Raw genomic sequence first — 49554 nt, forward strand, 5'->3', positions numbered from 1 at the left:
GATGCGCCAGCATGGTTTCTGACCTCTAGCGACTGTGCCGGCCTCTTCGCGGGCAAGCCCGCTCCCACAGAAGCTCCACCGCTTATAGGGGCTGAGTTGAACCTGTGGGAGCGGGCTTGCCCGCGAAGAGGCCGGCACAGTCGCTAGAGGTCAGAAACCATGCTGGCGCATCAACCTTTCATAGCTGCCATCGGCCTTCATCGCTGCAATGGCCTGCTCGAAGCGCTCGACGATCTGCTGGTGATCGGGGTGCTTCAGGCTCACCAGAATATGCAGGGTATTCTCCGCCAGCAGCGGCTCCACCAAGGTCACGCCATCGCGCACTTCCTGCGGCTCGCGCTGCAGGTTGTAGCGCGCCACATACTCATCTTCCACGGCCAGGTTCACTCTTCCGGCTGCCAGCATGCGCACGGCGGTCGAGAAGTTGCGGACCTCCACCTTGTGCAAGCGGGTATCACCATCGAAGGCGGGTGAATAGGCATAGTCACGCACGACCGCAATGCTGTAGGGATAAAGGTCGGGCTGATGCTGGTAACGGAAGGCATCACCCTTGCGCTTGAGCAAACGAATGCGATTGCTCAGGTAGCCCTTGGAAAACTGCCCGATCAGTTTGCGCCCGTCGTTGTACCAGGCGCTGATCAGCACGTCGTAGCGCCCTTCACCAATGCCCATCAAGGCCCGCGCCCAAGGCACTTCCTCGTAGCCGCTGGCATACCCGGCACGGGCCAGCGCCGTGCTGACCAGGCTGGTGGCCAGGCCACCGCCCGGCATGGTGCTGTCGGTGAACGGCGGCCAGTTGTCGGCCACCAGCCGCAACCTGTCATGGCCGGATGCAGGTGCTGCCAGGAGCACGCCCAGCATACCCAACGCGCAAAGCAGTGGCCGCATGCAGAAGTCCTTTTGCAGTGGGAGGCACACGCTGTGGAAGGCGATTCGCAGATGAGATTACACAAAGCCGTTGCCTGGGGCAGCGGCCAATAATGTCATTTAGCCTCTATTTTGGCCGAGCTGCGAAAATTTGCGATGATCAGCCATCCATTTCAGGAGATTCACCATGTCCATCCACTGGCTTTGCAAGCATCACTCCGACCTCGACAAGCATGAGCTCTACGCCATCCTGCAACTGCGTACCGCCGTGTTCGTGGTCGAGCAACGCTGTGCCTATCAGGAAGTCGATGGCCAGGACCTGACGGGCGACACCCTGCACTTGATGGGCTGGCAGGATGACAAGCTGGTCGCCTACCTGCGCCTGCTCGATCCGCAGTCGCAGGGCGGCGATGTAGTTATCGGGCGGGTGGTGACCTCACCCGAGGTGCGCGACCTGAAACTCGGTCATCCGCTGCTGATGAAAGGGCTGGAAGCGGCCAGCCACTGCTGGCACGGGACGCCGGTTTATCTGTCGGCGCAGGCACACCTGCAAGGGTTCTATGCCCGGCACGGTTTTGCAGTGGTGGGTGAGCAATACCTTGAGGATGACATTCCGCATATCGGCATGCGCAAGGTCATGGATACCCCAGTACTTCCCTGATCTGCCGCAGGTGCTGGATGATCCACTGCTTGTCGATCGCCCCCCAGTCATGGATGCGGTAATGCCCGGCATGGTTGCGCGCACCTTCCTGCTGCTCGAACTCGCAGACGATGTCCAGGTCGGCGAGAGCGGCGATGGTGTCCTGTGCCGTACGCCGTGGCATGCCGGTAGCCTCCATCAGCGCCGGCACGCTGGTGGCGGTCTGGCTGTCGATCAGCCAGGCCACGTACAGGCGGCGGTAGAAACTGCTCTTGGTCTTGCTCACATCCATGCTGCGTGATCCTTACAGGTTGCCTGGCAACTCCCGGTAGGTCAGGTAGACGCGCAGGTCGAATTCCAGTTGGTGGTAAGCCGGCTCCATGTGCTGGCAGAGCTGGTAGAACGCCTTGTTGTGATCGCGCTCGCGCAGGTGCGCCAGCTCGTGCACCACGATCATGCGCAGGAACTCGGGCGCCGCCTCCCTGAACAACGAGGCTATGCGGATTTCCTTCTTCGCCTTGAGCTTGCCGCCCTGCACCCGCGAAACCGCGGTATTGAGCCCCAGGGCCCGATGAGTCAGGTCCAGGCGGTTGTCGAACAGCACCTTGTCCAGGTTGGGTGCACTGCGCAGGTATTGCTGGCGCAGGTCCTGGGCATAGCCGTACAGCGCCTTGTCGCTCTGCACGTCATGGCGCCCGGGGTAGCGGCGCTGCAGGTACTCGCCCAAGCGGTCGCTGTCGATCATCTGCCGCACCTGCTCCTGCAGGTGCGGTGGGTAGGCTTGCAAATAGCGTAATACGGTCATGGCATGGCATTCGGCGTAACGAATGCCGATTCTAGCCAATCACGGCCGCAGCCAGGGAAAAATCGCCGGAAAGCCACTGGCATCAGCCGCCGTCATCGGGTGCGCGACCAGAAAGCCCTGGACGTAAGCGCAACCGTTTGCCTTCAGCCACGCAGCTTGGGCCTCTGTTTCAACACCCTCAGCGATCACGGTGATGCGGTAATCCGCGCACAACCCGATGACACTGCGCACCAGCGCGGCATCCTCCGCCGAGTCCGGCAGGCGCGCCACCAGATGGCGGTCCAGCTTCAACGTGTCGATGGGCAGGTCGCGCAACATGCGCAGCGAACAGTCGCCCGCGCCGAAATCGTCCAGCGCCACGCGCACGCCCAGTTCACGCAGGCGGTGAATCTGCTTGATCGCCGTGTCGATGTTGTACATCAGCGAGGTCTCGGCAACCTCGACCTCCAGTTGCGCCGGGTCGAGCTGGTAATCCTGGATCACCCGCTGCAGTTCATCGACCAGGCTGGGCATGGAGAACTGCGCGCGGCTCAGGCTGATACCCAACACCAGTTCCGGGTCGAAACGCTGGCACCAGGCCTGACGCTGCGCGGCACCTTGGCGGTAGATCCAGCTGGCCAGGCGGTTGATCAGCCGTGCCTCTTCCAGCAAGGGGATAAACAGCCCGGGCGGCACATCGCCAACGCTGGGGTGCTGCCAGCGCAGCAGGGCTTCGAACCCCCTTAGCTGGCCATCGGCAAAGGCCACCTGGGGTTGGTACACAAGGCTGAAATCCTGGGCTTCGATGGCATTGCGCACACTGTCTTCAAGCATCAGCCTTGAGCGGGCACGGCCATTGAGCTCCTGATCATAGAAGCGATACTGTTGGCGACCGGCCCGCTTGGCTGCATACATCGCTGTGTCGGCGGCACGCAGCAGGCCTTCGACATTGCCGCCGCAGTCGGGGTAGGTGGCGATGCCGATGCTGACGCCCAGGCACACATCCATCCCTTCCACCTGCTGCTGGATCGACACCCGTTCAAGCAGTTTCTCGGCATAGCGCCCGGCCAGTTCCGGGTATGGCAGGCCGTCGAACAGTGCGGTGAATTCATCGCCCCCCATGCGCGCCAGCAACGCCTCGCTGCCGAGGCAGTCCTTGATCTGCTCGGCCACCCAGTGCAGCACGCGGTCACCGGCTTCATGGCCCAGCGAGTCGTTGATCCGCTTGAAGCCATCGAGGTCCATGTACATCAGGGCCTGGGTCTTGTTCGAGCGCTCGCCGCGCAGCAGTACGCCTTCGGCAGCCTGGTAGAACCCGCGGCGGTTGAGCAGCCCGGTCAACGGGTCGGTCACCGCCTGGTACTCCAGTTGTTGATGCAGGTTGCGCTCCACCGACATGTCCAACACCGTGACCACCATCGCCTGCTGCTCCGCCGGCAATGGCGCGCATGACAGGGCTACCGGCACCACCTGACCACCCGGGATGCGCAGGTGGGCATCATGGACCCGCACGATCTGCCGCGCGAGATAGGCATTGCGGAATTCGGATTCGCTCCACAGGGTGGCATTGGCCAACTGCAGCAGATCGAGCAGCTGGGCACCCTGCAGTTGTTCGACCGGGGTATGCATCAAGCGCGAGATCGCCGGGTTGGCAAAGCTGATGACACCCTCGGCATCGACCACCAGGATGCCTTCGGCGGCATTTTCCAGGATCGAGGCGTTGAACGCCCGGGCCGCCTCCAGCTCGCGGGTCAAGCGCTGCAGCATGCGCCGATTGCGCTGCTGGTCCAACTGCGCCTGTACCTTGGGCTTGAGAATCTGTGGATCGAACGGTTTGAACAGGTAATCCACCGCACCGCTGGCGTAGCCCTTGAGCACGGCGGCATCGGACTGCTCGTTGGCGGTGAGGAAGATGATCGGGGTCAGCCGGGTGCGTTGGCTGCCGCGCATCAGCCGGGCGACCTCGAAACCGTCCATTTCGGGCATCTGCACATCGAGCAGGACCAGATCGACCTCGTGTTCGAGCAACGTACCCAGGGCTTCCATCCCCGAGCTTGCCGTCAACACGTGCCAATCATTGCGCGCCAGCAAGGCCCGCATGCTAATGAGGTTTTCCGGGTAATCGTCTACCACCAGGAGAACCGATTTGCCATCCAGTGGTTGAGGGTAAGCGCCATCCATGCTGCTTCTCTTGTTTGACCGACTTCGACTTACTATTGGATCCGATTAATACTCTAGACCTGAGGTTGCGACAAGCAATGCAATCAGATCGCTATCAGTGAATTAGTTTCACGGTAGCCGACTAACGGTTGCCTTGCAGCATTTTCGATACATAAAAAAACCCGCATCGCTGCGGGTTTTTCATGACTGCACCTGTGAATCAGTTGACCTTGGCGGCCAGCTCACCCTTCAGATAGCGCTGGAACATGCCTTCCAGGGAGATCGGTTTGATCTTCGAGGCATTGCCGGCAGTGCCGAACGCTTCGTAACGGGCGATGCACACGTCACGCATGGCTTTCACGGTTTCACCGAAGAACTTGCGCGGGTCGAACTCGCTCGGGTTCTGTGCCATCAGGCGGCGCATGGCACCGGTGGATGCCAGGCGCAGGTCGGTGTCGATGTTGACCTTGCGCACGCCGTGCTTGATGCCTTCGACGATCTCTTCGACCGGTACGCCGTAGGTCTCTTTGATGTCGCCGCCGTACTGGTTGATGATCGCCAGCCACTCTTGCGGTACCGAGGAAGAACCGTGCATCACCAGGTGGGTGTTAGGGATGCGCTTGTGGATTTCCTTGATACGGTCGATGGCCAGCACGTCACCGGTAGGCGGCTTGGTGAACTTGTAGGCACCGTGGCTGGTGCCGATGGCGATGGCCAGGGCGTCGACCTGGGTCTTCTTGACGAAGTCAGCGGCTTCTTCCGGATCGGTCAGCATCTGGCTGTGGTCCAGCACGCCTTCGGCACCGATGCCGTCTTCTTCACCGGCCATGCCGGTTTCCAGCGAGCCCAGGCAGCCCAGCTCGCCTTCCACCGAAACGCCGCAGGCGTGGGCCATGGCCACGGTCTGCTGGGTGACGCGAACGTTGTACTCGTAGTCGGTCGGGGTCTTGCCGTCTTCACCCAGCGAGCCGTCCATCATCACCGAGCTGAAGCCCAGCTGGATCGAGCGCTGGCAGACGTCAGGGCTGGTGCCGTGGTCCTGGTGCATGCACACCGGGATGTGCGGGAATTCTTCGATGGCGGCCAGGATCAGGTGGCGCAGGAACGGGGCACCGGCGTATTTGCGGGCACCGGCCGAAGCCTGGACGATCACCGGGGAGTCGGTCTTGTCGGCCGCTTCCATGATGGCGCGCATCTGCTCGAGGTTGTTGACGTTGAAAGCCGGAACGCCGTAACCGAACTCGGCGGCGTGGTCCAGCATCTGGCGCATGCTAATGAGTGCCATTGTGTATCTCTCTCCCGACAAGCGTCGTTTGTTTCGTGCAAGCCTGCCGCAGGGGCGGTTGCTGTTCAAGTAGTGTGGGCCGCCTGTGCGGCCCGGCCAGTCACGGTGCCTTGCAGCCCCGCCCAATCAGATCGTTGGTTGCCACCCAGTACACCAGGCCTTCTTCGCCCTTGGTGTGGAAGGCCAGCACGCCATCGCTGTACAGCGCGCCAGAGGCGCCCGGCTCGGCCTTGAGCCGATAGACCTGGTCGCCGCCGCCGAGGCGCACGTCAACCTGGTCCCGTTGTGCATCAGCGAAGCGCCACAGCACTTCGGCCTGGGTGTCACAGACCCAGCGGGTCCAGTTGTCCGCCGGGGCGGAAGGCGCAGGCTGCATCAGCGAGCATCCTGCCAGTGTCGCCAGGGCCATCGAGGCCAGCAGCGCTTTCATTACATATCCTCTAGATGACCACACAGCGGTCGCTTGGTTGCCTGCCCCGACGAAACGCCAGGTTCGGTCGTTCTCTTCAAGGGCAACCCGGCGCCTGGTGCTGGTGTTCTTCGTCGTACTTTTCCAGGCCTTGCGGGCCGACGCGCTTGCTGATGACCGGTACGGTCTCGGCCTGCCACTCGGACTGGTAGCAACCGCCCTTGGGCGGCTGCGCCGGGTCGGCATCCGTGGACGGGCCGCTGGAGCAAGCGCCCAGCAGGCCGGCCAGGATCATCACAGGCAATTGCTTGACCATCAGGTCGCTCCCTTTGCCAGGCGCCGCCATTGTCAGGCTTTTGCCCGCTCTTCCAGGATCGCCACGGCGGGCAGCACTTTGCCTTCGACGAACTCGAGGAAGGCACCGCCACCGGTAGAAATGTAGGAGATTTCCTTGCTGACGCCATATTTGTCGATGGCAGCCAGGGTATCGCCACCACCGGCGATGGAGAACGCGGCGCTTTCGGCGATGGCCTTGGCCAGCACCTTGGTGCCGTTGCCGAACTGGTCGAACTCGAACACGCCGACCGGGCCGTTCCACAGGATGGTCTTCGACGACTTCAGCAGCTCGGCGAAATTGGCTGCGGTCTGCGGGCCGATGTCCAGGATCATGTCATCGGCGGCTACGTCGGCGATGGCCTTGACGGTGGCTTCGGCGTCTTCGGCAAAGGCCTTGGCAACCACCACGTCGACGGGCAGCGGCACGCTGACCTTGGCGGCGATGGCCTTGGCGGTGTCGACCAGGTCAGGCTCGTACAGCGACTTGCCGACCGGGTGACCGGCAGCGGCGAGGAAGGTGTTGGCAATGCCGCCACCGACGATCAGCTGGTCGCAGACGCTGCTCAGGCTGTTCAGCACGTCCAGCTTGGTCGACACCTTGGAGCCGGCGACGATGGCCGCCATCGGCTTGGCCGGGGCTTTCAGGGCCTTGCCCAGCGCGTCCAGTTCGGCGGCCAGCAGCGGGCCAGCGGCAGCGACCTTGGCGAACTTGGCGACGCCATGGGTAGAACCTTCAGCGCGGTGAGCGGTGCCGAATGCGTCCATGACGAACACGTCGCACAGGGCGGCGTACTTCTGTGCCAGCTCGTCGGCGTTTTTCTTCTCGCCCTTGTTGAAGCGAACGTTCTCGAACAGCACCAGGTCACCCGCGTTGACCTGAACGCCGTCCAGATAGTCGGCAACCAGCGGCACTTCGCGGCCCAGGGCCTTGCTCAGGTAGTCGGCAACCGGCTTGAGGCTGTTCTCGGCAGAGAACTCGCCTTCGGTCGGGCGGCCCAGGTGCGAGCAGACCATTACCGCCGCACCCTTTTCCAGGGCCAGCTTGATGGTCGGCAGCGCTGCCAGGATACGCGCATCGCTGGCTACCACACCGTCCTTCACAGGTACGTTGAGGTCTTCGCGGATCAGTACGCGCTTACCTTGCAGGTCGAGGTCGGTCATCTTCAACACGGTCATGAATGCAGTCCTTCAGGGCTGTTTGCTGCGGGTTGGGTGGACGACGTGCAGATAGTGTTCGGCAACGTCGAGCATACGGTTGGCGAACCCCCATTCGTTGTCGAACCAAGCCAGCAGGTTCACCAGGCGTGGGCCTGAGACGCGGGTCTGGCTGGCATCGACGATGGCCGAATGCGGGTCATGGTTGAAATCACAGCTGGCGTGAGGCAGCTCGGTGTAGGCCAGCAGGCCTTTGAGCGGGCCACTCTGCGCCGCCTCACGCAGCACCCGGTTGACCTCGGCCGCGCTGGTGTCGCGGGCGGTCTGCAGGGTGATGTCCAGGCACGAGACGTTGACGGTCGGCACGCGTACCGCTTTGGCCTGGATTCGCCCGGCAAGTTCCGGAAGCAAGCGCTCGATGCCGCGCGCCAGGCCCGTGGACACCGGGATCACCGACTGGAAGGCCGAACGCGTGCGGCGCAGGTCTTCGTGGTGATAGGCATCGATCACCGGCTGGTCGTTCATCGCCGAGTGGATGGTGGTGATCTGCACGTACTCGATGCCGAATGCCTGGTCCAGCACGCGCAGCAGCGGCACGCCGCAGTTGGTGGTGCAGGAGGCGTTGGACACCAGGCGTTCGTTGCCCGTCAGGCAATCCTGGTTGATGCCATAGACCACGGTGGCGTCGACGTCGGCCTCGCTGGCCATGGGCTGCGAGAACAGTACGCGCGGCGCGCCGGCATCGAGGAAACGCTGGCCATCGGCGCGGGTGTGGTAGACGCCGGAGCACTCCAGCACCAGGTCGACACCCAGGGCGGCCCAGTCGATGCCTTCAGGGGTAGCGCTGCGCATGACTTTCACGCAGTCGCCGTTGATGTGCAGACAGTCGCCGTCGACCTTCACCTCGCCGGGGAAACGCCCGTGGGTGGAGTCGAAGCGTGTCAGGTATTCGATGCTGGCCTGATCGGCCAGGTCGTTCAGCGCAACGATCTCGAAACCGGCCGTTGCCCCCCGCTCGAACAGTGCGCGCAGGACACAGCGGCCGATGCGGCCGTAACCGTTGAGTGCAACTTTGTAAGGACGCGGGTGGGACATTCGGTGCTCACGAGACAGTTTTATTGTCATCAGCCTGCGGCATCGAGTGTCGCCCCTATTCGCGGGCAAGCCCGCTCCCACAGGGTCATCTGCAACCTCTGTGGGAGCGGGCTTGCCCGCGAATCAGGGGCGACACCGCCCGCAGATCTTTACATCAGTCTTCCAGCAGCTCTTCGGCGGTGCCCAGGATGTTCTCCAGGGTGAAGCCGAATTCCTCGAACAGTGCAGCGGCCGGAGCCGACTCACCATAGGTGGTCATGCCGATGATACGACCTTCCAGACCGACGTACTTGTACCAGAAGTCCGCGTGGGCAGCTTCGATGGCGATGCGCGCAGCGACTTCGACCGGCAGTACCGACTGCTTGTAGGCAGCGTCCTGGGCATCGAACACGCTGGTGCAAGGCATGGAAACCACGCGCACCTTGCGGCCCTGCTCGGTCAGCTTGGCTTGTGCCTGAACGGCCAGGCCCACTTCCGAACCAGTGGCGATCAGGATCAGCTCAGGCTCGCCAGCGCAGTCCTTGAGCACGTAGCCGCCGCGGCTGATGTCGGCGATCTGTTGGGCATCGCGCGCCTGGTGCTGCAGGTTCTGGCGCGAGAAGATCAGCGCCGATGGGCCGTCCTTGCGCTCCAGGGCGTTTTTCCAGGACACGGCCGATTCGACCGCGTCGGCTGGGCGCCAGGTGTCCAGGTTCGGCGTGCTGCGCAGGCTGGTCAGCTGCTCGATCGGCTGGTGAGTCGGGCCGTCTTCGCCCAGGCCGATGGAGTCGTGGGTGTAGACGTGGATCACGCGCTGTTTCATCAGCGCCGACATGCGCACCGCGTTGCGAGCGTATTCCATGAACATCAGGAAGGTCGCGCCGTAAGGCACCAGGCCACCGTGCAGGGCAACGCCGTTCATGATCGCGGTCATGCCGAACTCACGCACACCGTAGAACACGTAGTTGCCGCTGGCGTCATTGGCTTCGACGCCCTTGCAGCCTTTCCACAGGGTCAGGTTGGAGCCGGCCAGGTCAGCCGAACCGCCAAGGAACTCAGGCAGCATCGGGCCGAAGGCATTCAGCGCGTTCTGGCTGGCCTTGCGGCTGGCGATGGTTTCACCTTTGGCGGCTACTTCATTGATGTAGGCCTGGGCCTTCTCGCTGAAGTCGGCCGGCAGCTCGCCGCTGTCACGGCGCTTGAACTCGGCAGCCAGTTCCGGGAAGGCCTTGGCGTAGGCGTCGAAACGCTGGTTCCAGTCGGCTTCGGCCTTGGCACCGGCAGCCTTGGCATCCCACTCGGCGTAGATGTCGGCCGGGATTTCGAACGGACCGTGGTTCCAGTTCAGTTCCTTGCGCGCCAGGGCGATTTCGTCGTTGCCCAGCGGTGCGCCGTGGCAGTCTTCCTTGCCCTGCTTGTTCGGCGAACCGAAGCCGATGATGGTCTTGCAGCAGATCAGGGTCGGACGGTCGCTCTTGCGCGCAGTCTCGATGGCCATCTTGATTTCATCGGCATCGTGGCCATTGACGTTACGGATGACCTGCCAGTTGTAGGCTTCGAAGCGCGCCGGGGTGTTGTCGGTGAACCAGCCGTGCACTTCGCCGTCGATGGAAATGCCATTGTCGTCGTAGAAGGCGATCAGCTTGTTCAGGCCCAGGGTGCCGGCCAGCGAGGCGACTTCGTGGGAGATGCCTTCCATCATGCAGCCGTCGCCGAGGAACACATAAGTGTTGTGGTCGACGATCTTGTGGCCGTCACGGTTGAACTGGGCAGCCAGCACTTTCTCGGCCAGGGCGAAGCCCACGGCGTTGGCGATGCCTTGGCCGAGCGGGCCGGTGGTGGTCTCGACGCCTGGGGTGTAGCCGTATTCCGGGTGGCCCGGGGTACGGCTGTGCAGCTGGCGGAAGCCTTTGATGTCATCAATGGTGACATCGTAGCCGGTCAGGTGCAGCAGCGAATAGATGAGCATCGAGCCGTGGCCGTTGGACAGCACGAAGCGGTCACGGTCAGCGAACTTCGGGTTGCTCGGGTTGTGCTTCATGTAGTCGCGCCAAAGCACTTCGGCGATATCCGCCATGCCCATGGGGGCACCTGGGTGGCCGCTGTTGGCCTTTTGCACGGCATCCATGCTGAGTGCACGAATGGCGTTGGCACGTTCACGACGGCTGGGCATCGCTTATCTCCTGGGGCTTGAATAGGTGGTGTCACGAAAAAGGCGGCCATTTTCGCCCACTGCGGGGGCCGGGGGCAATGACGGATGGTCGCAGTTGGGGGATTTTCCTGTGATTGGCCTCCATAACGGCGAAAAAACCGCCAGGGCCACCCGCCCATCAGTCAATATCAAAACTTTTTGATATTGATCTTGCGGGGGCAGCCCTGCCTGTCTAGACTGCCGCCCCATGAACCTCCGTGCGCAACCGATCCCTCAGCAAAGCGACACACTGGCCGCCCTGTGCAAGGCCAGTGGTGATGAGCTGCGCCTGAACGTATTGCGCGCCCTGGCCAGTGATTCGTACGGCGTGCTGGAGCTGGCGCAGATCTTCGACATCGGCCAGTCAGGCATGAGCCACCACCTCAAGGTGCTGGCCCAGGCCGATCTGGTGGCCACGCGGCGCGAAGGCAATGCGATCTTCTACCGTCGCGCCCTGCCCGATGGCCAGCGCTTCGGCGGGCGTCTGCACATGGCCCTGCTCGACGAGGTCGACGGCCTGACCTTGCCGGAAGATGTCCAGGCCCGCATCGCCCAGGTGCAGCAACGCCGCGCCGCCACCAGCCAGGACTTCTTCCTGCGCGTGGAAGAAAAATTCCGCGCCCAGCAAGACCTCATCGCCGGCTTGCCGCAGTACCGCGAAAGCCTGCTGGCACTGCTCGACAAGCTGAACTTTGCGCCGACCGCCAGCGCGCTGGAAGTCGGCCCCGGCGATGGCGGTTTCCTCCCGGACCTGGCACGGCGCTTCGCCCAGGTCACGGCCCTGGACAACAGCCCGACCATGCTCGAGCTGGCCCGCCAGGTCTGCGAACGCGAACGCTTGAGTAATGTAAACCTGCAGTTGGCCGATGCACTGGGTGCAACGGATGTGGAAGCCGACTGCGTTGTGCTGAACATGGTCCTGCACCATTTCAGCGACCCGGCCCTGGCCCTGCGCCAGCTGGCCAAACGGGTGAAGGCAGGCGGCAGCCTGCTGGTCACCGAACTGTGCAGCCATGACCAGGGTTGGGCGCGGGAAGCCTGCGGCGACCTCTGGCTCGGCTTCGAACAGGACGACCTGGCCCGTTGGGCCGCAGCAGCCGGGCTGGTCCCCGGGGACAGCCTCTATGTGGGCTTGCGTAACGGTTTCCAGATCCAGGTCCGCCATTTTCAGCGGACGGCTGGCGACACTCACCATCGGTAAATTTTAGGAACCCGTCGAGATGAGCGAATACTCCCTTTTCACCTCCGAGTCCGTGTCCGAAGGGCATCCGGACAAGATCGCCGACCAGATTTCGGACGCGGTCCTTGATGCCATCATCACCCAGGACAAGTACGCCCGCGTTGCGTGCGAAACCCTGGTCAAGACCGGTGTCGCCATCATCGCCGGCGAAGTCACCACCTCCGCCTGGGTCGACCTGGAAGAGCTGGTGCGCAAGGTCATCATCGACATCGGCTACAACAGCTCCGACGTCGGCTTCGACGGCGCCACCTGCGCCGTGATGAACATCATCGGCAAACAGTCGGTGGACATCGCCCAGGGCGTCGACCGCTCCAAGCCGGAAGACCAGGGCGCGGGTGACCAGGGCCTGATGTTCGGCTACGCCAGCAACGAAACCGACGTACTGATGCCAGCGCCGATCTGCTTCTCGCACCGTCTGGTCGAGCGCCAGGCCGAAGCGCGCAAGTCCGGCCTGCTGCCATGGCTGCGCCCGGATGCCAAGTCGCAGGTCACCTGCCGTTACGAGAACGGCAAGGTCGTCGGTATCGACGCGGTGGTCCTGTCGACCCAGCACAACCCTGAGGTTTCGCTGAAAGACCTGCAGGAAGCCGTGATGGAGCTGATCGTCAAGCACACCCTGCCGGCCGAACTGCTGCACAAAGGCACCCAGTTCCACATCAACCCGACCGGCAACTTCATCATCGGTGGCCCGGTGGGTGACTGCGGCCTGACCGGCCGCAAGATCATCGTCGACTCCTACGGCGGCATGGCCCGTCACGGTGGTGGCGCGTTCTCTGGCAAGGACCCGTCCAAGGTCGACCGTTCCGCCGCCTACGCCGGCCGCTACGTGGCCAAGAACATCGTTGCCGCCGGCCTGGCCGAACGTTGCGAGATCCAGGTGTCCTACGCCATCGGCGTGGCCCAGCCGACCTCCATCTCGATCAACACCTTCGGCACCGGCAAGGTTTCCGACGACAAGATCATCCAGATCGTACGCGAGTGCTTCGACCTGCGCCCGTACGCCATCACCAAGATGCTCGACCTGCTGCACCCGATGTACCAGGAAACCGCTGCCTACGGCCACTTCGGCCGTGAGCCACAGCAGAAGACTGTCGGCGACGACACCTTCACCACCTTCACCTGGGAGCGCACCGACCGCGCCCAGGCGCTGCGTGACGCTGCCGGCCTGTAAATTCACTACAGCGGTAAATGAAAGCCCCTGCCGAGTGATCGGCAGGGGCTTTTTTGTGACATATCGGCTGACAACTGCGCGGCGCAACGCTTGCTTGCGTTGCCTAGGCTGAGGCTTCCCCTCTGCCAAGCAAGGATGCTGGCCATGCCATTAGTGCTCCTGTTCCTGCTCGTTCTATCGTTCAACGCACAAGCCGCCGACTGCCCAACCTGGTCAGCCGAGCGGGCTCACTCAGAAGTCACCCGCCTGCGCGCGGCGGTTAACCAATGGGATGACCACTACCATCGCCTGGGCGACTCGCTGGTGCCCGATGAGGTCTATGACCAGAGCCGGCACCGCCTGCTGCACCTGCAAGGGTGTTTCGCACTGGAGAGTGAGCTGGATTCACTGGCCAGCGCACGCGGGCCGATTGCCCACCCGATCCCACATACCGGCGTCGACAAACTGCCGGATGAACAGGCCGTGAGCCAGTGGATGGCCGGCAAGACCGGTGTCTGGCTGCAACCGAAGGTCGATGGCGTCGCGGTGACCCTGGTCTATCAGCAAGGCCGGCTGGCCCAACTGCTCAGTCGGGGTGACGGCACCCAGGGGCATGACTGGAGCCGGCATATCGAGGCTCTGGAAGGCATCAACCGGCACTTGCCGAGCCCACTGGACCTGACCCTGCAAGGGGAGCTGTACATGCGTCTGAATGACCATGTGCAAGCACGCAACGGTAGCGTCAACGCCCGCACCACCGTCGCGGGGTTGTTGGCGCGCAAGCAGCTGGCCCGTGAGCAAGGCGCAGACATTGCGCTGTTTGTCTGGGACTGGCCGCAAGGGCCGAGCGATCAGGGCGAGCGTGTGGCCAGGCTCGCGGCACTGGGCTTCCCCGACAGCCAGCGCTACAGCGTGGCCATCGGCAGCGCTGGCGAAGCTGCACACTGGCGCCAGCACTGGTATCGTTCTGCCCTGCCCTTCGCCACGGACGGCGTGATCCTGCGCCAGAACACACGGCCACCCGCCGAGCGCTGGCTGAGCAATGCGCCTTACTGGATCGCAGCCTGGAAGCATCCCTTTGCCCAGGTGTTGAGCGAAGTGCGTGACGTGCACTTTCGCATCGGCCGCACGGGCCGAATCACACCGGTCCTGAAGCTGCAGCCGGTCCAACTCGACGACCGCCGTGTTACCCAGGTGAGCCTGGGCTCCCTGGCTCGCTGGCAGGAACTCGATGTTCGCCCTGGGGATCAGGTCGCCATCAGCCTGGCGGGGCTGACCATCCCGCGCTTCGAACAGGTGGTGCACCGCGCCACCGAGCGCCAAAGCTTGACGGTTCCTGCGCTGGATCAATACGGTGCCTTGACGTGCTGGCAGGCTGGTGAACACTGCGAAGAACAGTTCATTGCCCGCCTCACCTGGCTCAGTGGCAAACATGGCCTGGCCATGCCGGGCACCGGGCCCGGCACTTGGCGACGGCTGGTACAAGCCGGGCTGGTAACGTCGCTGAGCGACTGGCTGGAGCTGGACGCCGAGCGGCTGGCCCAATTGCCTGGCATCAGCGATACCAGCGCCAGGCGCTTGCAGCGAAGCTTCGAGGCTGGCCGAACCAGGCCTTTCGCCCAGTGGATCAACGGTCTTGGCGTGCCGATACCACGCAATCTGCCGCTCGAGGGCGATTGGGCAACCCTCGCCCGGCGCTCGACCACTGAGTGGCAAGCCTTGCCTGGCATTGGCGCAACCCGCGCCAGTCAGCTACAAGCTTTTTTCGCGGCCGAGCACGTGCAGGCCCTGGCACAACAGCTGAGTGATAGCGGCATCCAGGGGTTTCCTGCTGCGGCCCAGCGTGTGCAGCAATGAGTTTTGACAAAGACCCTTGTCAGGAGACGCCTGGATTGTTCCAGAAATATCCAACAAGGGTTCCTAAATGGTCAAAAGCAAGGCAGGATTTGCCCCAACTTTTGCCGCCCCGCCCCCACAAGGAGGCTTTGATGAAATTGATTTCCACCCTGGCACTGCTGACCACGCTTGGCCTCGCCGCTGGTGTCGCGCAAGCCGCCCAACCCGAAGAGGGCCTGACCGGTTGCGCCGCCAAGCGCAGCGCCATCGAGAACCAGCTGAAAATCGCCCGCGACCACGGCAACAGCGATCAGGTGGCAGGGCTCGAGGAAGCACTGCGTGGCGTTGACAATTGCACCGACGCGGGCCTGCGCAAAGAGCGCGAGCAGAAAGTGCTGGATGCCCGTCATGAAGTGGCTCAGCGCGAGAAAGACCTGAAGAAGGCCGAGAAAAAAGGCGACGCGGAAAAGATCATCAAGCGCAAGGACAAGCTTGCCGAGTCCCGTAAAGAGCTGCAGGAAGCCGTGGACGACCTGGACCGCTGATCCTTGCTGATCGCCTGTTGACGCAGGCGATCAATGATTGCGGAACTCGTTATGGCACGCCTTGCACGCCGCCTCGACCTTGTCCATCGGTGCCTTCAATTGCGCCGCGTCCAACGGTTGGGTCCGCGTCATGTCGACCAACTCGCCGGTCACGCCCTCCAGTTGCCGGGCAAGGTCATGGAAATGCGCCTGCCGCTCCCACACTTCCGGCCGTGCGCTGCTGTCGCCCTCATCCCGCACCTGTGGAAAATGCTGCCACGGCGCGTGGGCCAGGCCATCGAGCTTCAACGCGCCATCGGCGAACTTCACCCCGTCGAAAGGCAACCGGCCGCGCAACATGCCGCCCATGTCTTCACTGGTCTTGAGCATGTCCTTGAAGATTGCCTTGCGCTTGCCCAGCGGCGAGTTGGGGTCGACTCGGTCACAGGCAGTCAGGGCAAGGGCAGCAAGCAGTACAACGGTCAATCGCTTGAACATCACGGTCACTTCAGCCTACGCAAAGGGGCGACCAGTATCGCCGCCTGCCAGGCAAAGACCAATAGCCACATAAAACACAAGGGCGAATCTTCATGTTCGCCAGCCATAGGTACCCACTGATGAAATCTGCCCTGCGCCATCTGGCCTGGACACTCCCGGCACTCGCCCTGCTGGCCGGCTGCAACGGCGGCGAAAACGCCAAGCCCGAGCCTCATGCCATCGCCACCTATGCCCCGGCCACCTGGAAAGACCTGCCTGCGGTCAGCGATGAAGACCTGCTGGCCGGCTTCTACGCCTGGCGCAGCGGCTGCGAAAAACTCAAGCGCGACCCGGTGTGGGCCGCCACCTGCGAAGCGGCCGGCAGCGACACGGCGAGCGCCACCCAGGTGCGCACGTTCCTTGAGCAGAACCTGCAGGTGTATGGCCTGCGTTCCGCCGATAACAATGCCAACGGCCTGATCACCGGCTACTACGAACCGGTCTACCCCGGCAGCCTGAAGCGCACCGAAGCGGCACACGTGGCGGTTTATGGCGTACCCGATGACATGATCGTGGTCGACCTGGCCAGCGTATACCCCGAACTCAAGGGCAAGCGCCTGCGTGGCCGCCTGGACGGTCGCGTGCTCAAACCCTACGACACCGCCGAGGTGATCAGCCGCGATGGCGTCAAGGCGCCCGTGCTGGCCTGGCTGACCGATCCGATGGACCTGCAGTTCCTGCAGATCCAGGGCTCGGGCAGAATCCAGCTGGAAGATGGCCGCCAGCTGCGGCTGGGCTATGCCGATCAGAACGGCCACCCCTACCGGCCAATCGGCCGCTGGCTGGTGGAACAAGGCCAGTTGAAAAAAGAAGACGTGACCATGGGCAGCATCCACGCCTGGGCCATGGCCAACCCGCAGCGCGTGCCGGAACTGCTGGCCAGCAACCCTAGCTACGTGTTCTTCAGTGCCCGCCCGGACAGCAACGAAGGGCCGCGCGGCTCTCTGAACGTGCCGCTGACAGCGGGCTACAGCGTGGCCATCGACCGCAAGGTGATTCCGCTGGGTAGCCTGCTATGGCTGTCCACCACGCGCCCGGATGGGTCGCTGGTGGTACGCCCGGTGGGCGCCCAGGATACCGGCGGTGCCATCGCAGGCGAAGTGCGCGCGGACCTGTTCTGGGGGACCGGGCCAGAGGCTGGGGAATTGGCGGGAAACATGAAGCAGCAAGGGCAGATCTGGATGCTGTGGCCCAAGGGCAAGCCGCTGCCTGAAGTACCGAAAGTCCTCTGACTCTGCGTTGGATTCTTCGCGGGCTCGCCCGCTCCCACAGGTACACCACAGCCCTTGAATGCTGTGTTGTACCTGTGGGAGCGGGCAAGCCCGCGAAGCAGGCGACTCGGTTTCAGACAGAAACCACGAAGAACGACACGATCAACGCCAGCCCGGCAAACCACACCAGAGACCGCAGCGCCGCCCAGTCCGCCAGGTAGCAGATGATGTACAGCAACCGGCTGGTGATATACATCACCGCCAGCACATCCTGGGTCACCTGCTCGGCATTGCCGACGATATCCGCCACCAGCACCGCTGCGGCGAACGCCGGAAACGCCTCGAAACTGTTCTGCTGGGCTGCATGCGCACGCCTTGGCAGGCCCGACAGGGTATCGAGGAAGGCACGCGGGTCATGGTTGTCACGCAAGCCGAAGCGGCCACTGCTCACTTTCGCAATCAATGCGCACAGTGGCGGCAGGCACAGGGCGATCAGGATGCACCACAGGGCAACGGTCATGCACAGGACTCCTTGTTCAATGTTCGGGTCAGAGCTTCATCACCAGCATGCCTGCCAGGACCAGCCCGCAAGCTAGGAGTCTCGGCCCGCCAAAAGGTTCTTTGAGGTAGCGCATGCCCAGCAGTACCACCAGTATCACACTCAATTCGCGCAGGGCTGCCGCTTCGGCCACCGACCCCAGGTGCATGGCCCACAGCACCAGTGCATAACTGAACAGCACGCAAAAGCCCACCGCCAACCCCAATCGCCATTGTGTACGCCAGAACAGCACGAACGGTGCCCGCCGCGCCACGCTGGCCAGCAATGGGAATGGCCAGGCACTGAGCAGCGTCAACCACACCAGGTAGTCCCAGGGTTTACCCCACAACCGCACCGCCTGGCCATCGAACCAGGTGTAGCAACCGATACACAGGCCGATCAGCGCAACCACCGGCAGCATCGACCACGGCAAGCGGTCACCGCCGCCGCCCTGCCACAACAGGCACGCCATGCCACACGGGATCAGCAGGATGCCAATGATCTGCTGCGGGCTGAGCGACTCACCGGCAAACGCCAGGGTCAGTCCCAGCACCACCAGCGGCGACAGACCGCGCATCAGAGGATAGACCAGCCCCAGATCACCGACCCGATAGGCCTGGATCAGCAGGAACCGGTACAACTGCTCGGCCAGCGCCGAAGCCAGCAGCCAAGGCCAGATCTCGGCAGGCGGGAACTCGGTGAAGGCCACCGCGCACACGGCGAACAGCAGCGCCACGACGTCCATGCTGGCGATCACCAGCAGGCGCTCGGCACTGAATTTGATCAGGGTGTTCCAGGTCGCGTGCAGCAGGGCGGCGACCAATACCAGGGAAGTTGCCAGCACGCCTTGCAGTCCTTTCTGTTTTTGTAAGCTGTGCATCATATAACGATGATCAATAGCGCTGTATGGCTGTAATCACCATCGATCAGGAACGATTTCAAGGATCCTGGTCAAATCCTGTGTCCCGAACCCCTCGCCAGATCATCAAAGAACTGCCCGAGCCATTCGGGTAACGACTTGGAAGCCACTGTCACAGGATTCGGGATGCTTGAACTAGTTGCCGCGTTTATCTGCCTTACCACCCTCCTCACCTATGTAAATTACCGCTTCATCGGCCTGCCACCCGCCATCGGCGTGATGGTCACGGCGTTGCTGTTCTCCCTGATGCTGCAGGGCCTGAGCCTGATCGGCTTCCCTGGCCTGGAAGAACGCGTCGAAGGCCTGATGAACCAGATCGATTTCAACGACCTGCTGATGCACTGGATGCTGGCCTTCCTGCTGTTCGCCGGCGCACTGCACGTCAACCTCAGCGACCTGCGCAGCTACCGCTGGCCGATCGGCCTGCTGGCCACCCTGGGTGTGCTGATTGCCACTGTGGTGATCGGCTACCTGTCGCACTGGGTGTTCGCGATGTTCGGCTGGCAGGTGCCGCTGATCTACTGCCTGCTGTTCGGCGCGCTGATCTCCCCGACCGACCCGATCGCCGTACTGGGCGCGCTGCGTACAGCCAACGCCTCCAAGCCGCTGAAGACCACCATCGTCGGTGAATCGTTGTTCAACGACGGTACTGCAGTCGTGGTGTTCACCGTCCTGCTGGGCATCATCCAGCTGGGCGAAACGCCGAGTGTCTCCGACACCGCCATCCTGTTCGCCCGCGAAGCCATCGGCGGGGTGCTGTTCGGCGGCGTGATCGGCTATGCCACCTACCGCATGATCAAGAGCGTCGAGCAGTACCAGGTCGAAGTCATGTTGACCCTGGCGCTGGTGATCGGGGGTTCGGCGATGTGCTACGAGCTGCATGTTTCGGCACCGATCGCCATGGTGGTTGCCGGCCTGATCATCGGTAACCTGGGGCGCAACCTGGCAATGAACGACATGACCCGCCGCTACATGGACGGCTTCTGGGAACTGATCGACGACATGCTCAATGCCCTGCTGTTCGCCCTGATCGGCCTGGAGCTGTTGCTGCTGCCGTTCAACTGGCTGCACCTGGCGGCGGGTGGCGTGCTGGCGTTGGCGGTGCTGCTGTCGCGGCTACTGACCGTGGCCCCGGCGATCGTGCTGTTGCGGCGCTGGCGGCCGGTGCCGAAAGGTACCGTGCGGGTGCTGACCTGGGGTGGCTTGCGTGGCGGGGTGTCGGTGGCCCTGGCGCTGTCGCTGCCACTGGGCGCGGAACGTGACCTGCTGCTGTCGATCACCTACATCGTGGTGTTGTCGTCGATCCTGGTGCAGGGGCTGAGCATCGGCCGGGTAGTGCGCAAGGTCAGCGCACAGCCTTGAAAATGCAGGGGCCGCTCTGCGGCCCCTGACAGTCACTCGACGGCGGAGTCCGGGAACTGGTCCTGAACATACTTGATCTCGGTCCGCCCATGGGCCGCCGGCAAGCCGTCTTCGCCCAGGTTGACGAAGACCATCTTGTCGACCGTCAGAATGCTCTTGCGGGTGATCTTGTTGCGTACTTCGCACTTGAGGGTGATCGAGGTACGACCAAACTCGGTGGCCGTGATGCCCAGTTCGATGATGTCGCCCTGGCGCGAGGCGCTGACGAAGTTGATCTCCGACATGTACTTGGTCACCACGCGCTGGTTGCCCAGCTGGACGATGGCATAGATTGCCGCTTCTTCGTCGATCCAGCGCAGCAAGCTGCCGCCGAACAGCGTGCCGTTGGGGTTGAGGTCTTCGGGTTTTACCCATTTGCGGGTGTGAAAGTTCATCTTTACTCCTGACCTGCTTGGCTAACGTGAAGTAATGATGGCAGAGCGGCCGCCAGCGCTCCATTGAACATCGACTATCGTCGCGATAAATCGACAGAAAGCCTTGGGTGTGTCACACAGCCACGGCTATAATCGCTGCCGATTCTCATGGCTGCCCGCAGTGGCGGCCATCCCGCCACCCATCCGAGGGGCGCTGCAGCAGGCTCGGCCTGTCAGGCTCGGTTGGGGCGTTGTCCGCTGAAGCGGACGCTCAACGCACAACGGCGCCCATTCGCACACTACGAATGGAGGCTCTCATGAGCGCTGTAAACACGCCTGCTGGTTTTTCCGACTTCAAGGTCGCCGACATCTCCCTGGCCGACTGGGGCCGCAAGGAAGTCATCATCGCCGAATCGGAAATGCCGGCACTGATGGGTCTGCGCCGCAAGTATCAAGCCGAGCAACCGCTCAAGGGCGCGAAGATCATCGGCTGCATCCACATGACCATCCAGACCGCCGTACTGATCGAGACCCTGGTCGCCCTGGGCGCCGAAGTCCGCTGGTCGTCGTGCAACATCTTCTCCACCCAGGACCAGGCCGCTGCCGCCATCGCCGCCGCCGGCATTCCTGTGTTCGCCTGGAAAGGTGAAACCGAGCAGGAGTACGAGTGGTGCATCGAGCAGACCATCCTGAAAGATGGCCAGCCTTGGGACGCCAACATGGTGCTGGACGACGGTGGTGACCTGACCGAAATCCTGCACAAGAAATACCCGGCCATGCTGGAAAAAATCCACGGTGTGACCGAAGAAACCACCACTGGCGTGCACCGCCTGCTGGACATGCTGGCCAAGGGCGAGCTGAAAGTCCCGGCGATCAACGTCAACGACTCGGTCACCAAGAGCAAGAACGACAACAAGTACGGCTGCCGTCACAGCCTGAACGATGCCATCAAGCGCGGCACCGACCACCTGCTGTCGGGCAAGCAGGCCCTGGTAATCGGCTATGGTGACGTGGGCAAGGGCTCGGCCCAGTCGCTGCGTCAGGAAGGCATGATCGTCAAGGTCACCGAAGTCGACCCGATCTGCGCCATGCAGGCCTGCATGGACGGCTTCGAAGTCGTTTCGCCGTTCAAGGACGGTATCAACACTGGCACCGAAGCCGGCATCAATGCCGACCTGCTGGGCCGCATCGACCTGATCGTCACCACCACCGGTAACGTCAACGTCTGCGACGCCAACATGCTCAAAGCCCTGAAGAAGCGTGCCGTGGTCTGCAACATCGGCCACTTCGACAACGAAATCGACACCGCCTTCATGCGCAAGAACTGGGCATGGGAAGAGGTCAAGCCGCAGGTTCACAAGATCCACCGCACCGGCGCTGGCACCTTCGACCCGCAGAACGACGACTACCTGATCCTGCTGGCCGAAGGCCGCCTGGTGAACCTGGGCAACGCCACTGGCCACCCAAGCCGCATCATGGACGGTTCGTTCGCCAACCAGGTGCTGGCGCAGATCTTCCTGTTCGAGCAGAAGTTCGCTGAACTGCCAGCTGCCAAGAAGGCCGAGCGCCTGACCGTGGAAGTGCTGCCGAAGAAACTCGACGAAGAAGTGGCCCTGGAAATGGTCCGCGGCTTCGGTGGCGTGGTCACCCAGCTGACCCCGCAACAGGCCGAGTACATCGGCGTGACCGTCGAAGGCCCGTTCAAGCCGGACGCCTACCGCTACTAAGCGGCAGGCTTGGAGCGACACGCTCCAACGCCGAAACCTGAACGATGCCCAAGCCAGATCGGCCATCACCGATCTGGCTTTTACTTGCAGCTTGCTGCCAGAGGCCTGCTGCTCGAGGAACGCCTGATGTCCCAAGATCGCCGTTACAGTTTCGAGTTCTTCCCAACCAAGACCGACGCCGGTCACGAGAAGCTGATGGGCGTTGCTCGCCAGCTGGCCGCATACAACCCGGACTTCTTCTCCTGCACCTACGGTGCCGGTGGTTCTACCCGCGACCGCACGCTGAACACCGTGCTGCAGCTGGAAAGCGAAGTGAAGATCCCTGCCGCGCCGCACCTGTCGTGCGTCGGCGACACCAAGGACGAACTGCGCGCCCTGCTGGCCGAGTACAAGGCAGCCGGCATCAAGCGCATCGTCGCCCTGCGTGGCGACCTGCCGTCGGGCATGGGCATGGCCAGTGGTGAGCTGCGTTATGCCAGCGACCTGGTCGAGTTCATCCGCCAGGAAACCGGCGACCACTTCCACCTGGAAGTAGCCGCCTATCCGGAAATGCATCCGCAAGCGCGCAACTTCGAGGCCGACCTGGGCAACTTCGTGCACAAGGTCAAGGCCGGTGCCGACAGCGCCATCACCCAATACTTCTTCAACGCCGACAGCTACTTCTACTTCGTCGAGCGTGCGCAGAAAATGGGCGTCGACATCCCGGTGGTGCCCGGCATCATGCCGATCACCAACTACAGCAAGCTGGCGCGTTTCTCCGATGCCTGCGGCGCCGAGATCCCGCGCTGGATCCGCAAGCAGCTGGAAGCCTACGCCGACGATACCGCGAGCATCCAGGCCTTTGGCGAAGAAGTCATCACCCGCATGTGCGAGCAACTGCTGCAAGGCGGCGCACCGGGCCTGCACTTCTATACCCTTAACCAGGCCGAGGCGAGCCTGGCGATCTGGAACAATCTGAAACTGCCACGCTGAAACTTTTTGGCATCATCGGATTCAGAAACAATTAAGGCTTTAGTCGTACACTAGGGCCTTATTTACTTTCTGGCTCTGACTAGGTGTCGTCTGCAATGCAACATTTCCTGCCATCTCGCCCTCAGCTCGTGTACCTGGCGTTCGGCCCCGCCACCTATCACCAGGAAGCCTGCTTCAGTATCGTCAGTGCCCTTGCGCAACTGGGGGACACTGCCACCCCGGCCATCGACATTCAGGTCTACACCGACAACGCCGAGCCTTACGGCAAACTGCCGGTGACCGTTCATCTGCTCGACGAGGCCACCCGCAAGGCCTGGAACCAGCCTCACGGCTATCACTTTCGCAGCAAGCACGTGCTGATGCGCCAAGTGTTGCAGCAACATCCCCAGGCCGTGCTGATCGACACCGACACCTTCTTCCGCAAGTCGCCGTTGCAACTGTTCCAGCGGGTCAAACCCGGCACGCTGCTGTGCAACGCCATTGGCGCGCGCTACGGCGCGAATCAGCAGTGCCTGCTGTACACGAACCTGCTCGGCATACTCGAGGCGCGCGGCCTCGCCGACTGCCAGATGCCGCTGGTCAACTCGGGCGTGATCGGCCTGTGTGCCGAAGACAGCGACGTACTGGACCGCTCCATTGCCATGATGGACGAGTTCTATCCGTTGGCTCGCACCGCCTATACCCTGGAAGAGTTCTGCCTGGCGGTGGCCGCGTACCGCAAGATGAAACTGGCCGCATGCACCGACGTCATCCACCACTACTGGAGCCGCAAGGCCCAGTTCCGTGCCAAGATTCAGGCCTGGCTGCGCAAACATGGCGATAACCCACTGGGTGCGGCAGCGCTTGCAGATGTGACATTGGTCAACGACCAGCTGCCACGCCCTCCGGCCCTGCAACGGCTGGGCTACAAGGCCTTGAGCCTGACCATGCCCAGCCGCGAGCGCCAGTTCGTGCGCGAGTTGCTGTACGGCTGCTACCCATACCCCAACGAGTTCGACCGCGCCTGTGCATCGGCCTGGTGGGACAAGGCACTGGAGAACCTCAACGAGCGCCACGGGCACATCGCGCCCGAGCAACTGCGCCAGTGCCTGCGCCACCCGAGCCTGCGCCTGTCACTGGGTGGCCGGCGCAAGGATATCGAGTCACACCTGCTGCGCTCTTCCCATCGCTGAAGCCGGCACCGGGGCATCCATCTTCACTGGCCTTGCCCTGGGTGAGCGCGTACTCTCGCGCCATGCCCCACATCGCCCAACTGCTGTGCATCTTGCTGCTCGCCTGCCTGAGCCCGATGGCGCTGGGCGAGCGGCTGCGCCTGGTCAGCGACGACTGGGCGCCCTATGTGTATCGCGAAGACGGCCGGGTCAGGGGGATCGACTACGAAGTCACCACCGAGGTGTTTCGCCGCCTGGGTGTCGAGGTGGACTGGCAATTCCTGCCGTGGAAACGCTGCCTGGCACTGGTGGAGCAAGGCCTGGCTGACGGGGTGATGGACACTTTTCAAGTTGAGTCGCGCAGCACCTACATGGTTTATCCGGCAGAACCCATGTCCGATGTCGAGTTCGTGCTGTATCAGGCCAGCGATCGGCGCCATGCCATCCGCCAGCTGAATGATCTCGCCGGCCTGACCGTAGGCACGTCACCGGGCTACGCCTACGACAAGGCATTCAACGAATCCCCGGACTTCCGCCGCGAAACCGCGCCGAGCCACGAAGCCAACTTCGGCAAACTCATTCGCGGGCGCATCGATCTGCTGGTCACCGACCGCCTGGTCGGGCGCTACCTGCGCAAACAGCTAGGCCTCGAACAGCAGGTCGAAGAACTGCCCTTGCTCATCAGCCGTCAGGCGCAGTATCTGGGCCTGGCGCGCAAACCCGGGCGCGAACAACTGGCCCAGGCGTTTACCGAAGAACTGCGTCGTTTCAAGCAGGAACCAGCGTTCGAGGCGATTATCGAACACTACATCGGCGACGCAGGCGATCTTGCCGGCGCCGTTGAGCAGCAGGAAAGCAGCACGCTGCGTTAGCTCTGTTATACTCGGGCCTTCCCGCCCGGCTCACGCCCGGACGCTCGGCCTCGCAACAGGCATCCCGATCGGCATCGACGCCCCTTGGCGTCCACCCTCCGCTTCCCGGATGTGCAGTGAAAGCCCAGCTGGACCGGACGCGATCGCATCCCTTCGATGCCCGTCGCGCCAGGCAGAACATCCCAACGGGCCCAGCCCCCACGAGAACAGGATTGCCCATGTCCTTTGCTTCCCTCGGTCTCTCCGAGGCTCTTGTCCGCGCTATCGAGGCAGCGGGCTACACCCAGCCGACCCCGGTGCAACAGCGGGCCATTCCCGCCGTACTGCAAGGCCGCGACCTGATGGTTGCTGCACAGACTGGTACTGGTAAAACCGGCGGCTTCGCCTTGCCGATCCTCGAGCGCCTGTTCCCGGCCGGCCACCCCGACAAATCCCAGCGTCATGGCCCGCGCCAGCCGCGCGTCCTGGTCCTGACGCCGACCCGCGAACTCGCCGCCCAGGTACACGACAGCTTCAAGGTGTACGCCCGCGACCTGCCACTGGTCAGCGCCTGCATCTTCGGCGGTGTCGGCATGAACCCGCAGATCCAGGCCATTGCCAAGGGTGTCGACGTGCTCGTCGCCTGCCCGGGCCGCCTGCTCGACCTGGCCGGCCAAGGTAAGGTGGACCTGGCCCATGTGGAAATCCTGGTCCTCGACGAAGCCGACCGCATGCTCGACATGGGCTTCATCCATGACGTCAAGAAGGTCCTTGCCCGCCTGCCGGCCAAGCGCCAGAACCTGCTGTTCTCGGCGACCTTCTCCAAGGACATCACCGACCTGGCCGACAAGCTCCTGCACAACCCGGAGCGCATCGAGGTCACTCCGCCGAACACCACCGTCGAGCGTATCGAGCAGCGCGTCTACCGCCTGCCCGCCAGCCACAAGCGTGCCCTGCTGGCGCACTTGATCACGCTGGGTGCCTGGGAGCAGGTACTGGTGTTCACCCGTACCAAGCACGGCGCCAACCGCCTGGCCGAATACCTGGAAAAGCACGGCCTGACCGCTGCCGCGATCCACGGCAACAAGAGCCAGAACGCCCGCACCAAGGCCCTGGCCGACTTCAAGGCCAACAGCGTGCGCGTGCTGGTAGCCACCGACATCGCTGCCCGTGGCCTGGACATCGACCAATTGCCCCACGTGGTCAACTTCGAGCTGCCGAACGTCGAGGAAGACTACGTACACCGCATCGGCCGTACCGGCCGTGCCGGGCGCTCGGGCGAGGCCATCTCCATGGTCGCGCCTGATGAAGAAAAGCTGCTCAAGAGCATCGAACGGGTCACCAAGCAAAAGATCCCGGATGGCGACTTGATGGGCTTCGATGCCAGCCAGGTAGAAGCTGAAAAGCCCGAAGTGCGCGAGCGCCAGCCGAACAACGGCCGCGGCGGCCGCAACCAGCAGCAGGCCCGCGGCGAAGGCAGCAAAGACGCCAACGGCGGCCGCAAGGACAAGGGCAAGGACAAAGGCAAGGCCAAGCAGCAGGCAGCTGACAAGCCGGCCGACAAGGAAAAGTCCGGCGACAAGCAACAGCAGCAGCGCAAGCCGCGTGACAAGAAACCGCGTCAGCAACAGCAGGCCAGCAACAACTCCGCACCGAAAGCGCCGGCCGATCGTGACCCGGAAGAATTCCTGGACGACGATATCGACAACTTCGGTAACCGCGCCGACTACGTCAGCCCTTACCAGGGCAAGGGCCAGGGCCGTAACCGCCGCCCAGGCGGCGCCGGCCAGGGGCAAGGCCAGCAGGGCCAAGGCCAATCCCAGCGCAGCAACAACGGCGGTGGCCAAGGCCAGGGCCGCAATGCTGGCGGCCAGCAGCGCAGCGCCAGCGGCGACAAGCGCCCACGCTCCAACAACGGTGGCGGCGCCCGTCGTGACAACAATGCCGGTGGCCGCAACCGCTCGGCCGGCCGTGACGATGCCTCGCGTCAGGAGCCGGCAGTACGCAGCACCCGCGAGCAGCACCAGCCCGTGATCATCCGCAAGGAATCCAAGCTCGACCGTTACCCGACGCCAGAGCAGCTGGACGATCTGCCGAGCCGCCCGCGCGGTGAACGCCCAGCACTGCTCACCCGCAAGGGCTGAGTCGCGCATCAGGCATAAAAAAAACGCCGCCCAATGGGCGGCGTTTTTTATTGCCTGGGCAATGCTTACTTCTGCTTCACACCTTCGACACTGATGTCCAGGTCCAGAGTCTGCGAAGTCGGGCCTGGGCCCTTGATGCCGAAGTCGTTCAGGTTCAGCGTGGTGGTGGCGTTGAAACCAGCGCGCTCGCCGCCCCACGGGTCCTTGCCCTCACCGTTGAAGGTAGCCTTGAAGGTGACGGGCTTGGTCACGCCGTGCAGGGTCAGGTCACCGGTCACGTCAGCAGTCTTCTCGCCAGTCGATTTGACAGCGGTGGAGACAAACTTGGCATCCGGGTATTTGGCGACGTCCAGGAAGTCCTTGCTGGCGATGTGCTTGTCGCGCTCGGCATGGTTCGACCAGACACTGGCAGTCTTCAGGTCGACGTTGATCTTGCTGGCTTCAGGCTTGGCGCTGTCCCAGGAGAAGTCGCCGCTGAAGTCCTTGAAGGTACCGTGGATGAAGCTGTAGCCCAGGTGGCTGATCTTCCAGTCGACGAACGCGTGCTGGCCTTCCTTGTCGATCTTGTACTCGGCAGCCATGGCCTGGCCGGCGGAGAACAGAGCGGTACCGAGCGCCAGAGCGGCAAAAGTCTTTTTCAACATCCTTACTTCCTTCCTATGCAATTGAGGTTGAGAGTCAAGCTTTGCGGCCCAGCATGCGGGTCAGGGTCGCGTCACGGTCGATGAAATGGTGTTTCAAGGCTGCCAGGGCATGCAGCACGGCAAAGATCACCAGGCCCCATGCCAGCCACAGATGAATCACGCCGGCCACGTCCGCCTGATCAGGCAGGTCGCTGATCAGCGCCGGCACGTCGAACAAGCCGAACACTGGAATGCCGACGCCATCGGCAGTGGAAATCAGGTAACCGGCGAGCATGACGGCAAACAGCCCCAGGTACAGCGCCAGATGCCCCAGCTTGGCCGCCATGCGGGTGAATGCCCCGTGGTTGGCCGGTGCCGGCGGTGGCGGGGTGATGAAACGCCAGACCACACGCAGCAGCATCACCGCCAGCAACACCAGGCCGATGCTCTTGTGCAGGTCCGGGCCGGCCTTGCGCCAAGGGTCGTAGTAGTCGAGACCGACCATCCACAGGCCCAGGCCGAACAGACCGAAGACTGCCAGTGCAACGCCCCAGTGCAGGACGATGCTGACCACGCCATAGCGAGAAGGTGAGTTGCGCAGTTGCATGATGACGTGGTTCCCCGTGAAAGCTGTGCACAGACTAACGCGTAACGTATCGAATAAAAGCTTAAAAAACTGCTTTGGATTATCGATAAATACGATGATTAGTGTGTGAGTTTCCTATTAAGGAAACATTAACAATAGCCGGAGAGTTAAGGGTTTCCAGCCTCTTCACGGGTAAGCCCGCGAAGAGGCCAGCACAGGGATCAGTTTGCCTTGGCCTGGGTATTGTCCACCGGCTTCTTCACTGGCTCGGATTTGACCGTGGCTTTTTTCGGCTCGACCGCCTTTTTCGCCTGTTTGACCGCAGGCTTGTGCGCCGGCGCATGCTTGGCCGGGGCTGCCTTGGTTGCGGCAGGCTTGGCCGGCTCCTCCTTGGCGATTTCAGCGGGAGCAGCAGGGGCAGTGACAGGAGCGGGTGCGGGGACGGGTGCAACTTCCTCGACCTTGGCTACTGGCGCGGCCTTCACCTCAGGCTTGTCCGCCCCCCCGAACAGGCGCGAGAAGAACCCGCCTCCACTGTCCTTCTTCGCCACCGCTGCACCTGCTGTCGCCGCGGCCGCGACGGTCGCCGCCTTGGCCGGGTCGAACGACTTGCCGGCCAGCAGGTCCTGCACCTGGCTGGCAGCACGCTGGCCGCTGCGCAGGGCGCCTTCGAGGGTGCCTGGGTAAAGCGCATCGGTGTGCTCACCGGCAAAGGTGATGCGCTGCACCGGGCGCTCCCACAGACGCCAGTACTTGCTGATCTGCCCCGGGCCGTAGGCCAGGTAGGCACCACCGGTGCCCGCATCGATGCTGTAACGCTTGACCTCGTAACCGGTGAACGCGCCACGGGCCTGTGGATAGAACGCATGCAGGCGGATCAGTACCTGATCGACCATCTGCTTGTCGCCGAAGGCCTGCAGCAACCGCGCGTTGTCACCCGACAGGTTGATCACAACGTTGGCGCCACCCTTGAGTGCCGGCTCGATCCACAGCATGCCGAGGCCGGCATTGCTGAAGATTTCACCCGACATGCGTGCACGGCTTTCCCATACCGGCTGCTTGAACTTGAGCATCAGCTGGTCGCGCCAGCCGTAGTTGGTGCCCTTGAGTGCGGCCACGTGCTGGGTGTCCAGGCCAGGCGTGATCTGGATCTTGGCCAGCGCCCGCAGTGGCACCGCCATCACCAGGTAATCGGCCTTGTAGTCCGTGCTGCCGACCTTGACGTTGACGCCATCCTTGTCCTGCACGATCGCCGTGACCGGCGAGCTGGTCTTGATGGTCTTCAGCTGCTTGACGAATGCCTGGGCCAGCACCGGGCTGCCGCCAGGCAGGCGTGCGGCACGCAGGTCACGATCACTGACGCCACGGTAGACGCGGTTCTGCTGGGCGAAGTAGAGCAGCGACAGGCGCGATGGCTCGTCATAGCGAGTGCGGATCTGCTGGTTGATCAGCTGACGCGCGGTGGTCGGCAATTGCAGCTTGTCGAGCCAGGTGGACACGTTCATCTGGTCGAGGGCGAACAGGGTACTGTTCGCCTGCGGGTTGAGCGGGTCATCGATCGAACGGGCCAGGTCGTCGAGGGTCTTCTCGTAGCGCTTGAGCGCCTCGGCGGTGGCCGGTTGCTTGGTGGCCAGGTCCGTGCCACTGAAGTACTCACCGTCGATCAGGTAACCCGGGGTACGCACGAACTCCGGCGCGGGCAGTGTTTCAAGCTTGAAACGGTCGAGGTACTGGTTCAGCACTGGCTGGGACTTGGCGTTACCGATCCACTCGCTGGTGGCCAGGCCCGATCGCCCGCCCATGCCCGACTTGGCCTCCAGCAGGGTGACCTGCCAACCCTTGTTCTGCAGCTCATAGGCCGCGGTCAAACCTGCCAGGCCGCCACCCACCACGATTGCCGAGGGTGTCTTGTCCTTTGCCAGCGCGGCGCCGCTGGACACACCGATCAATACCAACGCGCACAGGCGCACCCAAGCAGCAGCCATGTCGGCGAACTCCGAGTTGAAAAAGCAGGGATGGGAAGAGGCGGGAGTGCCCCGAGAGTCGATGCGCTAAGAATACGTCAGGTATTTGGACCCTGCCAGCACAGCGATATCAAGTGCCTTTGGCAACTGGCATTTTTGTCAGTAGTCAGGCCTCTGGCCACTAGGTGATGCTGCTGAAAGTAGCTAAAAAAACCGACAAAAGGAGCTGCACTATGACCTATGAGGAGCATTTCGCGCAGGTAGAAAGGCAATTCTTGTGGCACAACCAGACTTTACTCACCCCCTCAGGACTGAAAATCCGCTCCAACGGCACCTCATGGACCGGTTTGCATGAAGCCTTCAAAGGCGAAGATGGCACCGAATTGGTGATCGGCGAGCACAGTGACGTGGAGATTGCTTTCAAGGAGGAAGTCGAGAGCCTGCGGCTGGAGTACTACGTGGTCAGCGACCAGCACTTCGACGATGTGCAGATGCTGCTGGATACCGACGGCTACGATATGGACCTGATTGCCCCGGTCCCGCGCAGCTTTTACTGGCTCACACTTTCCGGCAGCGGCTATACCGACTTCCGGCCGGGCCCGATCTCCACCCAACCCTATCACCAGGTCATCGATGGCCCATTTCGCCGCCTGACCATTTCCACCTCACAGGCTGGCACCGTACACATTCGCCGCCTGGAATGGACCCGCACCAAACGCCATTGACCACTAGCGGTTGTCCTGCCCCCTGGCTTTGCTTAGGCTTACGCGGTCAAAGCAGGCAGTAAGCCAGGAGAAGTGCCCATGGGCCTCAACGATCAGTGGATGCAACGCGACCTCAAGGTCCTGTGGCACCCCTGCACCCAGATGAAAGACCACGAGCAACTGCCACTGATCCCGATCCGGCGCGGTGAAGGCGTGTGGCTAGAGGACTTCGACGGCAAGCGCTATCTGGATGCCGTGAGCAGCTGGTGGGTCAACGTGTTCGGCCACGCCAACCCGCGCATCAACCAGCGTATCAAGGACCAGGTCGACCAGCTGGAACACGTGATCCTCGCCGGCTTCAGCCACCAGCCGGTGATCGAGCTGTCCGAGCGCCTGGTCGCCATGACCCCGGCTGGCCTGGACCGGGTGTTCTATGCCGACAACGGCTCGTCGTGCATCGAAGTGGCGCTGAAGATGAGCTTCCACTACTGGCAGAACATCGGCAAACCGGCGAAAAAGCGCTTCGTGACCCTGACCAACAGCTACCACGGCGAGACCATCGCCGCGATGTCGGTTGGCGACGTGCCGTTGTTCACCGAAACCTACAAGGCGCTGCTGCTCGACACCCTCAAGGTGCCAAGCCCCGACTGCTACCTGCGCCCCGAGGGCATGGGCTGGGAAGAGCATTCGCGCACGATGTTCGCCGCCATGGAGCAGACCCTGGCCGAGCACCACGACACGATCTCGGCGGTAATCATCGAACCGCTGATCCAGGGTGCCGGTGGCATGCGCATGTATCACCCGGTGTACCTCAAGCTGCTGCGCGAAGCCTGCGACCGCTACGACGTGCACCTGATCCACGACGAGATCGCCGTCGGTTTCGGCCGCACCGGCACCATGTTCGCCTGCGAGCAAGCCGGCATCCGCCCGGACTTCCTGTGCCTGTCCAAGGCGCTGACCGGTGGCTACCTGCCGCTGGCCGCCTGCCTGACTACCGACAAGGTGTACCAGGCCTTCTATGACGATTACCCGACCCTGCGTGCGTTCCTCCACTCGCACAGCTACACCGGCAACCCGCTGGCCTGTGCCGCCGCCCTGGCGACGCTGGACATCTTCGAGCAGGACAACGTGATCGAGGCCAACAAGGCCCTGGCCACGCGCATGGCCAGCGCCACCGCGCACCTGGCCGATCATGCCCACGTCGCCGAAATCCGCCAGACCGGCATGGCCCTGGCCATCGAGATGGTCCAGGACAAGGCGACCAAGGCCGCTTATCCGTGGCAGGAGCGCCGTGGCCTGAAAGTGTTCGAGCACGCCCTGACCCGCGGCGCCCTGCTGCGCCCTTTGGGCAGCGTGGTGTACTTCCTGCCGCCGTACGTGATCACCCCGGAGCAGATCGACTTCCTCGCCGAAGTGGCCAGCGAAGGCATCGACATCGCCACCCGAGATAGCGTCAGCGTCGCCGTACCGGCCAACTTCCACCCCGACTTCCGCGACCCGGGCTAAATCCGACCGTTCGCCTTACCACTTTCCCTGTGGGAGCGGGCGTGCCCGCGAACAAGGGCGAAGCCCTTGCCAGGCACCGCGGTGCCTGGTTCGCGGGCACGCCCGCTCCCACAGGGGATCTGTGTCTCTCTTCTACCGAGCAAACCCATGAGACTGTCCCGCTTCTTCATCGACGCCCCCCTGAGCCTTGGCGAGCACGACCTGCCCGAAGCCCAGGCCCACTACATCGGCCGTGTCCTGCGCATGGCCCCCGGCGACGCCGTGCAACTGTTCGATGGCAGTGGCCAGGAATACCTCGGCCAGTTGCTCGAAGTCGGCAAGAAGGCGGTACGCGTCAGCCTCGACCAGGCCCTCGCCGGCCAGCCCGACTCGCCGCTGCACGTCCACCTGGGCCAGGGCCTGTCCCGCGGCGAGCGCATGGACTGGGCGATCCAGAAGGCCACCGAGCTTGGCGCCAACGCAATCACCCCGATCGTCAGCGAACGCTGCGAAGTGCGCCTGAAGGACGAGCGTGCCGACAAGCGCCTGGCCCACTGGCGCCAGGTGGCGATCAGCGCCTGCGAACAATGCGGCCGCTCGACCCTGCCAGTCATTCATCCACCGGTGACCCTGGCCGAATGGCTCAAGGGCGCCGAAGCCGACCTCAAGCTGGTCCTGCACCCGGTCGCCGAGCCATTGACCAGCCATGACAAGCCGGCAACGCTGGCGTTCCTGATCGGCCCGGAAGGTGGCCTGAGCGAGGCGGAAGTCGAACAGGCCAAGGCTGCGGGCTTCCATGCTGCACGCCTCGGGCCGCGGGTATTGCGTACCGAGACAGCGCCGGTGGTGGCGCTATCGGTAGCGCAGCAGCTGTGGGGTGATTTTTCGTAAAAAAAAGCTAACGCACGTAAAGCGACACCGCCACGAAGTGCATCAGGCTGCCGGCAATCACGAACAGGTGCCAGATACCATGCCAGTGGCGGAAGCGGCTGTCGAAAGCGAAGAAGATGATGCCCACGGTGTAGAACACGCCGCCGGCCGCCAGCCAGGTGAAGCCGGCGGTACCAAGGCTGTTCAGCAGTGGCTTGACCGCCACCAGCACGATCCAGCCCATCACCGCATAGATGATGATCGACAGGATGCGCGCCTCCGAGCGCGGCTTGATCTCCTGCAGCATGCCGATCACCGCCAGCCCCCAGACCACGCCGAACAGGCTCCAGCCCCAGGGCCCGCGCAGGCTGACCAGGCAGAACGGGGTGTAGCTGCCGGCGATCAACAGGTAGATCGACAAGTGATCGAGCTTGCGCATGATCACCTTCGCCCGCCCGCGGGTGCTGTGGTAAAGGGTGGAAATGCTGTAGAGCAACAGCAAGGTGCTGCCGTAAATGGAGAAGCTGACGATCTTCCAGGGGTCGCCCTGCAGGCCCGCGACGACAATCAGCCAGATGGCACCGATACAGGCCAGAACAGCACCGACCAGGTGGGTCCAGGCATTGAAGCGTTCACCGTAGTACATGCAAACACAGACCTCCCGAAGCGGGCTGGGTTCATGACAGGGTCCATTGCTGCCTCATCCTACCCAAGGGCAGGTTGCAGTTCAGCGTCACGCACCAATCTTTCCAGGCCGGCCAGGTCCGGCACCCGCGCCACCTGCTCGCCCACCTGTACGGCGGCCAGTTCCAGGCTGCCCAGCGGCACATCCACATAATTGAGCTGGTTGTCCAGCTTGCACGAGCGTGGAATGTCCTGCAGCAGCACCGCCAGGTAGCGCAAGCCGGTATCCCCCAGCGCATTCAGCACCACGATCCGCGCCCGCTCGCCGCACGGCGTCTCACCGCCACAGGCTGCCTCGAAACCGATCAACGGCAAATGCTGCTGCCGCCAGTCGATCCACCCCAGGTGCCAGGCCGGATCACCTGGTTCACACTTCAGGTTGCGCTGGCCGATCAGTTCGACCACGGCGACGTTGGGCAACACCAGGGTGCGGTCGCCCAGCGGCAGCAGCAGGCCGGTCAGGCTGCTGCGTTGCCCTGCAATCAGTTCAAGCATGGGTCTGGCTCCAGTGGGCGATGCTCTGCAGCAGCACCGATTCCTGATAGGGTTTGCCCAGGTACTCATTGACGCCAATGGCCATGGCACGGTCGCGGTGCTTCTGCCCGGTGCGCGAGGTAATCATGATGATCGGCAGGTCTTTCAGACGCTCGTCGCGGCGAATGCGGGTGGCCACTTCGAAGCCATCCATGCGCGGCATCTCGATGTCCAGCAACAGCACGTCCGGGCGGTGCTCTTCCAGCAGGGCCATCGCATCGACCCCATCCTTGGCCGTCATCACGCTCATGCCATGGCGTTCCAGCAAGCGGCTGGTGACCTTGCGCACGGTGACCGAGTCGTCGACTACCATCACCAGCGTGGCTCGCCGCGGCGCCGGGCCGAACAAGGTGCGTTGCACCCCGCTGCCACCGGGCAGACGCGCCAGCCGCCGCTGCTGGCCACGCAGCTGGCCCAGCAGGTCGAGGATCAGCACCACCCGGCCATCACCGAGCAAGGTCGCACCCGACAAGCCCGCCACGGCGGCGAACTGCGGGCCAAGGCTCTTCACCACGATCTCACGGCTCGGCGACAGGCTGTCCACCTGGATGGCGAACGACTGCTCCTGGGAGTGCAGCAACAACACCGGCAACGGCACGCTCTGCCCCAGCAGCACCGGGCGCGGCAGCCCCTGCAGCAGCTCGCCCAGGTAACGCAAGGCGTACTCGTGGCCGCCATACACATAACGCGGCGCGTCCAGCTGGTAACAGGCGGCCAGCTCGGCCGGCGGCACGCGCACGATGCCCTCGATGGTGTTGAGCCCAATGGCGTACTGCTCCTCGCCCAGGTGCACCATCAAGGCCCGATTGATCGACACGGTGAACGGCAGGCGGATTAGGAAGCGCGCACCCTTGCCCTGGGCCGACTCGATGGTCATCGAACCGCCCAGCTGCTTGACCTCTTCGTGCACCACGTCCATGCCCAGGCCGCGCCCGGAAATCTGGGTGATCTTCTCCGCCGTGGAAAACCCAGGGCGCAGGATGAACTGCAGGATCTCGTGATCACTCAGTTGCGCCTGCGGGTCCAGCAGGCCGCGCTTGATCGCCTTGCGCCGTACCGCCTCCAGTGGCACGCCAGCGCCGTCGTCGGTCATCTCGATGACGATGTCGGCGCCCTCATGCAGCAAGTTCAGGTGAATGGTGCCCTGCTCCGGCTTACCCGCGGCGAGGCGTACCTCGCGTGCTTCCAGGCCATGGTCGACGGCGTTGCGCAGCATGTGCTCCAGTGGCGCGACCATGCGTTCAAGCACGCTGCGGTCCAACTCGCCCTCGGCGTTGCCGACCACCAGTTCGACCTGCTTGCCCAGCTCGCTGGCCACCTGACGCACCACCCGTTGCAAGCGCGGTACCAGGCGTTCGAACGGCACCATCAGGGTCGCGGTCAGGCCCTCCTGCAACTGGCTGTTCACCCGCGCCTGTTGCTGCAGCAGGCTGTAGGCCTCCTGGGTGCGCTGGGTCAGCGTTTCCTTGAGGTCGAGCAGGTCGGAGGCCGACTCGAACAGCGCCCGCGACAGCTGCTGCAGCTGCGAGTGGCGGTCCATCTCCAGCGGGTCGAAGTCTTCGTAGGCATCCCCCTCGAACGCCTGCCGACTGCTGATCCGCCCCTGGGTCTCGATGTCCAGGCGCAGCAGCTGGTCGCGCATGCGCTCCAGGGTGGTCTCCATCTCGTTGAGGGCGAACTGGGCGTCGTTGACCTGCTGTTCGATACGGCCACGAATGATCGAATGCTCACCGGCCAGGTTGCCGAGGTCGTCGAGCAGCTCGGCATCGACCTTGACCATGTCGCCCGGGGCCCGCTCCGGTGCCGCGGCCGGTACTTCGGCGGGTGCGGTGTCGGCCGGGGCCTTGCCGGCAGCGCTGTCGGTCAGCGCGGCACTGCTGAAGTTGCGGATGTAATCGATCAGCGCCGTCGCGGTGTGCAACGGCTGGCCCAGGCGCACGGCGTCGAGCATGTGCGCCAGGCGGTCATGGCAGTTCTGCAGCAGCGCGAACAGCGGCGCGCTCGGCGGCAGGCGCCCGGCGGCAAGCAGCTCGTAGAGAAATTCCAGTTCATGGGCCAAGTCGCCGATGGCGCCGATCTCGACCATGCGCGCACCACCTTTGAGGGTGTGCAGGTCACGCAACAGGTTCTCTACCTCGACGCTGTTGCGCGGGTCGGCCTGCCAGCGCGCCAGGGCGGCGGCGGCGCTTTCGACAATGTCCGAGCTTTCTTCGAGGAAGACCTCCAGCAGCTCCTTGTCGCCCGGGCTGTCGGGTTCGTCATCCTGCTCCAACACGCCCGGCAGCGGCGTCACCGCATCAGGGCTTACCAGGCCGGTGGCATCCGGCGCCAGTGCACTGTCCAACAGTTCGCGCAGGGCGTCGACGCAGTCAGGCCGCGGGCTGAGTTCCTGCCCGGCAGCCACTTCGTCGAGCATGTCCAGCAGGGCTTCATGGGCTTGCTGGGCAACGGCGAAGAAGCGCGGGCTGGCACCCAGGCTGCCCTCTTCCACGGCGCCATAGAGGTCGAGCAGCGCTTCGCAAACGGCATCCATTTGCCACAGGTCGGCCAGGTGCGCAGCGTGGCCAAGGCTGGTCAGCTCATCGAGCAAGGTATCCAGCGGTTCGCGCTGACCGGGCTGCTGTTGCCAGCGCGACAGCAACGACTCGGCATCCAGCAGGATGTCCATGGCCTGGGCCAGGAAACGGGCGATCAACTGCGGGTCGCGCTTGCCAGGGCGGGTGTGCTGAGGCTCGGCATGCAGGCTGGCCAGGCGCAGATCCACCGCTTCGCCGACCTGCTCGATCAGCTGGGCCGCGCCCGGGATGGCGGCCAACGGCGTACTACCCAGCTGCGCCAAGCCCTGCAGGAACAGGCCATGTGCTGTTTGCAGCCAATGCATCTCCGCGGCTTGCAACGGCAGCTGGTGCCCCCGGTACTCGCGCACCAGGCGGTCGAAGGCGGTGGCCAGCTCGGCGATCGGCATGACGCCGGCCATGGCAGCGCTACCCTTGAGGGTATGCAAGGCGCGCTGCAGGCTGTCGCTGACTTCGCTGCCCTGGCCGTCGGCGCCCTGCAGAAAGCCTTCCAGGCTGGCCAGGTGGCCTTGTGCTTCGTTGCGGAAGATATCCAGCAACTGCGGGTCCAGGCCATCGATGTCGGCGCTGACCGGGGTGTCGTTCTCGGCCAGGGCGTGCAGGTGGCTCGCCAGTTGTTCGATCTCGGTCAATTGCGGCAACTGGCCAGCAGCAAAGTCGGCCAGCAGGTCCGGCAGATGGACGAACACCTGCTGCAGCGCCACCGCACCCTCCGGGGTCAGGGCGATACGCCCCTCCAGCACCCGGTTGAGCAGGTGCTCAGCGCCCCAGGCCAGCTCGGCCACCGCCTCGGCATGCACCATGCGCCCGCTGCCCTTGAGCGTATGCAGGTCGCGGCGCACTTCGATCAGGGCGTCACGCAAGCTGTTGTCGGCGCGCCAGCGCAGCCAGTGGCGCTCGATTTCCGGCAGCAACTCGCCGGCCTCTTCGAGGAACACCTCACGCAATTCATCATCGATGCCATCGCTACCATCCGGCGCCTGGGACGGGTCCGCATGGGTGCACTGCACACCCAGCTTCGTCAGGCTGGCACGGGCCATGTCGAGGAACGGTTGAGCATCGGCCAACGGGTCGGCGACGCGCCATTGCAAGTAGCACTCGGCGGCACTGAGGGAGTCGGCCAGGTGGGTCAGTTCGTCCGCCGGTGGCTCCACTTCCAAATGCTGCAACCAGCCCAGCACATAGCCTGCGCAGCCGGCAAACACTTCGGCAGCGGCCGGCAGCATCAGCATCGCCAACGCGCCGCGCACTTGCTGCAACAGCCCCGGCAGTGGCTGCAGGCGCTGGCGCGGCCAGCCGGACTCCAGGCAATCGCCGATCAGGTCCTTGGCCTGCTGCAGCACAGACAGTGATTCATGCAGCACCAACTGGCGAATCTCGGCCAGGTCGGAACCGGGCAAGCCGCCCTGCCCGCCTTCCTCCAGTGGCAGGACCATGCCGTTGAGCGTGGCCTCCACATAAAGCAGGGCGCCGGCCACATCCATCAAGACCGCGTCGTCCGCCGTGCGCTCACCCTGGGCCAATGCCTGCAGCGCCAGCACCTGGTCGATGATCACCCGGCGAGGTTGCTGGAAGCCCAACACTGCCAGGGTGTCGGCAACATGGCGCAATGGCGCGAGCAGCGCCTCCAGCTCCTCACTGTGTTGGCGGTCGCCGCGCACGAACTGGTCCAGACGCTCCTTGATCCGCATCAGGTCGTCGCACAGGGCGCTGACCACCGAACGCAGGGCATCACGCCCCGGCCCGGCCTGCATCTGTTCCCGCCAGTTGCCCAGCGACAGGTCGAGGTTGGCCAGGTCATCGGAACCGGCAAAGCGTTGCGCGGCGCCACTGATCAGGCTGGCCTGAGCCAAGGGCTCGACGCCACGGCAGGCACGCAACTGGTTGAGCAGCGGCAGCATCACCAGTGGCAGGTCGTGGCGTGCTCCGCGCAACCGCTCCAGATAGGACGGCAATTGCTCCAGGCCACGGAACAACGGCCCCAGACATTCGCCGCGGGGGCTCACCTGACCCTCGGCCAGGGCCTTGGCCAGCAGTTCCAGCTCTTCGGCCAGGCGTGTTGCACCGCGCAGCTCGAGCATGCGCAGGCAGCCATGCACCTGATGCAGGTTATCCACAACGAACGCCAGCATCGACAAGTCATCCGTCTCGCCGGCAAAGCGCTCCAGGGCCTGACGGGCCTGGCTCAGGCAATCGAGTATGGCGGCCCGGGTCCAGGCCAGGGCCACGGTATCGTGGCGCTCGGGGCTTACGACGGCAGAAGCCATGGGTTTTCCTCAGCTTCGCTCGGCGGGAGCCGGCAGGGTGAAACCGGAGACCGAACGGCGCATCTCGCTGGCCATCCGCGCCAGGTGGCGGATGCTGTCGGCGGTGGCGCCGGAGCCGGCGGAAGTCTGCGCGGTGATCTGCTGGATCACCGCCATGGTGTGGGAAATCTGCCCCGCCGACGAGGTCTGCAACTGGGCTGCATCAGAGATGCTGTGGATCAGTTCGGCTAGGTTCTGCGAAACGCCTTCGATCTCGGCCAGCGCCACCCCGGCATCCTGGGCCAGGCGCGCACCGCGCACCACCTCGGCGGTGGTCTGCTCCATGGAGATGACGGCCTCGTTGGTATCGGCCTGGATGGTCCGCACCAGCGCTTCGATCTGCCGGGTCGCCGAGGATGAACGCTCGGCCAGGCGCTGCACCTCATCGGCGACCACGGCAAAGCCGCGACCGGCCTCACCCGCCAGCGAGGCCTGAATCGCCGCATTGAGGGCCAGGATATTGGTCTGGTCGGCAATGTCGTCGATCAGGCTGACGATGTCGCCGATTTCCTGGGAAGACTCGCCCAGGCGCTTGATTCGCTTGGCGGTATCCTGGATCTGCTCGCGGATGTTGTCCATGCCGTTGATGGTGTTGTGCACCACCTCGTTACCCTTGTTGGCGATCGCCACCGAGCGCTCGGCGACCTTGGCCGACTCATAGGCATGGGCAGAAACCCGGTCGATCGATTCGACCATGTCGCCGACTGCTTCGGACGCCTCGCTGATCTGTTCGGCCTGGTGCTCCGAGGCCTTGGCCAGCTGGCGCGCGGTGTTCTGCGTGTCCTGCACGGCAGCGGCGACCTGCTCGGCACTGTGGTTGATGGTGGCCACCAGATCGCGCAGTTGGTCGACCGAGTAGTTGATCGAGTCGGCGATGGCGCCGGTGAAGTCTTCGGTCACCGACACGGTGACGGTCAGGTCGCCTTCGGCCAGCTCTTCGATTTCATCGAGCAGGCGCATGATCGCCTGCTGGTTGCGTTCGTTCTTTTCGGCCGTTTCATGCAACTGGCGGTGGGTGGTGCGGACCATCACCAGGCCGATCAGGATGATCGAAGCCAGCGCCAGCAGGCCTAGCGCATAACCCCCGACGGTATCCAGGGTGCGGCCGCTGGCCAGGTTCTCGAAGCCATTGGCCAGGTGCGAGGCTTCATCGAGCAGGGTCTGCGACAGACTGAAGATGTTGCCGGCCGCTTCGCGCACGCGGAACAGCTCGGGCGAGGTTTCGAGGATTTCATCGACCGAACCGGCCACGAACTGGAACAGTTCGGCGATTTCCGCCAAGCGCGCGCGGGCGTCAGCGTCCTCGACACGGGTCACCTGGATGGCCGGGTTGCCACCCAGCATGCCCTCGAGCACCTGACCGAAGCGGCTGGCATCGCGGCCAAAGGCATCGGCGGCCTGCGCCGCCGTGTCGTCGCCGGCCAGCACGGTGTTGACCGAACCGAGAATGCGCTCGGCCAGCAGCAGCTGACGCTGGGCGACGACCACCTGGTTGGCCGGAGCACCGCTCTGCAGCAGGATCTCGACCACCTTCTCATACTCGACCTGCAGCTGCGGCACGGTTTCGGCCAGGGTTGCCGCCACCTGGTGCAACGACAGCACGGTCTGTTCGCTGGCCAGGATGGTGTCGGTGTTCTTGCGCAGGTTTTCCCAGTCCTGGCGCACCGCCTCCATTTCATCGCGGACCGCAGCCGGTGCCGCAGGCAGGCCGGTGGACTTGTCGCCTTCGCGCAGGTAGCCCCAGCGCCGCTCGAAATCGTTGCGCGCATCCGACAGCAGCTTGAAGGCCAGGGCCTTGCCCGCCGCGGCCTCGGTGGCGTTCTTGGCGATGCGCTGGGACAACACCCGCAGCTCGCCGGCGTGGCCGATGTACTGCTTGTCGTGATTGGCCTGGGTATTGAGGTAAGCGAAGTTGGCGAACAGCAGGATGATCGACAGGATCAGGATCACGAACAGCACGGTGATCTGCACGATGCTGCGCGTGCGTGGGGTCATGCTGGCGGGGGCGACGGGTGTGGCCGGCTTGTTCACGTTTGCAAATCCTATAGCGCCACGTCAAGAAAACCCGGCGCCTGGGCCAGGGCGAAGGGGCTGAAGATCGCCCAGTTGCGTTCCCGCGGGAAGTGCCCCTGCACGAAGCGGGCAGCAGCCCGCAGCAGCGGTTGCGGTGGCGACAGTTCCAGGCTGCTCAGGGCGAAATGCTGCAGGCCCAGCACCTCGTCGACCAACAGGCCGACGAACAGGTCTTCGTGGTCCAGCACTAGCACCCGCCGCTGCTTGCCTGGCGCAGCAGGGCCAAGGCCGAAGAAACTGCTTAGGTCCATCACCGGCAACAGCCGGCCGCGCAGATTGGCCACGCCAAACACCCACGGCTGCACGCCAGGCACGCGGCTGCTGCGCGGTTCGCGCAGCACCTCGGCAACCTCGCCCATGGGCGCGACAAACCACTGCCCGGCGATGCGAAAACCGATGCCGCTCCATTGCTGCAGGCGGGTGTCCTGCGGCGGCTGGTCGGCCACCAGCAGGCGGCAGCGCCGGTCGATGTCCAGCAACAGCTCGAAGGCGGTCAGCGACGCGCCCTGCGGGCGGGTGGTCAAGCGCCCAGTACTTCTTTGAGCTTGGCGATCAGCGCGTCCTCTTCCACCGGCTTGGTCAGGAAGTCGCGGGCACCCTGGCGTGAGGCCCAGATGCGGTCGGTTTCCTGGTCCTTGGTGGTCACCACCACCACGGGGATGGCGCTGGTTTCCGGGTCCTTGCTCAGCTGGCGGGTGGCCTGGAAGCCGTTCATGCCGGGCATGACGATGTCCATCAGCACCGCATCGGGCTTTTCCTGGCGGGCCAGGGCCACGCCGTCGGCACCGTTGTTGGCCTTGAGCACCTGGTGACCGTGCTTTTCCAGCCATTCGGTCAATCTGTACATCTCTGTCGGCGAGTCGTCGACAATCAGAACGCGGGCCATGCTGTTTCCCCATCAGGAAATTGAAGGCCGCGCCAGCGCGGCGCGGTCAGGGTGCGGGTTGTTCGGGCACGGCGAAACCGGGCACATGGGCCCTGATCGCGTCGAGCAGTTCGTCCTTGCTGAATGGTTTGGTCAGGAACTGGTCGGAACCGACCACCCGGCCGCGGGCCTTGTCGAACAGGCCATCGCGAGACGACAGGAGAATCACCGGGATGTCCTTGAAGGCACTGTTGTGCTTGATCACCGCGCAGGTCTGATAACCATCCAGGCGGGGCATCAGCACGTCGACGAAGATGATCTGTGGCTGGTGGTCGATGATCTTGGCCAGGGCGTCGAAGCCGTCGCTGGCGGTGATCACCTCGCAGCCCGCTTCGCCGAGCAACATCTGCGCGGTGCGGCGGATCGTGCGGGAATCGTCGATCACCATCACCTTCAGGGGCTGTTCCATAAGTCGCGCTACCATCGCTGCACTGTGTGGGCGGCAAGCCACGGATGGCTTACAGCTTGAAGCTGAGGGCATTTTTAGCACACTCCGGGGGCCCGTTCCATCTGCCACCCCCTTGACCCGCGGCGTTCACGGCGCCACCCTGAGCCACTTTTCTTTCGATTCACCGCGGCCACGGGCCGCCAAGAGGAACCACCCCATGAGCGTTCGCCTCGGCATTGTCATGGACCCGATCGCGTCCATCTCCTACAAGAAGGACAGCTCGCTGGCCATGCTGCTGGCCGCCCAGGCCCGTGGCTGGGAGCTGTTCTACATGGAGCAGCGCGACCTGTACCAGGGCGAAGGCAAGGCCCGCGCGCGCATGCGCCCACTGAAGGTGTTCGCCGACCCGGCGCGCTGGTTCGAGCTGGGCGACGAGCAGGACGCCCCACTGGCCGACCTGAACGTGATCCTGATGCGCAAGGACCCACCGTTCGACATGGAGTTCGTCTACAGCACCTACCTGCTGGAGCAGGCCGAGGGCGAAGGCGTACTGGTGGTGAACCGCCCGCAGAGCCTGCGCGACTGCAACGAAAAACTGTTCGCCACGCTGTTCCCGCAGTGCACCCCGCCAACCCTGGTCAGCCGTCGCCCGGACATCATCCGTGAATTCGCGGCCAAGCATGGTGACGTGATTCTCAAGCCGCTGGATGGCATGGGTGGCACCTCGATCTTCCGCCACCGGGTGGGCGACCCCAACCTGTCGGTGATCCTCGAAACCCTGACGGCCCTGGGTGCCCAGCAGATCATGGCCCAGGCCTACCTGCCGGCCATCAAGGACGGCGACAAGCGCATCCTGATGATCGACGGCGAACCGGTCGATTACTGCCTGGCCCGTATTCCCGCCAGTGGCGAGACCCGTGGCAACCTGGCTGCCGGTGGTCGCGGTGAAGCCCGCCCACTGACTGAGCGCGACCGCTGGATCGCCGCCCAGGTCGGCCCGACCCTGCGTGAAAAGGGCCTGCTGTTCGTCGGCCTCGACGTGATCGGCGATTACCTCACCGAAATCAACGTCACCAGCCCTACCTGCATCCGCGAGATCGACGCTGCCTACAACACCGATATCGGTGGCAAGCTGATGGATGCCATTGATCGCCAGCTCAAGGCGCGCTGACCGCCGACGCGGAGCAAATGCGCGGAGTGGGGTATGATGCCGGTCCTTTTCGACTGAGCTGCTGCCCCGCCCTGCGGTTGCTGGATACCTGATGACGCTGCCTGCCGACATCCCTTCCGACCTGCTGCCACCGCGCGTTCGCCCGGTGGACCGGCTTGGCTTTACCCTGTTCCTGGCTGCCCTGGTGCACCTGGCGCTGATTCTTGGCGTGGGTTTTACCGTGGTCAAACCGGCGGAAATCCGCCAGACCATGGACATTACCTTGGCCACCTTCAAGAGCGAGAAGGCGCCGAAGAAGGCTGATTACCAGGCACAGGCCAATCAGCAGGGCAGCGGCACCCTGGAAAAGAAAGCCGTGCCGACCACCACCGAGGTGGCGCCGTTCCAGGACAGCAAGATCAACAAGGTCACCCCGCCGCCTGCGGCCAAGCCGGAGGTAGCACCACCGCCCGTGCCGGAGAAATCCGCGGTGGCGACCAAGGCGCCGAAAGCGCAGAAGGTCGAGCCCAAGCCCAAGGAAAGCAAACCACAGCCCAAGCCGGCAGCGGCTACCCCGGATTTCGACAGCTCGCAATTGTCGAGCCAGATCGCCAGCCTTGAGGCGGAGCTTTCCAACGAACAGCAGATGTACGCCAAGCGCCCGAAGATTCACCGCCTCAATGCGGCTTCGACCATGCGCGACAAGGGCGCCTGGTACAAGGAAGAGTGGCGCAAGAAGGTCGAGCGGGTGGGTAACCTCAACTACCCCGACGAGGCACGCCGGCAACAGATCTACGGCAACTTGCGGATGATGGTGTCGATCAACCGCGATGGCTCGCTGTACGAGGTGCTGGTACTGGAGTCGTCCGGGCAGCCGGTGCTGGACCAGGCGGCCCAGCGCATCGTGCGCCTGGCGGCGCCTTTTGCGCCGTTTACCGGCGACCTGGCCGAGTTCGACCGGCTGGAGATCATCCGCACCTGGCGCTTCGCCCGCGGCGACCGCCTGTCCAGTAACTGATCCGACGGCCCTTTCGCGGGCACGCCCGCTCCCACAGGATCCTCACAATTCCTGGGCTTGTAGTGATCCTGTGGGAGCGGGCGAGCCCGCGAAGAGGCCGGCACATCTGACACATATCCGCACCTTGTCAGCCTCGCCACCTGGCGCCACACTATCCCCCATGAAAACCCTCACCCCGAGCTACCTCAAGCATCAGTTCCTGATCGCCATGCCGCACATGGCCGATCCGAACTTCGCCCAGACCCTCACGTACATCGTCGAGCACAACGCCAATGGCGCCATGGGCCTGGTGGTCAACCGACCACAGGAGCTGAACCTGGCCGACATTCTCGAGCAGTTGCGACCGGACGAAACGCCGCCGGCCAGCACCTTGCAGGTGCCGATCTACCAGGGTGGCCCGGTGCAGACCGACCGGGGTTTCGTGCTGCACAGCAGCGAATGCAGCTTCCAGGCCACCGTGGCCCTGGAAGGGCTGTCGCTGACGACCTCGCAGGACGTGCTGCTGGCCATCGCCGCCGGGGTAGGGCCGAAACAAAGCCTCATCACGCTCGGCTATGCCGGCTGGGAAGCGGGCCAACTGGAAGCCGAACTGGCCGACAACGCCTGGCTCAACTGCCCGTTCGACCCAGAGATCATCTTCGGCCTGGCCAGCGACCTGCGCCTGGACGCCGCCGCCGCCAGCCTGGGGATCAACCTCAGCCTTTTGACCAGCCAGGCGGGGCACGCCTGATGACCGAACTGCGTTTACTGCTGGGCTTCGACTACGGCACCAAACAGATCGGCGTGGCCGTCGGTCAGGTGGTCACCGGCCAGGCCCGCGAGCTGTGCACCCTGAAGGCGCAAAACGGCGTGCCGGACTGGGCCCAGGTGGAAAGGCTCATCGCTGAATGGAAGCCCGATGCCATTGTCGTCGGCCTGCCGCTGAACATGGACGGCACACCGAGCGAAATGAGCGAGCGCGCGGAAAAGTTCGCCCGCCGCCTCAATGGCCGCTTCAACCTGCCGGTGCACACTCACGACGAACGCCTGACCACCTTCGAGGCCAAAGGCGAGCGCATGACCCGTGGCGGCCAGCGCGGCAGCTACCGTGACAACCCGGTCGACGCCATCGCAGCCGCCCTGCTGCTGCAAGGCTGGCTGGAGGCCAATACCTGATTTTTCCCGCGTTTACGTCGGGGCAATCACAACGCCCTCGGCGCCCCCAGGAGATACGCAATGAGCCTACCCAATCCCGCCGACCTGATCCGGCAGATGGCTGTCGACCTTCGCGCCCATCTGGCCCGCCGCAACATCACCGAGCCGCGCTTCATCGGCATCCGTACCGGCGGCGTCTGGGTTGCCCAGGCCCTGCAGGCGGAAATGGCCGACCAGAGCCCGCTCGGCACCTTGGACGTGTCGTTCTATCGCGATGACTTCAGCCAGAACGGCCTGCACCCGCAGGTGCGCCCGTCGGAGCTGCCGTTCGAGGTCGAAGGCCAGCACCTGGTGCTGATCGACGACGTGCTGATGAGCGGCCGCACCATCCGCGCCGCACTCAACGAACTGTTCGATTACGGCCGCCCGGCCAGTGTCACCCTGGTCTGCCTGCTCGACCTGGATGCCGGCGAACTGCCCATCCGCCCCAATGTACTTGGCGCCACCCTGTCGCTGGCTGCCCATGAACGGGTAAAATTGACCGGACCCGCACCGCTCGCCCTCGAGCGCCAGGACCTCGCCACCGCTTCCGCCCTTTAAGAGTCCCCTCGCGATGACGCCAATCGACGCCAAGCGCCCGCTGCAGCTCAATGATCAGGGCCAGCTGCGCCACTTCCTCTCGCTCGACGGTTTGCCCCGCGAACTGCTCACCGAGATCCTCGACACCGCCGACTCGTTCCTCGAAGTCGGCGCCCGGGCCGTCAAGAAAGTCCCGTTGCTGCGCGGCAAGACCGTGTGCAACGTGTTCTTCGAGAACTCGACCCGTACCCGCACCACCTTCGAGCTGGCCGCCCAGCGCCTGTCGGCCGACGTGATCAGCCTGAACGTGTCGACCTCCTCGACCAGCAAGGGCGAGACCCTGTTCGACACCCTGCGCAACCTCGAAGCCATGGCCGCCGACATGTTCGTCGTGCGCCACTCTGACTCCGGCGCCGCGCACTTCATCGCCGAGCACGTGTGCCCGGACGTTGCCGTGATCAACGGCGGTGACGGCCGCCACGCGCACCCGACCCAGGGCATGCTCGACATGCTGACCATCCGCCGCCACAAGGGCAGCTTCGAGAACCTCTCGGTGGCGATCGTTGGCGACATCCTGCACTCGCGCGTGGCCCGCTCCGACATGCTTGCGCTGAAGGCGCTGGGCTGCCCGGACATCCGCGTGATCGGCCCGAAAACCCTGATCCCGATCGGTATCGAGCAGTATGGCGTGAAGGTCTACACCGACCTCGCCGAAGGCCTCAAGGACGTCGACGTGGTGATCATGCTGCGCCTGCAGCGTGAGCGCATGGCCGGCGGCCTGCTGCCCAGCGAAGGCGAGTTCTACCGCCTGTTCGGCCTGACCACCGCTCGCCTGGCCGGCGCCAAGCCCGACGCCATCGTCATGCACCCGGGCCCGATCAACCGCGGCGTGGAAATCGAATCGGCGGTGGCCGACGGCAAACACTCGGTGATTCTCAATCAGGTCACCTACGGCATCGCCGTGCGCATGGCCGTGCTGTCCATGGCCATGAGCGGGCAGAACGCGCAACGTCAATTCGACCAGGAGAACGCCCAGTGACCATCAGCATTCTTGGCGCCCGGGTCATCGACCCTGCCAGCGGCCTGGACCAGGTCACCGACCTGCACCTGGACGGTGGGCGCATTGCCGCCATCGGCGCCGCTCCGGCCGGTTTCAGCGCCAGCCGCACGATCGAAGCTGAAGGCCTGATCGCCGCGCCCGGCCTGGTCGACCTCGGCGTCTCGCTGCGCGAGCCGGGCTACAGCCGCAAGGGCTCGATCGCCAGTGAAACCCGCGCCGCCGTGGCCGGTGGTGTCACCAGCCTGTGCTGCCCACCGCAGACCAAGCCGGTGCTGGATACCTCGGCGGTCGCCGAGCTGATCCTCGACCGCGCCCGCGAAGCGGCCAACAGCAAGGTCTACCCGATCGGCGCCCTGACCAAGGGCCTGGAGGGCGAGCAGCTGGCCGAGCTGGTTGCCCTGCGCGACACCGGTTGCGTGGCCTTCGGCAACGGCCTGAAGGAAATCCCCAACAACCGTACCCTGGCCCGTGCCCTGGAGTACGCTGCCACCTTCGACCTGACCGTGGTGTTCCACTCCCAGGACCGCGACCTGGCCCAGGGTGGCCTGGCCCACGAGGGCGCCATGGCCAGCTTCCTCGGCCTGCCCGGCATCCCCGAGACCGCCGAAACCGTGGCCCTGGCGCGCAACCTGCTGCTGGTGGAACAGACCGGCGTGCGTGCGCACTTCACCCAGATCACCAGCGCCCGTGGCGCACGGCTGATCGAGCAGGCCCAGCAGTTGGGCCTGCCGGTGACGGCCGACGTGGCGCTGTATCAGCTGATCCTCACCGACGAGTCACTGCGAGAGTTCTCCAGCCTGTACCACGTGCAGCCGCCACTGCGCACCGCCGCCGACCGCGACGGCCTGCGCGCGGCGGTGAAGTCGGGGGTGATCCAGGCGATCTCCAGCCACCACCAGCCCCACGAGCGCGATGCCAAGCTGGCCCCGTTCGGTGCCACCGAACCAGGTATCAGCAGCGTCGAACTGCTGCTGCCGCTGGCCATGACCCTGGTCGAGGACGGCCTGCTCGACCTGCCGACCCTGCTCGCCCGCCTGAGCAGCGGCCCGGCCAAGGCCATGCGTCTGCCGGCCGGTGAGCTGAAAGTCGGCGGCGCCGCCGACCTGGTGCTGTTCGACGCCAAGGCCTCGACGATTGCCGGTGAGCAATGGCTGTCACGCGGTGAAAACTGCCCGTTCATCGGCCACTGCCTGCCGGCGGCCGTGCGTTATACCTTGGTCGATGGGCATGTCTGCCACGAGGCCTGAGTAACCCTGTAGGAGCCGCGCTTGCCGGCGATGGGCCGCGAAGCGGCCCCGGCAATTTATGCAACAACCTTGAAATCGCGGGGCCGCTTCGCGGCCCATCGCCGGCAAGCGCGGCTCCTACAGGGTTACTCAGGCCTCGTGGCAGACATGCCCATCGACCAAGGTATAACGC

General features: G+C 64.0%; 46 protein-coding genes and 1 riboswitch. Of the genes, 22 read left to right on the forward strand and 24 right to left on the reverse strand.

Annotated elements, in window-relative coordinates; genetic code table 11:
- Window positions 1–150 precede the first annotated feature (150 nt).
- Window positions 151–888: a transporter substrate-binding domain-containing protein gene (locus J7573_RS21855; RefSeq protein ID WP_294340278.1), complete on the reverse strand. Its 738-nt coding sequence runs from the start codon at window positions 886–888 to the stop codon at window positions 151–153.
- 166 nt (window positions 889–1054) lie between these two features.
- Here J7573_RS21855 and J7573_RS21860 point away from each other — a divergent pair, with 166 nt between their 5' ends.
- Window positions 1055–1528 carry a GNAT family N-acetyltransferase gene (locus J7573_RS21860; RefSeq protein ID WP_294340279.1) on the forward strand — a complete coding sequence of 158 codons (474 nt, stop codon included), beginning with the start codon at window positions 1055–1057 and terminating at the stop codon, window positions 1526–1528.
- Here the strand turns inward: J7573_RS21860 and J7573_RS21865 are convergent.
- From J7573_RS21865 to tkt, 9 genes are all read right to left on the reverse strand, one after another.
- Window positions 1503–1799 (reverse strand): winged helix-turn-helix domain-containing protein, encoded by a 297-nt coding sequence (locus J7573_RS21865; RefSeq protein WP_023378388.1) that lies wholly within the window; start codon window positions 1797–1799, stop codon window positions 1503–1505. The two genes, J7573_RS21860 and J7573_RS21865, sit on opposite strands and share 26 nt — an antisense overlap.
- 12 nt (window positions 1800–1811) lie before the next feature.
- A complete protein-coding gene (locus tag J7573_RS21870) occupies window positions 1812–2312 on the reverse strand; it encodes a M48 family metallopeptidase (protein ID WP_294340281.1) in 501 nt (166 codons plus the stop codon).
- A 39-nt stretch (window positions 2313–2351) separates the two neighbouring features.
- Entirely contained in the window at window positions 2352–4472 is a 2121-nt protein-coding gene (locus J7573_RS21875) for an EAL domain-containing protein (RefSeq protein ID WP_294340283.1), read from the reverse strand.
- A gap of 199 nt (window positions 4473–4671) precedes the next feature.
- Window positions 4672–5736 carry a class II fructose-bisphosphate aldolase gene (gene fba / locus J7573_RS21880; RefSeq protein ID WP_008093958.1) on the reverse strand — a complete coding sequence of 355 codons (1065 nt, stop codon included), beginning with the start codon at window positions 5734–5736 and terminating at the stop codon, window positions 4672–4674.
- A 100-nt stretch (window positions 5737–5836) separates the two neighbouring features.
- The gene (locus J7573_RS21885) at window positions 5837–6166 is read right to left on the reverse strand and encodes an MliC family protein (protein WP_110633321.1); all 330 of its coding nucleotides are present in this window, start codon (window positions 6164–6166) and stop codon (window positions 5837–5839) included.
- A 76-nt stretch (window positions 6167–6242) separates the two neighbouring features.
- Window positions 6243–6461 carry a hypothetical protein gene (locus J7573_RS21890; protein WP_294340297.1) on the reverse strand — a complete coding sequence of 73 codons (219 nt, stop codon included), beginning with the start codon at window positions 6459–6461 and terminating at the stop codon, window positions 6243–6245.
- A gap of 32 nt (window positions 6462–6493) precedes the next feature.
- Window positions 6494–7657, reverse strand: coding sequence for a phosphoglycerate kinase (locus J7573_RS21895; RefSeq protein ID WP_294340298.1), 1164 nt, complete (start codon window positions 7655–7657; stop codon window positions 6494–6496).
- Window positions 7658–7669: 12 nt separating this feature from the next.
- A complete protein-coding gene (epd, locus tag J7573_RS21900; RefSeq protein ID WP_294340299.1) occupies window positions 7670–8731 on the reverse strand; it encodes an erythrose-4-phosphate dehydrogenase in 1062 nt (353 codons plus the stop codon).
- Window positions 8732–8885: 154 nt separating this feature from the next.
- Window positions 8886–10883, reverse strand: coding sequence for a transketolase (tkt, locus tag J7573_RS21905; protein ID WP_294340300.1), 1998 nt, complete (start codon window positions 10881–10883; stop codon window positions 8886–8888).
- A gap of 226 nt (window positions 10884–11109) precedes the next feature.
- On the opposite strand from tkt, the gene J7573_RS21910 reads away from it, so the two are divergent.
- The 4 genes from J7573_RS21910 (at window position 11110) to J7573_RS21925 (ending at window position 15672) form a co-directional block, all read left to right on the forward strand.
- Window positions 11110–12102: a metalloregulator ArsR/SmtB family transcription factor gene (locus J7573_RS21910; protein WP_294340302.1), complete on the forward strand. Its 993-nt coding sequence runs from the start codon at window positions 11110–11112 to the stop codon at window positions 12100–12102.
- Between the two features lie 19 nt (window positions 12103–12121).
- Window positions 12122–13312: a methionine adenosyltransferase gene (gene metK / locus J7573_RS21915; protein ID WP_103445962.1), complete on the forward strand. Its 1191-nt coding sequence runs from the start codon at window positions 12122–12124 to the stop codon at window positions 13310–13312.
- Between the two features lie 144 nt (window positions 13313–13456).
- Window positions 13457–15148 carry an NAD-dependent DNA ligase LigB gene (ligB, locus tag J7573_RS21920; RefSeq protein WP_294340306.1) on the forward strand — a complete coding sequence of 564 codons (1692 nt, stop codon included), beginning with the start codon at window positions 13457–13459 and terminating at the stop codon, window positions 15146–15148.
- Window positions 15149–15279: 131 nt separating this feature from the next.
- Window positions 15280–15672, forward strand: coding sequence for a DUF1090 domain-containing protein (locus tag J7573_RS21925; RefSeq protein ID WP_294340307.1), 393 nt, complete (start codon window positions 15280–15282; stop codon window positions 15670–15672).
- A gap of 30 nt (window positions 15673–15702) precedes the next feature.
- Here J7573_RS21925 and J7573_RS21930 read toward each other — a convergent pair whose 3' ends face one another.
- Window positions 15703–16149 (reverse strand): cytochrome c, encoded by a 447-nt coding sequence (locus J7573_RS21930; protein ID WP_294340308.1) that lies wholly within the window; start codon window positions 16147–16149, stop codon window positions 15703–15705.
- 119 nt (window positions 16150–16268) lie between these two features.
- Between J7573_RS21930 and J7573_RS21935 the strand changes: the two genes are divergently transcribed.
- Window positions 16269–17420 carry an MltA domain-containing protein gene (locus J7573_RS21935; RefSeq protein WP_294340309.1) on the forward strand — a complete coding sequence of 384 codons (1152 nt, stop codon included), beginning with the start codon at window positions 16269–16271 and terminating at the stop codon, window positions 17418–17420.
- 112 nt (window positions 17421–17532) lie between these two features.
- Here J7573_RS21935 and J7573_RS21940 read toward each other — a convergent pair whose 3' ends face one another.
- Entirely contained in the window at window positions 17533–17919 is a 387-nt protein-coding gene (locus J7573_RS21940) for an MAPEG family protein (RefSeq protein ID WP_294340310.1), read from the reverse strand.
- Window positions 17920–17947: 28 nt separating this feature from the next.
- A complete protein-coding gene (locus tag J7573_RS21945; protein ID WP_294340311.1) occupies window positions 17948–18781 on the reverse strand; it encodes an EamA family transporter in 834 nt (277 codons plus the stop codon).
- A 201-nt stretch (window positions 18782–18982) separates the two neighbouring features.
- On the opposite strand from J7573_RS21945, the gene J7573_RS21950 reads away from it, so the two are divergent.
- Window positions 18983–20218, forward strand: coding sequence for a sodium:proton antiporter (locus J7573_RS21950; RefSeq protein ID WP_103445969.1), 1236 nt, complete (start codon window positions 18983–18985; stop codon window positions 20216–20218).
- Window positions 20219–20250: 32 nt separating this feature from the next.
- Here J7573_RS21950 and J7573_RS21955 read toward each other — a convergent pair whose 3' ends face one another.
- Complete coding sequence (locus J7573_RS21955) at window positions 20251–20652, reverse strand: hotdog domain-containing protein (RefSeq protein ID WP_012274534.1); 402 nt, start codon at window positions 20650–20652, stop codon at window positions 20251–20253.
- A gap of 179 nt (window positions 20653–20831) precedes the next feature.
- Window positions 20832–20928: riboswitch (S-adenosyl-L-homocysteine riboswitch) on the forward strand.
- A gap of 20 nt (window positions 20929–20948) precedes the next feature.
- Here J7573_RS21955 and ahcY point away from each other — a divergent pair.
- From ahcY to J7573_RS21980, 5 genes are all read left to right on the forward strand, one after another.
- On the forward strand, window positions 20949–22358 hold the full coding sequence (gene ahcY / locus J7573_RS21960) for an adenosylhomocysteinase (RefSeq protein ID WP_099815603.1): 1410 nt from the start codon (window positions 20949–20951) through the stop codon (window positions 22356–22358).
- A gap of 126 nt (window positions 22359–22484) precedes the next feature.
- Window positions 22485–23330: a methylenetetrahydrofolate reductase [NAD(P)H] gene (gene metF, locus J7573_RS21965; protein WP_159412389.1), complete on the forward strand. Its 846-nt coding sequence runs from the start codon at window positions 22485–22487 to the stop codon at window positions 23328–23330.
- A gap of 95 nt (window positions 23331–23425) precedes the next feature.
- Entirely contained in the window at window positions 23426–24502 is a 1077-nt protein-coding gene (locus tag J7573_RS21970) for a hypothetical protein (protein ID WP_294340317.1), read from the forward strand.
- 62 nt (window positions 24503–24564) lie between these two features.
- Window positions 24565–25353, forward strand: coding sequence for a transporter substrate-binding domain-containing protein (locus J7573_RS21975; protein ID WP_294340319.1), 789 nt, complete (start codon window positions 24565–24567; stop codon window positions 25351–25353).
- Window positions 25354–25571: 218 nt separating this feature from the next.
- Window positions 25572–27476, forward strand: coding sequence for a DEAD/DEAH box helicase (locus J7573_RS21980; RefSeq protein ID WP_294340321.1), 1905 nt, complete (start codon window positions 25572–25574; stop codon window positions 27474–27476).
- 65 nt (window positions 27477–27541) lie between these two features.
- On the opposite strand, the gene J7573_RS21985 is transcribed toward J7573_RS21980, so the two are convergent.
- From J7573_RS21985 to J7573_RS21995, 3 genes are all read right to left on the reverse strand, one after another.
- Window positions 27542–28120, reverse strand: coding sequence for a YceI family protein (locus J7573_RS21985; RefSeq protein ID WP_294340322.1), 579 nt, complete (start codon window positions 28118–28120; stop codon window positions 27542–27544).
- A gap of 34 nt (window positions 28121–28154) precedes the next feature.
- Window positions 28155–28706 (reverse strand): cytochrome b, encoded by a 552-nt coding sequence (locus tag J7573_RS21990; RefSeq protein ID WP_294340323.1) that lies wholly within the window; start codon window positions 28704–28706, stop codon window positions 28155–28157.
- Between the two features lie 200 nt (window positions 28707–28906).
- Entirely contained in the window at window positions 28907–30670 is a 1764-nt protein-coding gene (locus J7573_RS21995; protein ID WP_294340325.1) for a flavin monoamine oxidase family protein, read from the reverse strand.
- A 212-nt stretch (window positions 30671–30882) separates the two neighbouring features.
- Between J7573_RS21995 and J7573_RS22000 the strand changes: the two genes are divergently transcribed.
- From J7573_RS22000 to J7573_RS22010, 3 genes are all read left to right on the forward strand, one after another.
- Entirely contained in the window at window positions 30883–31374 is a 492-nt protein-coding gene (locus tag J7573_RS22000) for a hypothetical protein (RefSeq protein WP_294340326.1), read from the forward strand.
- Window positions 31375–31452: 78 nt separating this feature from the next.
- Complete coding sequence (locus tag J7573_RS22005; RefSeq protein WP_294340328.1) at window positions 31453–32859, forward strand: adenosylmethionine--8-amino-7-oxononanoate transaminase; 1407 nt, start codon at window positions 31453–31455, stop codon at window positions 32857–32859.
- 147 nt (window positions 32860–33006) lie between these two features.
- Window positions 33007–33729: a 16S rRNA (uracil(1498)-N(3))-methyltransferase gene (locus tag J7573_RS22010; protein WP_294340329.1), complete on the forward strand. Its 723-nt coding sequence runs from the start codon at window positions 33007–33009 to the stop codon at window positions 33727–33729.
- Window positions 33730–33736: 7 nt separating this feature from the next.
- Here the strand turns inward: J7573_RS22010 and J7573_RS22015 are convergent, their stop codons facing one another.
- From J7573_RS22015 to J7573_RS22045, 7 genes are read right to left on the reverse strand one after another with little or no spacing between them, the layout of a single operon-like run.
- On the reverse strand, window positions 33737–34354 hold the full coding sequence (locus tag J7573_RS22015) for a hemolysin III family protein (RefSeq protein WP_085676688.1): 618 nt from the start codon (window positions 34352–34354) through the stop codon (window positions 33737–33739).
- 59 nt (window positions 34355–34413) lie between these two features.
- Complete coding sequence (locus tag J7573_RS22020) at window positions 34414–34887, reverse strand: chemotaxis protein CheW (protein WP_294340331.1); 474 nt, start codon at window positions 34885–34887, stop codon at window positions 34414–34416.
- Window positions 34880–39769 (reverse strand): Hpt domain-containing protein, encoded by a 4890-nt coding sequence (locus J7573_RS22025; protein ID WP_294340333.1) that lies wholly within the window; start codon window positions 39767–39769, stop codon window positions 34880–34882. Before J7573_RS22025 ends, J7573_RS22020 begins: the two co-directional genes overlap by 8 nt.
- A 9-nt stretch (window positions 39770–39778) precedes the next feature.
- The gene (locus J7573_RS22030) at window positions 39779–41803 is read right to left on the reverse strand and encodes a methyl-accepting chemotaxis protein (RefSeq protein ID WP_294340350.1); all 2025 of its coding nucleotides are present in this window, start codon (window positions 41801–41803) and stop codon (window positions 39779–39781) included.
- Between the two features lie 47 nt (window positions 41804–41850).
- Window positions 41851–42405 (reverse strand): chemotaxis protein CheW, encoded by a 555-nt coding sequence (locus J7573_RS22035; protein ID WP_294340334.1) that lies wholly within the window; start codon window positions 42403–42405, stop codon window positions 41851–41853.
- Window positions 42402–42767 (reverse strand): twitching motility response regulator PilH, encoded by a 366-nt coding sequence (gene pilH / locus J7573_RS22040; RefSeq protein ID WP_294340335.1) that lies wholly within the window; start codon window positions 42765–42767, stop codon window positions 42402–42404. The genes J7573_RS22035 and pilH overlap by 4 nt, the downstream gene beginning before the upstream one ends.
- A 46-nt stretch (window positions 42768–42813) precedes the next feature.
- The gene (locus tag J7573_RS22045) at window positions 42814–43215 is read right to left on the reverse strand and encodes a response regulator (protein ID WP_294340336.1); all 402 of its coding nucleotides are present in this window, start codon (window positions 43213–43215) and stop codon (window positions 42814–42816) included.
- Window positions 43216–43411: 196 nt separating this feature from the next.
- On the opposite strand from J7573_RS22045, the gene gshB reads away from it, so the two are divergent.
- The 7 genes from gshB (at window position 43412) to J7573_RS22080 (ending at window position 49382) form a co-directional block, all read left to right on the forward strand.
- Window positions 43412–44365 carry a glutathione synthase gene (gshB, locus tag J7573_RS22050; RefSeq protein WP_294340338.1) on the forward strand — a complete coding sequence of 318 codons (954 nt, stop codon included), beginning with the start codon at window positions 43412–43414 and terminating at the stop codon, window positions 44363–44365.
- 91 nt (window positions 44366–44456) lie between these two features.
- Window positions 44457–45362, forward strand: coding sequence for an energy transducer TonB (locus J7573_RS22055; protein ID WP_294340340.1), 906 nt, complete (start codon window positions 44457–44459; stop codon window positions 45360–45362).
- A gap of 160 nt (window positions 45363–45522) precedes the next feature.
- Window positions 45523–46092, forward strand: a complete 570-nt coding sequence (locus tag J7573_RS22060; RefSeq protein WP_294340341.1) for a YqgE/AlgH family protein — start codon at window positions 45523–45525, stop codon at window positions 46090–46092.
- Window positions 46092–46517 (forward strand): Holliday junction resolvase RuvX, encoded by a 426-nt coding sequence (gene ruvX, locus J7573_RS22065; RefSeq protein WP_294340343.1) that lies wholly within the window; start codon window positions 46092–46094, stop codon window positions 46515–46517. The genes J7573_RS22060 and ruvX overlap by 1 nt, the downstream gene beginning before the upstream one ends.
- A gap of 60 nt (window positions 46518–46577) precedes the next feature.
- The gene (pyrR, locus tag J7573_RS22070; RefSeq protein ID WP_110633222.1) at window positions 46578–47096 is read left to right on the forward strand and encodes a bifunctional pyr operon transcriptional regulator/uracil phosphoribosyltransferase PyrR; all 519 of its coding nucleotides are present in this window, start codon (window positions 46578–46580) and stop codon (window positions 47094–47096) included.
- Window positions 47097–47109: 13 nt separating this feature from the next.
- Complete coding sequence (locus tag J7573_RS22075; RefSeq protein WP_008099987.1) at window positions 47110–48114, forward strand: aspartate carbamoyltransferase catalytic subunit; 1005 nt, start codon at window positions 47110–47112, stop codon at window positions 48112–48114.
- Window positions 48111–49382 (forward strand): dihydroorotase, encoded by a 1272-nt coding sequence (locus J7573_RS22080; RefSeq protein WP_294340348.1) that lies wholly within the window; start codon window positions 48111–48113, stop codon window positions 49380–49382. Before J7573_RS22075 ends, J7573_RS22080 begins: the two co-directional genes overlap by 4 nt.
- The last annotated feature ends 172 nt before the right edge of the window (window positions 49383–49554 follow it).

It is taken from the genome of Pseudomonas sp. (assembly GCF_017744435.1).
In the GTDB taxonomy this organism is placed as follows: domain Bacteria; phylum Pseudomonadota; class Gammaproteobacteria; order Pseudomonadales; family Pseudomonadaceae; genus Aquipseudomonas.

What these genes read in the sequence shown, in the direction of transcription:
- J7573_RS21855 (WP_294340278.1), bottom strand. Translation starts at nt 888, where the DNA reads ATGCGGCCACTGCTTTGCGCGTTGGGTATGCTGGGCGTGCTCCTGGCA.
- J7573_RS21860 (WP_294340279.1), top strand. Translation starts at nt 1,055, where the DNA reads ATGTCCATCCACTGGCTTTGCAAGCATCACTCCGACCTCGACAAGCAT.
- J7573_RS21865 (WP_023378388.1), bottom strand. Translation starts at nt 1,799, where the DNA reads ATGGATGTGAGCAAGACCAAGAGCAGTTTCTACCGCCGCCTGTACGTG.
- J7573_RS21870 (WP_294340281.1), bottom strand. Translation starts at nt 2,312, where the DNA reads ATGACCGTATTACGCTATTTGCAAGCCTACCCACCGCACCTGCAGGAG.
- J7573_RS21875 (WP_294340283.1), bottom strand. Translation starts at nt 4,472, where the DNA reads ATGGATGGCGCTTACCCTCAACCACTGGATGGCAAATCGGTTCTCCTG.
- fba (WP_008093958.1), bottom strand. Translation starts at nt 5,736, where the DNA reads ATGGCACTCATTAGCATGCGCCAGATGCTGGACCACGCCGCCGAGTTC.
- J7573_RS21885 (WP_110633321.1), bottom strand. Translation starts at nt 6,166, where the DNA reads ATGAAAGCGCTGCTGGCCTCGATGGCCCTGGCGACACTGGCAGGATGC.
- J7573_RS21890 (WP_294340297.1), bottom strand. Translation starts at nt 6,461, where the DNA reads ATGGTCAAGCAATTGCCTGTGATGATCCTGGCCGGCCTGCTGGGCGCT.
- J7573_RS21895 (WP_294340298.1), bottom strand. Translation starts at nt 7,657, where the DNA reads ATGACCGTGTTGAAGATGACCGACCTCGACCTGCAAGGTAAGCGCGTA.
- epd (WP_294340299.1), bottom strand. Translation starts at nt 8,731, where the DNA reads ATGTCCCACCCGCGTCCTTACAAAGTTGCACTCAACGGTTACGGCCGC.
- tkt (WP_294340300.1), bottom strand. Translation starts at nt 10,883, where the DNA reads ATGCCCAGCCGTCGTGAACGTGCCAACGCCATTCGTGCACTCAGCATG.
- J7573_RS21910 (WP_294340302.1), top strand. Translation starts at nt 11,110, where the DNA reads ATGAACCTCCGTGCGCAACCGATCCCTCAGCAAAGCGACACACTGGCC.
- metK (WP_103445962.1), top strand. Translation starts at nt 12,122, where the DNA reads ATGAGCGAATACTCCCTTTTCACCTCCGAGTCCGTGTCCGAAGGGCAT.
- ligB (WP_294340306.1), top strand. Translation starts at nt 13,457, where the DNA reads ATGCCATTAGTGCTCCTGTTCCTGCTCGTTCTATCGTTCAACGCACAA.
- J7573_RS21925 (WP_294340307.1), top strand. Translation starts at nt 15,280, where the DNA reads ATGAAATTGATTTCCACCCTGGCACTGCTGACCACGCTTGGCCTCGCC.
- J7573_RS21930 (WP_294340308.1), bottom strand. Translation starts at nt 16,149, where the DNA reads ATGTTCAAGCGATTGACCGTTGTACTGCTTGCTGCCCTTGCCCTGACT.
- J7573_RS21935 (WP_294340309.1), top strand. Translation starts at nt 16,269, where the DNA reads ATGAAATCTGCCCTGCGCCATCTGGCCTGGACACTCCCGGCACTCGCC.
- J7573_RS21940 (WP_294340310.1), bottom strand. Translation starts at nt 17,919, where the DNA reads ATGACCGTTGCCCTGTGGTGCATCCTGATCGCCCTGTGCCTGCCGCCA.
- J7573_RS21950 (WP_103445969.1), top strand. Translation starts at nt 18,983, where the DNA reads ATGCTTGAACTAGTTGCCGCGTTTATCTGCCTTACCACCCTCCTCACC.
- J7573_RS21955 (WP_012274534.1), bottom strand. Translation starts at nt 20,652, where the DNA reads ATGAACTTTCACACCCGCAAATGGGTAAAACCCGAAGACCTCAACCCC.
- ahcY (WP_099815603.1), top strand. Translation starts at nt 20,949, where the DNA reads ATGAGCGCTGTAAACACGCCTGCTGGTTTTTCCGACTTCAAGGTCGCC.
- metF (WP_159412389.1), top strand. Translation starts at nt 22,485, where the DNA reads ATGTCCCAAGATCGCCGTTACAGTTTCGAGTTCTTCCCAACCAAGACC.
- J7573_RS21970 (WP_294340317.1), top strand. Translation starts at nt 23,426, where the DNA reads ATGCAACATTTCCTGCCATCTCGCCCTCAGCTCGTGTACCTGGCGTTC.
- J7573_RS21975 (WP_294340319.1), top strand. Translation starts at nt 24,565, where the DNA reads ATGCCCCACATCGCCCAACTGCTGTGCATCTTGCTGCTCGCCTGCCTG.
- J7573_RS21980 (WP_294340321.1), top strand. Translation starts at nt 25,572, where the DNA reads ATGTCCTTTGCTTCCCTCGGTCTCTCCGAGGCTCTTGTCCGCGCTATC.
- J7573_RS21985 (WP_294340322.1), bottom strand. Translation starts at nt 28,120, where the DNA reads ATGTTGAAAAAGACTTTTGCCGCTCTGGCGCTCGGTACCGCTCTGTTC.
- J7573_RS21990 (WP_294340323.1), bottom strand. Translation starts at nt 28,706, where the DNA reads ATGCAACTGCGCAACTCACCTTCTCGCTATGGCGTGGTCAGCATCGTC.
- J7573_RS21995 (WP_294340325.1), bottom strand. Translation starts at nt 30,670, where the DNA reads ATGGCTGCTGCTTGGGTGCGCCTGTGCGCGTTGGTATTGATCGGTGTG.
- J7573_RS22000 (WP_294340326.1), top strand. Translation starts at nt 30,883, where the DNA reads ATGACCTATGAGGAGCATTTCGCGCAGGTAGAAAGGCAATTCTTGTGG.
- J7573_RS22005 (WP_294340328.1), top strand. Translation starts at nt 31,453, where the DNA reads ATGGGCCTCAACGATCAGTGGATGCAACGCGACCTCAAGGTCCTGTGG.
- J7573_RS22010 (WP_294340329.1), top strand. Translation starts at nt 33,007, where the DNA reads ATGAGACTGTCCCGCTTCTTCATCGACGCCCCCCTGAGCCTTGGCGAG.
- J7573_RS22015 (WP_085676688.1), bottom strand. Translation starts at nt 34,354, where the DNA reads ATGTACTACGGTGAACGCTTCAATGCCTGGACCCACCTGGTCGGTGCT.
- J7573_RS22020 (WP_294340331.1), bottom strand. Translation starts at nt 34,887, where the DNA reads ATGCTTGAACTGATTGCAGGGCAACGCAGCAGCCTGACCGGCCTGCTG.
- J7573_RS22025 (WP_294340333.1), bottom strand. Translation starts at nt 39,769, where the DNA reads ATGGCTTCTGCCGTCGTAAGCCCCGAGCGCCACGATACCGTGGCCCTG.
- J7573_RS22030 (WP_294340350.1), bottom strand. Translation starts at nt 41,803, where the DNA reads ATGACCCCACGCACGCGCAGCATCGTGCAGATCACCGTGCTGTTCGTG.
- pilH (WP_294340335.1), bottom strand. Translation starts at nt 42,767, where the DNA reads ATGGCCCGCGTTCTGATTGTCGACGACTCGCCGACAGAGATGTACAGA.
- J7573_RS22045 (WP_294340336.1), bottom strand. Translation starts at nt 43,215, where the DNA reads ATGGAACAGCCCCTGAAGGTGATGGTGATCGACGATTCCCGCACGATC.
- gshB (WP_294340338.1), top strand. Translation starts at nt 43,412, where the DNA reads ATGAGCGTTCGCCTCGGCATTGTCATGGACCCGATCGCGTCCATCTCC.
- J7573_RS22055 (WP_294340340.1), top strand. Translation starts at nt 44,457, where the DNA reads ATGACGCTGCCTGCCGACATCCCTTCCGACCTGCTGCCACCGCGCGTT.
- J7573_RS22060 (WP_294340341.1), top strand. Translation starts at nt 45,523, where the DNA reads ATGAAAACCCTCACCCCGAGCTACCTCAAGCATCAGTTCCTGATCGCC.
- ruvX (WP_294340343.1), top strand. Translation starts at nt 46,092, where the DNA reads ATGACCGAACTGCGTTTACTGCTGGGCTTCGACTACGGCACCAAACAG.
- pyrR (WP_110633222.1), top strand. Translation starts at nt 46,578, where the DNA reads ATGAGCCTACCCAATCCCGCCGACCTGATCCGGCAGATGGCTGTCGAC.
- J7573_RS22075 (WP_008099987.1), top strand. Translation starts at nt 47,110, where the DNA reads ATGACGCCAATCGACGCCAAGCGCCCGCTGCAGCTCAATGATCAGGGC.